Source organism: Haematobacter massiliensis, assembly GCF_000740795.1.
GTDB lineage: Bacteria > Pseudomonadota > Alphaproteobacteria > Rhodobacterales > Rhodobacteraceae > Haematobacter > Haematobacter massiliensis.
On record NZ_JGYG01000002.1, the window covers coordinates 110602 to 165326 of the forward strand.

The following is a 54725-nucleotide window of genomic DNA, read 5'->3' on the forward strand; positions in this document are numbered from 1 at the left end:
CGGTTGTCGATGGCGAAGTCCATCGCCTGATAATAACAGGCCTCGAAATGCAGAAAGGGATGGTCCTCCAACGCCCCCCAATAGCGGCCATAAAGCGTGTCGCGTCCGATGAAGTTCAGGGCACCCGCGATCCAGCTTCCGCGCCGCCGGGCCATGACCAGCAAGATATCCTCCCGCATCGTTTCCTGGAGGCGGTCGAAGAAGGCACGGGTGAGATAGGGGCTGCCCCATTTCCGCGCACCGGTGTCCTGATAGAAGCGCCAGAAAGCCTCCCAGTGCTCGGGCACGATGGCATCGCCGGTCAGCGCCACGATCTCGCCGCCAAAACCCTGCGCCGCAGCGCGCTCCTTGCGGATCGTCTTGCGCTTGCGCGAGGCAAGCTCCGCGAGGAAGGCATCGAAATCCGCATAGCCCCGGTTCTCCCAGTGAAACTGCTGGGTCACGCGATGAAGCAGCCCCATCGCCGCGCCGGCCTCCGCTTCCTCCGCCGTGCAGAAGGTGATGTGCAGGGAAGAAAGCCGGTTGGCCTCCGCCAGTTGCGTGGCTCCGGCCAGAAGGCCCGCCCGACCCAACTCCTCAAAGCCCGGACGGGCAAGGAACCGCCGTCCCGTGGCGGGGGTAAAGGGCACGGCGATCTGAAGCTTCGGGTAATAGTGCCCACCCGCGCGCTCCCACGCCTCCGCCCAGGCGAAGTCGAAGATGTATTCGCCCCGGCTGTGGGATTTCACGTAGAGCGGTGCAACCGCGACGGCTTCCCCCGCGTGGCGGACGACCGCGTGGCGCGGCATCCAGCCGCTGCCGCCGCCGACGGACCGCGAGTCCTCCAACGCGGCGAGGAAGCGGTAGGTGGTGAACGGATCGAACGGACGGCCACCGCTCATGGCTTCCGGCGCGGCACAGGCATCCCATGTATCCGCGCCGATCTCGTCGATGCGGGAATGAAAGGTGACTTCTGTCGGGGTGTCCATGGTCGCTCCGCGGGGGGCCTTGGGGGAGGGATGGTCCGACTCTGGCGCAATGCTCCGGGCCGTCAAGCGTTACCGGCCATGGCGGCGGGGCGCGGGATACGGCGTGGTCGGGGCCGGTCTGCCGATGCGCCGCAAGGTTGCAGGTGCCGCCCGGCTCATCGGTGCCGCAACTGGTCTGACCACGCGGATTGAGCCTGACCGTCGCGCAGTTGTTCTTAGGGGCCTGCCAGTGGTGCCAGGCAGGAGCGTGGCTTGCCCGTGCCGCGCCCGACCCCGTCGATGAGAATGGTGCCTTGCGACTATGCTGGCGCGTTCCAGGCGGCCAGCCGCATGACGACAGCAGGTTCCGAACCCGAGGCTGTCGCCACGCGGGAAGCACTGCCAGCCGAGCAGTCTGACAGGCGACCTGTCCGCCAGGTCGCCGCGCGAATGGATGAGGATAAGAAGCCACGGACTGTGCCGCCTTGCCGGAGCAAAGATTGCTCTGGATCACCGGCAGGGATCAGGCGACGGATTTCCGCACCGCACCGCACCGCACCGCACCGCACCGCACCGCACCGCACCGCACCGCACCGCACCGCACCGCACCGCACCGCACCGCACCGGACCGGTCGCTGGGCTGAGGGCGGCGCAAGGGCGGACGGGTCGTACGCGGTCAGCGGTCAGGCCTGCTGGCGCCTCGGACGGAGACGCATCAGGCGGGAATGGCGGGCAGATAATCCTCAAAGGTGACGTTGTCCGCAACGCGGCGGGCCTCCTCCTCCTCCTCGGGGTTGCGGACGGTCCATGTCAGGATCGACGCGCCCGCCGCCTTCAGCTCCGCCACCCGAGCGCGTCCCAGATCGGACCGCTGATGGGAGATGAAGGAGGCCCCCGCCGCCTCGTAATCCGGGATGGCCCGCAGCCGGGCGCAGGTTTCGGGTGAGAGCTTGTCCCATTCATCCGGGTCGTAGGAGCAGGTGATGATGCCCCGCGGCAGATCGGGGCGCAGCTCCCCGAAGGCAATGACCGAAGCCGGGTTGAAGGACATGATCGCCACCGGACCATCGTAGCCATCCAGAGCGGCGGCAGTGGCCTTTTCCAGCTCGCCCACATCCTCGCTGGAGGCGCGGGACTGATCCTTGATCTCCACCAGAAGCGGCACGCGACCTGCCACCACCTCCAGAAGCTTGGCGAACGTCGAGATCTCGTCCGTGCCGCCTTTGAGCAGCATGGTTCCCAGTTCCGCTGCCGTCCGCTCCCGCAGCCAGCCGGTATGCTGGGTCAGGCGGGTGAGCCTTTCGTCATGGAACACCATCGCCTGACCGTCGGCGGAGAGCTGCAGATCCAACTCGATCCCGTAACCCGCGACCATCGCCGCCCGCGCAGCGGAGAGCGAGTTTTCCACCCGGCCCTCCGCCATGTCGTGCAGGCCCCGGTGCGCGATGGGGATGCGCAGGAAGTCGGCGGGAAGGGCGACGCGGGGCAGCGGGTCTGCCGTCATCATCGCACCTCGAAGATCGCCTCGATCTCCACCGCGACGCCCAGCGGAAGCGAGGCGGCCGACACGGCGGACCGGGCATGGCGGCCCTGATCGCCGAGCGCTTCGACAAGGAAATCGGAGGCGCCGTTGATGACCTTGGGCTGATCGGTGAAGTCGGGTGTCGAATTGACGAAGCCGGTCAGCTTCACCACGCGCACCAGCCGGTCGAGATCGCCGCCGCAGGCCGCTTTCAGCTGCGCCAGCAGGCTGATCGCGCAGGCTTTCGCCGCCGCTGCCCCCGCCGCGACATCCAGACCGCTGCCGAGCTTGCCGGTGATGAGACCTTCCGGCCCCTGGCTGATCTGGCCGGAGACATAGACCTGATTGCCGGTCAGCACATAGGGCACGTAGTTGGCCGCGGGCACCGGCGCCTCCGGCAGCGTGACACCCAGTTCGGCGAGTTTCGTCTCGATCTTTCCGGCCATGAGGGGCTCCCTTCCTTCGGGGCGCGCAGCCATTGCCGCACGCCGCATTGCGGGCCGGAGGCTATCCGGTTGCGCCGGGGCGCGGAACCCCCTTTGACGCCACGCGGGATGGTGGGCCGGTGCCGGCGGGATATCAGGGAGCAGGGATCAGGCCTGCTGCAAGCTGCTCCAGAAACAGCCGCTCCCCCTCATTCGCGGCCATTTCCGGGGCATCGGCCACGGGCAGCCAGAGCGCGGTATGCCCCGGCTCCGTCGGCTCTCCGCGCCGCAAGACGGGCCGGGCGATGTAGATGGTGCAGAGCTTCTCCGCCCAGCGGTCGTATTCCGGCATGTAGGTGAAGCGCCGGTAGGCCCCGACACGCCGGGGGGTGGCGATGGCCCAGCCGGTTTCCTCCATCACCTCCCGGTGCAGGGCGCGGACAGGCGACTCGCCGGGATCCACGCCCCCGCCCGGAAGTTGCAGCTCCGGCGTCGGTTCCGCCTGAAAGGTCATCAGCAGACTGTCGCCCAAAACCAGCATCGCATACGCTCCGGGCCTCAGCCCGTAACGCCGATCCGCCCTCACCGGTTCACCGATCCGTCGTATCATGGGTCATCCTTGCCCTTGGTCCCCCGCACGGGTTCCCTATATAGGGCGGTATGCCAAGGCGCGACGCGCAAGGAAACCCCATGACTCTTGGATCTCAGATCGCCTGGGACGATACCGTCCTCCCGTTTCAACTTGACCGCTCGGACATCCGCGGCCGGGTCGCCCGGCTTGACGGGGTGCTCGACGATGTTCTGAAGCAGCACGACTATCCCGCCGCCATCGAGGCGCTGGTCGCAGAAGCCGTGATGCTGACCGCGATGATCGGTCAGACCATCAAGCTGCGCTGGAAGCTCTCGCTCCAGATCCGCGGCGACGGTCCGGCGCGGCTCATCGCGACCGACTACTACGCCCCGACCGAAGATGGCATGCCCGCCCGCATCCGCGCCTATGCGAGCTTCGATGAGGAGCGGCTGCAGGAGAGTGGCGATCCCTTCAGTCAGATCGGCAAGGGCTATTTCGCCATCCTGATCGACCAGGGGCCGGGCACCACGCCCTATCAGGGGATAACCCCCATCGCGGGCGGGTCGCTCGCCGCCTGCGCGGAGACGTATTTCGCCCAGTCGGAGCAGTTGCCGACGCGGTTCTCCGTCACCTACGGGCGCAGCCGTCTGCCGGGTGGGCCCGAGCGCTGGCGCGCCGGGGGCGTCATGCTCCAGCACATGCCGAAAAGCTCCCCCTTCGCCAAGGATGGCGGATCGGGGGAGGGCGGCCTCTTGCTCCCTGTCGACATTCTCGACGGGGATGAGGAGGAGAACTGGAGCCGCGCCAACCATCTGCTCGACACGGTCGAGGACATGGAACTGGTGGGGCCGAGCGTGCATCCGACCGACCTTCTGGTGCGGCTCTTCCACGAGGAAGGCCCGCGCGTTTATGATGCCCAGCCGGTGAAGTTCGGCTGTACCTGCTCGGAGGATCGCGTGCGGCAGAGCCTGTCGATCTACTCGGCCAAGGACATCCGCCACATGACCACGCCGGAAGGGATCGTGACGGCCGACTGCCAGTTCTGTGGCGCGCATTACGAGTTCGATCCCCGGACGCTGGGCTTCGAGGCGGAGATCGCTCCCGAGGATGTCGCCGGCAGTGACGGCAAGAATGACCGCTGAGGCCACCGCCTCTTTCCCTCCCGCATCCGACCCGCTGGGCCGGGTGCGGTCCGCCCTCTCCGTCGATCTGCCGGAGGGATCGAGCGATTTCGACCTCAACCCACAGGTCGTCCTGCCCGAAGGCCGGCGTCTGCGGGAGGCGGCGGTGCTGATCGCGCTGCTCCACCGTCCGGCGGGGCTGGAGGTCATCCTGACCAAGCGATCCTCCCATCTCGCGCATCATCCCGGACAGATCGCCTTTCCGGGCGGCAAGATCGACCCAGGCGATGCCGATGCCCCTTCCGCCGCGCTCCGCGAGGCGGAGGAGGAAATCGGGCTTCCGCCGGCAAGCGTGGCGATCCTCGGCCATCTGCCGGTGCATGAGACGGTCACCGGCTACCGCGTTCATCCCATCGTGGGGGAGGTCCGCGCGCCCTTCATCGCCCGCCCGGAACCGGGAGAGGTGGAGGAGGTGTTCACCGTGCCACTCTCCCGCCTCGCCGATCCGCGCCTCTACCGGATCGAGAAGCGGCGCTGGCGGAACGAATTCCGCAGCTACTATGTGATTCCCTACGGCCCCTATTACATCTGGGGGGCGACGGCGCGTATGCTCATGGCGCTCGCCCGGCGGATGGAGGTGGGAGATGGCCGCTGACAGAATCGCCGGTGCGTGGCTTGCCAGGCCGGAGACCCAAGCGGTCTTTGCGGCGCTGGAACGTCAGGGGCATCGCATTCTGGCGGTTGGCGGCTGTGTGCGCAATGCGTTGATGGGCCTGCCGGTAGCGGATGTGGACATGGCCACCGATGCGGCCCCCGAGGCAACCATTGCCGCCGCGCAAGCCGCGGGCCTGCGCGCCGTGCCGACCGGGATCGACCATGGCACCATCACGGTCGTTTCCGGCGGCATCGGCCATGAGGTGACGACCTTCCGCCGCGATGAGGAAACGGACGGACGCCATGCCCGCGTGGCCTTCTCCGCCGATCTGGCCGAGGATGCGGCGCGACGGGATTTCACCATGAACGCGCTCTATGCCACGCGGGAGGGGGAGGTCATCGACCCGTTGGGCGGCCTTCCCGACCTGCGGGCGGGCCGCGTGCGGTTCGTGGGCGACCCGGAGGCCCGGATCCGCGAGGATTATCTACGGATTCTGCGGTTCTTCCGTTTCTTCGCGCGCTACGGCACCGATGGGCCCGACCCGGAGGGTCTTGCCGCCTGTGCCGCGCTGGCCGAGGGACTTTCGACCCTGTCGCGGGAGCGGGTGACCATGGAGCTTCGCCGCCTCCTCGCCGCGCCCGACCCGGCGCCCGCGGTGGCCAGCATGGCGGCGGCGGGTGTTCTGGCGCAGGTGCTGCCGGGCGCCGATCCCCGCGCCCTCGCGCCGCTTGTGCATCTGGAAGGGGCGCTTCCCCCCGACTGGCTCCGCCGTCTCGCGGTGCTGGGCGGCGAAACGGAGGGGTTGCGCCTGACGCGGGAGGAGGGGCGCCGCCTTCGCCTTCTGCGTGAGGCGGGGGGCCTGCCGGGTGCGCTCGGCTATCACTACGGCGCGACTGCGGCGCGGGATATCGGGCTCGTCCGCTCCGCAAGCACGGGCGCCCCGCTGCCGCAAGGGTGGATGGCGGAGGCCGCGCGCGGGGAGGCCGCCGATTTCCCGGTCCGTGCCGTGGATCTGGCGCCCCTGACCGGCCCCGCGCTCGGCCAGCGGCTGGCGGAGCTGCGGGATCGCTGGATCGCCAGCGGCTTCACCCTCGACCGGCGTGATCTGCTGGCGGGCTAACGCTTTCAGACCGCTTGCGAAACCGACCGCTTCCGCCTATGCCCGCCGCCAGCAAGGGAGACGCCCGATGACCCCGGACGCCGTCGCGCGCCTGTTCACACATCCAGATGGCAGCTACCGCTTCGCCCGGTGGCGGAGGCCGATTGTGCCCGTCGTCTTTGGGGTGGACGATGCCACGCTCACTACCTTCAAGGGCGCGGTGGAAGCCATGGTCGTTCTCGCCGGGCATCGCATGGCGGAGACCGATCCGGAGATGGGCGCGAACCTCTTCCTGTTCTTCTGTCAGGAGTGGCAGGAGTTGCTGGCGGTGCCGGATCTGGAGGGCCTGCTGCCCGATCTGGGGCCGCTTGTGGAGCGGTTGACGGCGGAAGGCGCGCATCACTACCGGGCCTTCCGGTTCGAGGCGGATGGCGCGATCCGGGCCGCCGTTTCCGTCCTGCGGATCGAGGGTGCGCTGGCGGATGTTCCGGCAGAGACGTTGGCGCTGAACGAGATGGCGCATCTCATCCTCCTCTGGGCGGAAGGCGCCTTCCCGCAGGGGCCTCTGGCGCTGGCCGGGGACCATGCAGTGCTCCGCCCGGAGGTCGCGGGCGTGATCCGCGCCGCTTATGATCCGGTGATGCCGGTTGCCGCCCGCGATCCTTCGCATGCGCTCCGGCTTGCGGCGCGGGTGGCGGTATGAGCCATATCTTCGCCCTCCGCGTCTATTACGAGGACACCGATTTCGGCGGCATCGTCTATCACGCCAATTACCTGAAATTCATCGAACGCGCGCGGAGCGAATGGGTCCGCTCGCTGTGTATCGACCAGCGGCGCATGAAGGCGGAGACGGGCACGGTCTTTGCCGTCCGCTGGATGGAGAGCGATTTCCTGAAGCCCGCCGTCTTTGACGACGAACTGATCGTGGAGACGCGACTGGATCGACTGGAAGGCGCGAGCCTGCACCTTCACCAGACCGTTCTCAGGGGTGGAGATGCGCTTTTTGACGCCCGCGTGCGGCTCGTCTGCATCGGCCCGGCGGGGCGTCCGGTGCGGCTTCCGGCCAGCCTTCGCGCGGCATTGTGCCATGCGCCGGGCGAGAAGCCGGGCTGACAGGCCAAATCACGCGCCTGTGTTGGCAATTTGCCTGCATTCGCGGTAGAATCGGTGTAATCGAAAGCCGCGCGGAACGACGCGGTCAAAAACCCAGACGAGCAGGACAGTGATGGAAACCCAAACCCTCGCCATGGCGCAGGAGATCGACTTCTCCGTGCTTGCGCTCTTTGCCCGCGCCACGATCGTGGTGCAGCTGGTGATGCTGGCGCTCCTTTTCGCATCCTTCTGGTCCTGGGCGATCATCGTACGCAAGTTCCTGATGTATCGCGCGGCGCGCGCAGAGGCGGCGGAGTTCGACCGGGCCTTCTGGTCGGGGGAGCCGCTTGACGAACTTTACGACCGGATCGGCCCCAATCCGCAGGGCGCGTCGGAGCGCATCTTCGCTGCCGGGATGCTGGAATGGCGCCGTTCCCACCGGCAGGACGGCGCTCTGATCCCCGGCGCCCAGGCGCGGATCGACCGCTCCATGGATGTGGCCATCGCGAAGGAGGCGGAATCGCTCACCTCGGGTCTGTCCTTCCTGGCCACGGTCGGCGCGACCGCGACATTCGTCGGGCTGTTCGGCACGGTCTGGGGGATCAAGCACTCCTTCGAGCAGATCGCGATTGCCCAGAACACCAACCTCGCCGTCGTGGCGCCGGGGATCGCGGAGGCGCTGCTGGCCACCGCCATCGGCCTCGTCGCTGCCGTTCCGGCGGTGATCTTCTACAACAAGCTCAGCGCGGACAGCGACCGGATACTCGGCGGATATGAGGCTTTCGCCGATGAATTCGCCACGATCCTGTCCCGCCAGCTCGACGCGCAGGCGGCCTGAGCGATGGGGGCCGGGGTCATGCCGGGTGGCGGGGGCGGCAAGCGCCGGGGCAGGCGCCGCGGCCGGGGCCGTTCGGGTGCCATGTCCGAAATCAACGTCACGCCCTTTGTGGACGTGATGCTCGTGTTGCTCATCATCTTCATGGTGGCCGCGCCCATGCTGACAGTGGGGGTGCCCGTGCAGCTGCCACAGACCGCTGCCGCCGCGCTCCCGCAGGAGCAGGAGGAGCCGTTGACCGTCACGCTCACCGCCGAGGGGGGGCTTGCGATCCAGAACACCATGACACCGGAGGAGGAGCTGCTGCCGAAGCTGCAGGCCATCGCGGCGGAGCGGCGGGACAACAAGGTCTTTCTGCGGGCCGATGGCTCCATCCCGTATGAGCGGGTCGTGCAGGTGATGGGCGCACTGAACGCGGGTGGCTTTTCCAACATCGGGCTGGTGACCGATTCGGGTGGCCCGGCCTTCGGCGGCCGCCGGGCTGCGAACTAGGTCCGGCATGTTCGAGCGGTTGGATACCGGCACCAAGGTTTCGGCGATCGGCCATATCGGCCTGATCGGCTGGGTGATGCTGGGCGGGTTCTTTTCCACACCGGAAAATCCGATGACGCCGCAGGTCGCGGATGTGTCGATCATTTCCGGCGAGGAATACGACGCCATGGTCGCCGCTGCGCCAGCGCCAGCGCCCGCCGTGGCGAGCGAGGCGCCCGCCACCTCCGCTCCGCCCGCCAACCGGCCGGAAGCGAGGCCAGAACCGCCCGCCGAGGCGCCTCCGCCCGCCCCCGCCCCTTCTCCAGCCGCCGTGCGGCCCGCCGAGCCTCCGCCGGAGACGGCGCCGGAAGGGGTGGTGGTGCTCGGTTCCCCGATCTCGGACCGCGCCCCGGCGCAGGAAACGCCCCCAGCGCCGAAAGTGTCCGAACGTCCCAAGCAGCGCCCGGTGAGCCGCGTGGCCCCCACGCCGACCGAAGCGCCGCCGCCCGAAGCCAAGACCGCGGAGACGCGGCAGGAAGCCGTGCGCGCCGATGCGTCCGCCCCTCCCAAAGAGGCGAGGGAAGCGCAGGAAGCCACCGCGCCCGAGGAGGCGACGACCCGCGTCGTGACAGAGGCGACAGAGGTGGCGGAGGAGGCCGCGGCCCCGAAACCCGCCGCCCCAGCCTCCGCCGCGCCGCCCCGGAACCGGCCTGAGAAGCCGAAGCCCGAGATGAAGCCGGTGGAAACCGCGGCGGTCGAGCCGGAGAAGAAGCCGCAGCCGCCGAAGCCTGTCTCCAAGCCGGATGCGCCGAAGGAAACCAGGAAGGAGCCGCCGAAGCCTGCGGAACCCGCCCGGGAACCGCCGAAGAAGGATGCACCGAAGGAGCCCCGGAAAGCGGAAACGCCGAAGCCCGCTGCCTCGGATGCGATCGCGGATGCCGTCGCCGCCGCCGTTGCGGGCGGCGCCTCCAGCGCCTCCGGGAGCGGGACGGGGGGCAGGGGTACCGCGCCGTCCGGCCCGCCCATGACCTCCGGAGAGAAGGATGCGCTCCGCGTCGCGGTACAGGCCTGCTGGAACGTCGGGTCGCTTTCTTCGGAGGCGCAGAACGTGACTGTCACACTCGGCGTAAAAATGGCGCAGACCGGCATACCGGAGGGCGGCTCCGTGCGCATGATCGGGTATGAGGGCGGTTCGGAGACCGCGGCGCGGCAGGCCTATGAGGCCGCGCGGCGCGCCATCCTTCGCTGCGGAGCCAAGGGCTTCCCGCTGCCGACCGAGAAGTACGAACAGTGGCGGGACATCGAGATGGTGTTCAACCCGGAGAGCATGAGGATCAAATGAAAGTGCTGCGGACAGCCCTTGGCGCGACGGCGATCGCGCTCGCCTGCCTCGCTGCGACCGCGACGGTTGCCCCGGCGCAGAACGGGCCGCTGAGGATCGAGATCACCGATGGGGTCATCGAACCTCTGCCCTTCGCCATCCCGCCGTTCATTGCGGCGAACGGCGGCGCGCAGCAGCTTGCCGCCGACATCTCCCGCGTCGTGGCGGCCGATCTGGTCGGGACGGGCCTGTTCCGGGAAATCCCGCCCTCCGCCTATATCTCGCGCGTGACGTCCTTCGACAGCCCGGTCCAGTATCAGGATTGGAAGGCGATCAACGCGCAGGCGCTCATCACCGGGGCGGTCTCGGTCGAAGGCGGGCGCGTCACGGTGAAATTCCGCCTGTTCGACGTATTCTCCGGTCAGCCGCTCGGCGAGGGTCTGCAGTTCACCGGGAGCCAGCAGGGCTGGCGGCGAATGGCGCACAAGGTCGCGGATCAGGTCTATGCCCGCATCACCGGCGAGGGGCCGTATTTCGACAGCCGGGTGGTCTTCGTCTCCGAAAGCGGGCCGAAGGACGCGCGGGTCAAGCGGCTCGCCGTCGCGGATTACGACGGGGCCAGCTTGGGCTTCCTGTCGGACGGGCGGGCCATCGTGCTCGCGCCCCGATTCTCGCCCTCGGGCGACAGGGTGCTCTACACTTCCTACGAATCCGGCTTTCCACGCATCTATATCATGGATGTCGCCAGCGGCAGCCGCCGCGCGCTCGACGATCAGCCGGGCACGATGACCTTCGCGCCGCGCTTCTCGCCCGATAGCCAAAGGGTGATCTTCTCGCTCTCGCAGGGGGGCAACACGGATATCTACGCGCTCGACATCGCCTCGGGGCGCCGGACCCAGCTCACCTCCACCCCCGCCATCGAAACCGCGCCCAGCTTCTCGCCCGACGGGCGGCAGATCGTGTTCGAGAGCGACCGCTCCGGCTCCCAGCAGCTTTACATCATGGGCGCGAACGGGGGCGAGGCGCGGCGGATTTCCTTTGGTGAGGGGCGCTACGGCACGCCGGTCTGGTCGCCGCGCGGCGATCTCATCGCCTTTACCAAGCAGCATGCCGGCCGTTTCCATATCGGCGTGATGCGTACCGACGGTTCGGAAGAGCGGCTGCTCACAGCCTCCTATCTGGACGAGGGGCCGACATGGTCACCGAACGGGCGCGTCATCATGTTCACCCGGGAAGGCGCGGGGGCCGGGGGCCAGTCGCAGCTGTTTTCCGTGGATATTTCGGGCCGGAACCTGAAGCGGGTGCCGGTGAACGGTTCCGCCTCCGACCCTGCCTGGTCGCCGCTGATGAAATGACGTTCGCGCCGGCCCCTGCGGGCGGGCAGGCGCGAACGTGAACGGACACCAAGCCGCGCGGCGTTTCCACAACGGCTGCGGCATGTTAAACAGCCTCAAGCGAGGACGGGGACAGAAATGAAATTCGCAACGACAGCACTTCTTCTGGTGGCGAGCCTTGGGCTTGCCGCATGTAACAACCCGGACAAATACGCGACCGGCGCGGGCGGCTATGGCGCAGGCGGGGCTGGGGGCGCTGGCGGTGCGGGCGGCTATGGCGCCGACGGCATCGGGACATCCGGTCTCGGAGATGCGTCCAATCCGCGCTCCATCGCCTATTTCAACCAGACGATCGGGGATCGGGTGCTGTTCCTCGTCGATCAGTCCACGGTTTCGCCGCAGGCCCGCACGATCCTCGACGGGCAGGCGCGCTGGCTTGCCACCAACCCCGAATACCGCATCACCATCGAAGGCCATGCCGACGAACAGGGCACACGGGAATACAACCTCGCGCTCGGCGCGCGGCGGGCGAACGCGGTGCAGGAATACCTGATCGCTCAAGGCATCGCGCCCAGCCGGATGCGGACGGTGAGCTATGGCAAGGAACGCCCCGTCGCCACCTGCCCCGATGAAAGCTGCTTCGCGCAGAACCGTCGTGCTGTCACCGTCCTCGCCTCCGGCGCGGGAAGCTGAGGCGACTGTGATGCTCAGTCTGCGTCTTATCGTCCTCTGCACGGGTCTGGCGCTTCCGATCGCCGCGGGAGCGCAGAACCGGCAGGAGACGCTGGCCGATATCCGCAAGGAGGTGAACAGCCTGTCGTCGGAGGTTCAGTCCCTCCGCTCGGAGATGATCGCCTCCGCCGGGCAGGGTGGCCCGCGGATCAGCGGCACGACCCTCCAGCGGCTCGATCTCATCGAGGCGGAGCTTCAGCGTCTGACCAATCGGACGGAGGAGCTTGGCCACCGGATCGGCAAGGTGGCTGACGATGCGGCGAACCGCATCGGCGATCTTGAGTTCCGGCTGACGGAGCTGGAGGGGGGCGACCCCACGGCAGCCGGGGCCGTGGCTCCGCTGGGTGGCGGGGGGGCGGCCCCCTCGCAAACCGCGCCCAAGACATCCAACCCCGCGCCCGCTTCCGCAGCGGCGCAGAAGGCCGTGGGCGAGCAGGCGGATTTCGATCGGGCCCGGGCGGTGCTCGATCAACGTGACTTTCGCACCGCCGCGGGTCTCTTCACCACCTTTGCCGAATCCTACCCGGCGGGCGCACTGACCGGCGAGGCGCATTACTATCGCGGCGAGGCGCTTGCCGGAGATGGGGATACGCTCGGCGCCGCCAAGGCCTATCTGGAGAGCTATTCCGGTTGGCCGCGCGGGGGGCGGGCATCGGAATCGCTGCTGAAGCTGGGCACCAGCCTCGGCGATCTGGGACAGACCGATGATGCCTGCACCACCTTGTCGCAGGTCTCCGTGCTTTATCCGGAGACGCCCTCGGTAGCTGAGGCGACCACGGCGATGCAGAAGCTCGGATGCAACTGACGCCGGAGGAGGCCTTTGCCAGCGCGATGGCGAGGCTTCTTCCGGCACAACCTTCCCCCCCTATGCCTCCTCTGGGTCTTGCCGTCTCTGGCGGCGGAGATTCCATGGCGCTGACCTGGATCGCGCATCGCTGGGCGCAGGCGCGCGGCGTGGCCCTTCATATCGCCACGGTCGATCACGGATTGCGCCCCGAGGCGGCGGCGGAAGCGGCTGACGTCGCGTCTTTCGCGGCACGGCTTGGCCTTTCGCATGACACGCTCCGGTGGCGGGGGTGGGATGGTCGCGGCAACCTGCAGGATGCCGCCCGGCGCGCGCGCCGCCGTCTGCTCGCCGCCTGGGCGGGGGAGCGGGGGCTTGCGGCCATCCTCATCGCACATACCGCGGACGATCAGGCGGAGACATTTCTGCTGCGTCTTGCGCGTGGATCCGGGGTCGATGGGCTGTCGGCCATGCGGGAGGCGCGGCAGGAGGCGGGGCTGCTCTGGCTCCGCCCACTGCTCGGTGTCCGCCGCGAGGCGCTGCGGGAGGTGCTTTCGCGCCAGGGCATCCGCTGGGCAGAAGACCCCAGCAACACCGATCCGCGCTATGATCGCGTGCGCATGCGTCAGGCGCTGCCGGCGTTCGGCGCGCTCGGTCTGACGGTGGAGCGGCTCGCCGACACGGCTGCGCGGCTCGGCGAGGCGCGGGATGCCCTCGCAGCTCAGGCGGCGCTTGCGGCACGCGCACTCCTTCGGGTGGAGGCCGGGGATGTTCTCGCCGATCTTGCCGGGCTGGCGGCGGAACCGGTGGAGATTCGCGCGCGCCTGCTTTCGGCCGCGCTTTGTTGGGTGTCGTCGGCGGAATACCGCCCTCGCCGTGCCGCTTTGGACCGGCTCTCGTCTGATCTCGCGAAGGGCAGGGGCGGCACACTGCACGGATGCCTCGTAACGGAGCGTCACGGTGTCGCACGAATCGGGCGGGAGCCGCGGGCGGTTCTGGGTCTCCGCTGCCCCGCGCCAGGCATCTGGGATAGCCGTTGGCGGGTTTTTGGCCCCGATTGCGATGATTTGGAGATCGGGGCGCTTGGGCCTAATGGCCTGTCACAGCGTCCGCGGTGGCGGGAAAGCGGCCTGCCCCGCCGCACTCTCCTTGCCCAACCCGCGCTCTGGCAGGGCCAGACCCTGATCGCCGTACCGGTGCTGGACTCCGGCAGCGCATGGCGCGCGGAACTGCGGGAAGGAGCGGATGTGTTCCATTCCTCCCTCATCCCGCATTGAACCTCTCCCCGTATTCTCTATCTTAGGAGATAGCAGCGCGTGAGCCCGGACTCCTCCCGGGTTGGCGCGTATCAAGGGGAGTATCTCGTGGGTAACGCGCGCAACATTGCGTTCTGGGTCGTCCTGTTCCTTCTGATCCTGGCGCTGTTCAATCTGTTCAGCGGCGGCCAGTCCACCATGGCCTCCCGCACGGTGGCCTATTCGGATTTCATCGAGCAGATCGACAACGGCGGCATCAGCAACGTCACCATCGATGGTGAGCGGATCCTGTTCCGGGACAAGGACGGTCAGCAATACGTCACGGTTCAGCCGCAGGGTGCGAATGTCGCCGACAAGCTGATCGCCAAGAATGTCAGCGTGAAGGTGGAGCCGCAGGAGCAATCGGGCTTCCTGTCGCTTCTGTCGCTCTGGCTGCCGTTCCTTGTGCTGATCGGCATCTGGATTTTCTTCATGAACCGGATGCAGGGCGGCGGACGCGGCGGCGCCATGGGTTTCGGCAAGTCCCGTGCGAAACTGCTGACGGAAAAGCATGGCCGCGTGACCTTCGACGACGTTGCCGGCATCGATGAGGCCAAGGAGGAGTTGGAGGAGATCGTGGAATTCCTGCGCAATCCGCAGAAATTCTCCCGTCTCGGCGGCAAGATCCCCAAGGGCGCCCTGCTCGTCGGCCCGCCCGGCACCGGTAAGACACTGCTCGCCCGCGCCATCGCGGGCGAGGCGGGGGGGCCCTTCTTCACCATCTCCGGCTCCGACTTCGTCGAGATGTTCGTGGGTGTGGGTGCGTCGCGTGTGCGCGACATGTTCGAACAGGCCAAGAAGAACGCGCCCTGCATCGTCTTCATCGACGAGATCGACGCCGTGGGCCGGTCCCGGGGCGTAGGCTACGGCGGCGGCAACGATGAGCGCGAACAGACGCTGAACCAGCTTCTGGTCGAGATGGACGGGTTCGAGGCCAACGAGGGTATCATCATCGTCGCGGCCACCAACCGCCCCGACGTGCTGGACCCTGCGCTGCTGCGCCCCGGCCGCTTCGACCGCCAGATCCAGGTGCCGAACCCGGACATCAAGGGGCGGGAGAAGATCCTCTCCGTCCATGCGCGCAAGGTGCCGCTCGGCCCGGACGTGGACCTGCGCATCATCGCGCGCGGCACGCCCGGCTTTTCCGGGGCCGATCTGGCCAACCTGGTGAACGAGGCCGCGCTGATGGCCGCCCGCGTCGGCCGGCGCTTCGTCACCATGGAAGATTTCGAGAATGCCAAGGACAAGGTGATGATGGGGGCGGAACGCCGCTCCATGGTCATGACCGAGGATGAGAAGAAGCTGACCGCCTACCACGAGGCCGGCCATGCCATCGTAGGGTTGAACGTTCCGCAGCACGACCCGATCCACAAGGCGACGATCATCCCGCGCGGCCGCGCGCTGGGGCTGGTACTGTCGCTGCCGGAGCGGGACACGCTCTCCGTCACCATGACCAAGTACAAGTCCAAGATCGCTATGGCGATGGGCGGAAAGGTGGCGGAGGAGCTGATCTTCGGTCGGGAAAACGTCACTTCCGGCGCGACCTCCGACATTCAGCAGGCATCGCGAATCGCCCGGGCGATGGTGACCCAGTTCGGCATGTCGGATCAGCTTGGCAATATCGACTATGCCAATGAGCAGCAGAGCTATCTCGGCAATTATTCGGGGGGCACGACCCATTCCCCCGAAACGCAGGAGAAGATCGACGCCGAAGTCCGCCGTATCGTGGACGAGGGCTTCGACCGTGCCCGCACGATCCTGACCGAGAAGAGTGAGGATCTGCATCGGCTTGCGCAGGGCCTGCTCGAATATGAAACCCTCACGGGGGACGAAATCCGTAAGGTCATCGCCGGGGAACCCCTGAGCCGCGGTAATGACGACGACGCACCGCCGAGCGGACTTCCGCCCAGCGTGACGGCGATCCCGAAGACGCCGAGACCCAAACCCTCGGGTCTTGAACCGGAACCTTCCGCCTGACCTTGAAGCGGCGCTCGCTTTGAGCCAGATCATAGACGCCCTGGAGCCGTGGCCGCTCCGGGGCGTTTTCTTGTCTCCAGCTCCCGGGAGGAGGCCATGATCAAGTTTTACGGTCAGACGGCAGGTCAGCTCAGACCACTCGATATTGATCCTGCAGCGCCCCTTCCGGTCGATGCTGCGGTGTGGATCGACCTTTACCAACCCACGCGAGACGAGGAACAGTCGCTCGAAGCGGCGCTCGGCATCTCCATTCCGACGCGGGCTGACATGAACGAGATCGAAGCCTCCTCTCGTTTCTATCACGAAGACGGGGCGCTGTTCATGACGGCCAACGTGCTGTCCCGCCCGGCACAGGGGACCGGAGACCCGGCGCAGCAGGACGTCTTCCTGTCGATGCCTGTCACCTTCATTCTGGTTGACACGCATCTGGTGACGGTCCGTTACCACGAACCCCGCTCCTTCCAGATGTACACCACCTGGGCGGAACGGGGCGATGCGCCTTGTGCCAACGGCAACAGCGTGCTGCTTGGCCTGTTCGAGGCCATCGTCGACCGTCTTGCCGATATCGCGGAAGAGGCGGGTACCGGTCTGGATCTCATTGGGGCCCGGCTGTTTGATTCCCTTCCCGACGATGGCGCCCCGGACGAGACACTCGACATGCTGGTGGAGCGTATCGGGAGGGCGGAGGATCTGAACGGGAAGATCATGGCCTCCATCGTCACGCTGAACCGCGTGGTGACGGCAATGAGCACGCTGCCGAAGATGGATGCGAAGAAGGACGCGAAAGTCAGGCTGAAGACGCTGGGGCGCGACTTGCAGTCCGTTTCCGATCACGTGGAGCGGCAGGCACGGCGCATTACCTTCCTGCTCGATTCCACCCTTGGCAAGATCAACATCGAACAGACGGGAATCATCAAGATCTTCTCCGTGATGTCGCTGGTCTTCATGCCGCCGACGCTGATCGCGTCCATCTATGGAATGAACTTCGATTTCATGCCGGAGCTGCATTGGGAGGGGTCGTATTACGTGGTGATCCTGCTGATGATCTTCTCCTCCGTCGCGCCATATCTGTATTTCAGGAAGAAGGGCTGGCTGTGAACGACTGGAACCCGGAACTTTACCATCGGTTTGCCGATCTGCGCTTGCGACCCGCTCTGGACTTGATGGCGCAGGTGCCACGCCTCCCGGAGGGGGATGTGATCGACCTGGGTTGCGGCAGTGGAGCGGCTGCCTCCGCACTGGCTGCCCGCTTTCCGGACCGGCGGATCATCGGCGTGGACAGTTCTCCCGCGATGCTGGCCAAGGCCGCGGAAACGGGAGTTTATGCCGATCTGATCGAGGCGGATGCCGCGACATGGCGACCCGATACGCCGCCTGCGCTGATATTCTCCAATGCCCTGCTGCAATGGTTGCCGGACCATGACACGTTGATGCCGCATCTCGTCGCGCTGCTTGAGCCTTATGGCGTTCTTGCGGTGCAGATGCCGCGGCAGGAGGCAGCCCCCTCCCACCGCTTGATCCGGGAGGTCGCCGCCGCGCGGTACCCGGACCGGTTCGGCGCCTCGGACGCCTTCCGCGCACCGCTTCGCCCCGCTACCGGCTATGTCCGGCTTCTGGAACCGGAGGGAGAGATCAACGCGTGGGAGACGGAATACGTCCAGCGCCTGCAGCATGCGGCGGAGGGGCACCCGGTGCGGATGTTCACCAGTTCCACGGCGATGCGTCCCGTTCTGGATCGGCTGACGGCGGAAGAGCAGACGGATTTTATTGCTGCCTATGAAGCCGCCCTCTCTCCTGTCTATCCGCAGGAGCCGGACGGTACGGTGCTGTTTCCGTTTCTTCGGCTGTTTTTTGTGCTTCGGCGCGGGATCCTGTGATCCCGCCCGTTTTCTGAACGATGCTGGTGCCCGAGACTTCGGCCCGCGAGATTGGCCCCGAGATTTCTCCCGCCGCATGACAGCAGGTGCGGATATGCCAAAGCTCCCCCTGAGGGGAGTTTCTTCAGTGACCTGCGAGATAAAATGGAGCGGGCGATGGGATTCGAACCCACGACCCCAACCTTGGCAAGGTTGTGCTCTACCCCTGAGCTACGCCCGCTTCCTTCTGGGTGAGGGTCATTTATCCAACCGTGCCGGGACCCGCAAGACCAAAAACAAGAATTCTGCGAATTCCTTGCACGGGCCAGAGAGGGTGCGGACAAGACCCGTGCCCGAGCGGTGATCAAGGTCGGCGGACGACTACCTCGAAGCCGCCGTAGATCATCCTGTCCATGCTGAAGGGCGGGTCTTGCGTGTCGGAGGACAGGCGCGGATCGGACATGACCTTTTCATTGACGGCGTCGCGATGCGCCCTGTCGCGGAAGGTGATCCATGAGAAGAACACCACCTCGTCATCGGCCAGCAGCACGGCCTGCGGAAAGGAGGTGAATGGCCCCGAAGCGATATCATCGCCCTTCGCCTCCACCACGCTCAACGCTCCATGTTCCGTCCAGAGCGATCCGGCCAGATCGGCGAGCTTGCGGTAATCCTCCATCCGGTTCTTTTTGACCGGAACGACGAAACCGTCCACATACATCGGGGTATCTCCCACTTCCCTTGGAAGGAGACTAGCGCGTGGCATTGAACGCGCAACGCGGGTGAGGGACGGAAGGCTTCAATTCTGTTTCATGTTGCCGATCAGCAGATCCCGTCCGGCAAAGATGCCGCCGCTGATCTCCAGCTCCAGCCGTTCCCTGTCGCGCTGCCGGATGCTGGCCACAAGATCGCGGATCGTATCCTCGTCGTTGTCCAGGCGGCGGAGCGCCTCCTCCGCCATTACCAGGGCGGATTCCATGGTTTCGCGGATCTGCCAGTCCACCCCGGCGTGGACGAGTTCCAGAACATGCTCCCGATCCCAGGCGCGGGCCAGGACGGGCACATGCGGAAACTCCGATTTCATCAGCTCGACCGCTTTGACAGCTGCCGTCTTGTCGTCCATCGCAACAAGAACCAGTTTTGCCTCTCCCGCGCCGGCCGCGTGCAGGATATCGAGCCGCGAGCCGTCACCGTAATGCACCTTGAAACCGTATTCCGCCGCGCTGCGAATCGCGTCCGGGTCAATGTCGATGATGGTGATCGAACAGAGCTGGCCCAGCAGCGGCTGACTGGCGATCTGGCCGAAGCGCCCGAAACCGATCAGAAGAACGCTGGCGCGCTGATTGTTGACCGCCTCGACCCCCTCCATCGAAGGTTTCTCGGGCGGGATAAGCCGGTCGTGGAGGACGATGAGCAGGGGCGTCAACACCATGGAGACGATGATCATCGCGGTGAGGATGGCGTTTTCCTCCCCGGTGAAGATCCCCGCGCTCGTTGCCGCGGCATAGAGGACGAAGGCGAACTCCCCGCCCTGCGCCATGAGTACCGCGCGCTCGAACGCCTCGCGGCTGCTGGCCCGGAACAGCCGGGCCACGGCGTAGATGCCGGCCATCTTCAGGATCATGTAGCCCGTGACGCAGATGGCGATCAGTCCGATATTCGCGGCGATCACCTGCAGGTCCAGCGCCATCCCCACACCGAGGAAGAACAGGCCGAGGAGCATGCCGCGGAACGGTTCCACATCCGCTTCCAGCTGATGCCGGAACGAGGATTCGGAGAGCAGCACACCGGCCAGGAATGCGCCCATCGCCATGGACAGTCCCGCCCATTCCATGGCGAGCGCCGCGCCGAGCACGACCAGCAGCGCCGCCGCCGTCATCACCTCCCGCGCCTTGGACCGGGCAAGTAACCCGAAAAGCGGATCGAGCAGCCACAATCCCGCCGCGACCAGCGCCCCTATGGCCGCCAGCCCCGTCAGGACGGAGGTGAGCCGGTGCGCCAGCGTCACCTCCTCCCCTCCGCCGGGCGCGATGAAGGCGATGATGGCCAGCAGCGGGACGATCGCCAGATCCTCCAGAAGCAGCACAGCCACGATCCTTCGCCCGGAGGGGAGGCCCAGTTGCCGCCGCTCCTCCAGCATCTGCATCACGATGGCGGTGGAGGTGAGTACGAAGCCGGTACCGGCCACGAAGCTCTCAGGCAGCGAATAGCCAAGCGACAGGCCCACGCATGTGAGAAGCGCGATGCAGACGCCCACCTGAGTGGCTCCGAGCCCGAAGATCTCCCCCCGCATCGACCAGAGGCGGGATGGCTGCATCTCCAGGCCGATGACGAAGAGGAAGATGACCACCCCCAGTTCGGCCACGTGGATGATCGCCTGCGGATCGTGGAAGAGCGCCAGCCCATACGGCCCGACGACAAGCCCGGCGGCGAGATAGCCCAGCACCGAGCCGAGCCCCAGACGCTTGAACAGGGGCACGGCGATGACCGCCCCTGCAAGCAGAGCCACGACCTGAAGCAGGTCAAAGCCGTGGCTGGCGGTTTCACCTTCCATGCGACCCTCCGCGCGCGCTGTAAGAAGGAGTAGCACGGGAATGTGAAAAGGCTATCGGCATATGCTTTGACCGGGAGGCTGCCTCAGCCGCCTCCCGGCCTGCCATCAGGCTGTCGTTTCTGCGTTCAGCCCGGCATATTCGTTGCGAAGTTCCCGCTTGAGCAGCTTGCCCGCACTGTTGCGGGGAATGTCCGCGCGTACGACGACCCGCTTCGGCAGCTTGAACGGCGCCAGACGGGAGCGGCAGAAGTCGATCAGCTCCTCCTCCGTCACCGTCATGCCGGGGCGAAGGACGATGATGGCTGTCACCGCCTCGATCCACCGCTCATGCGGCAGGCCGACAACCGCGACTTCGGAGATGGCGGGGTGCTTGAAGATCGCCTCCTCCACCTCGCGGCTCGCCACCATGGTGCCGCCGGTCTTGATGACATCTTTCACCCGGTCCACGACGTAGAGGAACCCTTCGTCGTCGAAATATCCGATGTCGCCGCTGTGGAACCAACCGCCCGCAAAGGCTTCCTCCGTCGCTTCCGGCTTGTCCCAGTAGCCGAGCAGAAGCTGCGGCGAGCGATGCACGATTTCGCCCTGAGTGCCGGGGGGCACGTCGTTCATGGCCTCGTCCACCACGCGGGTCTCGACCGTCATCGCAGGTTTGCCGGCGGAGGCAGGTCGGGTGTCGTGGTCCTCCGGCCGAAGGACGGTGGCAAGCGGGGCGATCTCGCTCTGGCCATAGCAGTTGTAGGCCCCCGATCCCGGCAGCCGCGCGCGCAGTTCCTGCAGTACCGGCACCGGCATGATGGAGGCGCCGTAATAGAGCTTGGCGAGGCTGGAAAGGTTCCGCTTGTCGAAATCCGGATGGCGAAGCAGGCTGATCCACACGGTCGGCGGCGCGAAGAAGGAGGTGATGGCCTCCTCCTCGCACAGCCGCAGCACCGTATCGGCGGCAGGGGCCTCGATCAGCAGGGTGGAGGCCCCGAGCAGCAGTTGCGGCATGGTGAACACATGCATCTGTGCCGAATGATAGAGCGGCAGCGCCGCCAGAGCCCGGTCCTCCCGCTTGAGGTCGAGCTCCAGCGCGCAGGCCATGTATTCCGACAGCAGCGCCCGATGGGTCATCATCGCGCCCTTCGGGGCGGCGGTAGTTCCCGATGTATAGAGCAGCTGAACAAGGTCGTTGTCATCCACCGGCAGCAGGTCGAGCCGCGGATCCGCAGGGCCGGAGGCAGCTGTCAGGACATCAAACCCGTCGCCGCCGTGCAACGTCCCCACGAGCTGGATGCCCGCCGCCTTCGCGGTGTCCATGGCCAGCGATGCCAGAGCCGGATCATGGAACAGCGCCGTGGCACCGGACTGGCGGAGCAGATAGTCCAGCTCCGGCGCGGTCAGCGCATAATTGACGGGAACATGAACCAGACCCGCACGCGTGCAGGCCAGCCAGAGGATGAGATAGGCATCGGAGTTACGCCCGTAAGCCGCCACCCGTTCCCCGCGCGACAGGCCGGCGGCGACCAGCGCGCCCGCCGTCGCGTCCACCGCGCGCAGCAGTTCGTCATAGCTCCAGCGCCGCGCGCCGAAACTCAGGGCGAGCCGTTCTCTGTTCCGGCGGGCCGAGCGGCGGAACGCGTCGTAGATCGTGTTGCGCCGGGCGAGCGCGCCCGCACGTATATCGTCGGTCATGTCTTCCTCCTCGTGGCGCGCGTCCCCATGGGGCCTCCTTCGCGCGCCGTCGTCCACCGGGCGATGCCGGTGCCGCCATCCTGTCGAGTCCCGGGGATACCCGCAAGTAGCCGTGCAGTCGGAATGTCACGTGAACCCTGCGCGTGGGCTGGACGCGAGCGGACTGAGCAGGTCCGCGCAATTATTGTGCGATGCCCCATTTTTCCGCGATGGCTGGCTGAATTTGTATAGACAAAATCGGCTGTCATGCATTCTGCTCGGCAAAAGACTACTGCACAGGGTGGAAGAAAGATGAATGCCAGAACGCTTTTCGGCGCTTTCGCGCTGGGTCTGATCTCAAGCGCGGCAGGGGCCGCCACTCCGGTCACCGTCGGACTTTCCGGCTGGACCGGCTTCGCGCCGCTCACGCTCGCCAAGGAAGCGGGTATCTTCGAGAAGAACGGTCTCGATGTGTCGCTGAAGAAAATCCCGCAGGCCAGCCGCGGTCTCGCCATGGCCTCCGGCGACATTCAGTGCGCGGCGACGACCGTGGAAACGTGGCTGGTGTGGAGCGCGAACGGCGTGCCGGCCAAACAGATCTTCCAGCTCGACAAATCGCATGGCGCGGACGGGATGGTGGTGCGCGGCGATGTCGAGAAGATCGCTGACCTGAAGGGCAAGACCGTCGCGGCCTCCGCCCCCGGAACCTCGCCCTATTTCTTCCTCGCGTGGATTCTCAACGAAAACGGGATGAAGATCTCGGACGTCCGCGTGGTGAACCTCGAACCCGGCCCGGCGGCGCAGGCCTTCATCGCCGGTCAGAACGACGCGGCCATGACCTATGAACCCTATCTTTCCTCCGTGCGGGAGGCCAAGGATGCGGGCAGGATCATCGCCACGACGATCGACTATCCGGCCGTGATGGATACTTTCGGCTGCACCCCGGATTTCCTGTCGAAAAACCCGGAGGCCGCAAAGGCACTGGCGAAGAGCTATCAGGAAGCGCTCGACCTCATCAAGGCAGAGCCTGAGAAGGCCTTCGGCATCATGGGCGCCGATGTGAACCAGACGGCGGAGCAGTTCAAGGGATCGGCCCAGTATCTGGAGTGGCAGGATCTGGCGGCGGCCAAGACCTTCTTCGCCGGTGAATATCTTGATTTCGCGGGCAAGGCCGGAAAGCTGATGGTGGAGATGGGCCTGCTGAAGTCCGAACCCGACGTGGCCGCGCTGATCGACACGCAGTTCATCCAGTAACGCAACAACCGGGCGGGAGTGCTGCTTCCGCCCGCCCCCAGTGACAGCCGACAGCCGATGGCCTGTTCGGACCAACAACCGGGAAGGCCGCCGGAAAGCTCATGAAACCCCTCGAACCGATAAGCCCGCGCCTGCGCATGGCGCTGGGGATCATCTTCTTCATCCTGTTCTTCGCCCTCTGGGCGGGGGTCACGCTCACGGGTTACGTCTCGCCTACCTTCCTAGCCAGCCCGGTGCAGATGCTGCAGGACGGCTGGTGGCTGCTGACCGAACGCGGCTTCCTGACGGATATCGGCATGACGGCCTGGCGCGTCTTCGGCGGCTTCGCCATGGCGACGATGGTTGCCGTGCCGCTGGGAATCGCGATGGGGGCCTACAAGCCGATCGAGGCGCTGTTCGAACCCTTCGTCTCTTTCGCCCGCTACCTGCCGGCCTCCGCCTTCGTGCCGCTGCTCATCCTCTGGGCGGGGATCGGCGAGATGCAGAAACTGCTCGTCATCTTCATCGGATCGGTGTTTCAGCTCATCCTGATGATCGCGGTGATCGTGGCGGGCACGCGCAAGGATCTGGTGGAAGCGGCCTATACGCTGGGCGCACGCCAGAACGGCATCCTGCGCCGGGTGATCCTGCCCTCGGCTGCGCCGGAGATCGCGGAGACGCTGCGGCTCGTGCTGGGCTGGGCCTGGACCTATGTGATCGTGGCGGAGCTGATCGGCGCATCGTCGGGCATCGGCTACATGATCATCAATGCACAGAGCCTGATGGCGACGGGGCAGATGATCTTCGGCATCATCGTGATCGGGGTGATCGGTCTGATTACCGACCTGGCCTTCCGCCGCCTGAACCTGCGCCTTTTCGCCTGGAGATACGCATGAGCCTTCTGGAGATCCGCGGCGTCACGCGCACCTTTCCCGGCGTCCGGGGCGGTCAGCCGGTGCTGGCGCTGCAACCGACCGACCTGACGCTGGAGGAGAACGATTTCGTCACCATTCTCGGCCCCTCCGGCTGCGGCAAGTCCACGCTGCTGCGCATGGTGGCGGGGCTGGACACGCCCACCGCCGGGACGATCACGCTGGAGGGCAAGCCTGTGAAAGGCCCGGGGGCGGAGCGGGGCATGGTGTTTCAGTCCTATACCCTGTTTCCCTGGCTGACGGTGCGCCAGAACATCGCCTTCGGCCTGCGGGAGAAGGGCATGGCGGCCGGCGCGCAGAAGGACATCGTGGAGAGCTATATCGACCGGGTGGGTCTGCGCGGGTTCGAGGAGCACTGGCCGCGCCACCTGTCCGGCGGCATGCAGCAGCGCTGCGCCATCGCGCGGGCGCTGGCGAACCAACCGCGCGTCCTGCTGCTGGACGAGCCCTTCGGCGCGCTGGACAACCAGACGCGGAGCCTGATGCAGGAGCTGCTGCTCGGCATCTGGGAGCGGGAGCAGAAGACGGTGATCTTCGTGACCCATGATATCGAGGAAGCGGTGTTCATGGCGTCCCGCGTGGTGACGATGAGCGCGCGTCCGGGGCGGATCAAGTCGATAACGCCAGTGCCGTTCGGGCATCCGCGGGACTATACTTTGAAATCCTCGCCCGAGTTTTCGCAGATCCGGTTGAAGCTGACGGAGGAAATCCGGGGCGAGGCGATCGCAGCGGCTGCGCATTGACGCCGGGCCGGGCGAATCCCGGCCAGCCGCGACGATATCGAGCCGCAGCCCTGCCGCCGCCCGAGCCACGCCGGAGACTGAGCGAAATCACGCCGCGGGGTGCCGCGCGTGCAGGGCCGGTTTCCAAACAAGTGGAAGCGGCGGACGAAATCGGTGCTAATATGTATATACATATTTAGCGAATCGGATGGAGAGCGACATGGAACTCTTTTCTGAGGGCGCAGGCGGCACCGGCTCCGGCCTGTGGCGCAACGCCCGCCTCCTGACGATGGTCGAAGGCGCGGAGCCGGTGGAACGGGGCGCGGTGGTGGTACGGGACGGGCGGATCGCCTATGCCGGGCCGGAGGCCGGGCTGCCGGATGGGTTGGAGGGTCTTGCCGTCACGGATTGCAGAGGGGCATGGATCCTGCCCTCCTTCGTGGATTGCCATACGCATCTGGTCTTTGCGGGCAACCGGGCGCGGGAGTTCGAGATGCGCCTGGCCGGGGCGAGCTACGAGGATATCGCGCGGGCAGGGGGCGGCATCCTCTCCTCCGTCACGGCGGTGAATGCGGCGGATGAAGATCGTATTCTCGCCGAAAGCCTTCCCCGGCTGGAGGCGATGCTGGCGGAGGGCACCTCCACTGTCGAGATCAAGTCCGGCTACGGGCTGAACATCGGTGCCGAACTGCGGATGCTGCGCGTGGCGCGTCGTCTCGGCCGGATGCGGAATGTGCGGGTGAAGACGACATGGCTCGCCGCCCATGCCGTGCCGCCCGATTACCGGGGCCGGAATGCCGACTACATCCGGGAGGTCGCCATCCCCGGGCTGGAGCAGGGGCATGAGGAGGGGCTGATCGACGCGGTCGATGGCTTCTGCGAGCGGATCGCCTTCACCACGGAGGAGCTTCGCCCGCTCTTTGACAGGGCGCAGGCGCTCGGCCTGCCGGTGAAGCTTCATGCGGAACAATTGTCGGATTCGGGTGGGAGTGCCTTCGCAGCCGGATATGGCGCGCTCTCCTGCGATCATCTGGAATATCTGGAGGCGACGGGTATTGCGGCCATGCAGGCGGCGGGGACGGTCGCGGTGCTGCTGCCCGGCGCCACCTATGCCATCCGGGAGGCGCAGATGCCACCTGTCGCGGCTCTGCGCGAGGCGGGCGTGCCCATCGCGCTGGCCACCGACTGCAACCCCGGAAGCTCGCCGCTCACCTCTCTGCTGCTGACGATGAACCTCGGCGCTACCCTGTTTCGACTGACGGTGGCCGAGTGTCTGGCCGGGGTCACTCGGGAAGGGGCGCGCGCGCTCGGTCTTCTGGCGGAGACGGGTACGCTGGAGGCGGGCAAGAGCGCCGACTTCACCCTATGGCAGATCGGCTCCCCTGCAGAGCTGGTCTACTGGCTGGGATTCAATCCCGCGCATCAGCGGGTCTATCGCGGATTTGCCGAATGACGATCATGCTGGTACCGGGGCAGGTGACGCTTGCCCAACTGGAACGCATCTACCGGGAGGGGGTGGCCGCGCGGCTGGACCCGGCGACCGCGCCGGGTATCGCGCGGGCCGCGGCGCGGATCGCGGCCATCGCCGCGGGGAACGAGGCCGTCTATGGCGTCAACACCGGTTTCGGCAAGCTCGCCTCCATCCGGATCGGTGCGGCGGATACGGCGACGCTTCAGCGCAACCTGATCCTGTCGCATTGCTGTGGCGTGGGCGAACCGCTGCCCGATGCGGTGGTGCGGCTGATCCTGGCGCTGAAGCTGGTATCGCTGGGGCGCGGCGCCTCCGGTGTGCGGCCGGAGGTGACCATGCTTCTGGAGGAGATGCTGGCGCGGGATGTCGTGCCGGTCATTCCGGGGCAAGGCTCGGTGGGTGCATCGGGCGACCTGGCCCCGCTCGCCCATATGGCGGCCGTGATGATGGGGGAGGGGGAGGCCGTCGTCGGCGGCACCCGCCTTCCGGGGCGGGAGGCGCTGGCCCGGGCGGGTCTGTCGCCGGTGGTTCTGGCCGCGAAGGAGGGCCTTGCGCTCATCAACGGCACGCAGGTGTCTACCGCGCTGGCGCTGGCGGGGCTGTTCGGGGCGCATCGCGCGGCGCAGGCGGCGCTGGTGACGGGCGCGCTTTCCACCGATGCGGCGATGGGGTCGTCCGCGCCGTTCCATCCGGAGATCCACCGCTTGCGCGGCCATCGCGGCCAGATCGACGCAGGCGCGGCGCTGGCGTCACTGCTGGCGGGATCTGAGATCCGCGAAAGCCATCTGGAGGGCGATACCCGGGTGCAGGATCCCTACTGCATCCGCTGCCAGCCGCAGGTGGATGGCGCGGCGCTCGACCTGATCCGGCAGGTGGGGCGGACGCTCGAAATCGAAGCGAATGCGGTGACGGACAATCCGCTGGTGCTGACCGATGACAGTGTGGTGTCGGGCGGGAATTTCCATGCGGAACCGGTGGCCTTTGCCGCAGACATCCTCGCGCTGGCCGTGTCGGAGATCGGGGCGATCGCCCAGCGGCGGATCGCGCTGCTGGTGGATCCGGCGCTGTCCTTCGGGCTGCCCGCGTTTCTCGCGGCCGAGCCGGGGCTGAACTCCGGGCTGATGATCGCGGAAGTCACCTCCGCCGCGTTGATGAGCGAAAACAAGCAGATGACGCACCCCGCATCCGTCGATTCCACGCCCACTTCGGCCAATCAGGAGGATCATGTCTCCATGGCCTGCCACGGCGCGCGGCGGCTTCTGCGGATGGTGGAGAACCTGAACGCCATTCTGGGCATCGAGGCGCTGACCGCCACACAGGGCATCGAATTCCGCGCGCCGCTGGCCACCAGCCCCGGCCTTGGCAGGGTGATGGCCGTGGTGCGCGGCACGGTGCCGACGCTGACGCAGGACCGCTACATGGCCCCCGATCTGGCGGCGGCGGCGGCGCTGGTGGCCAGCGGCGCGCTGACCGCGCCGGTCACCGACATGCTGCCCGGGCTGGGGGCGGGGCTGGAGGCGGGACCGGAGGGATGACGATGCAGGTATTCGAGATTTCCGAAGGCGATGGGCCTGTCATCCTCGGCCTGCCGCACACCGGCATCTGGCTGCCGGAGGACGTGGCGGCAAAGCTGAACGACCGGGGCCGGGGGCTGGACGATACGGACTGGCATATCGAGCGGCTCTACGCGGGGCTGCTGCCCGGTGTCACCACGGTCAGGGCGCTGTTCCACCGCTACGTGATCGACGCGAACCGCGATCCGTCGGGGGAGAGCCTGTATCCCGGCCAGAACACCACCGGCCTCGTGCCGCTCACCGATTTCGACGGCAACCCGATCTGGGCGGAGACGCCGGATGCGGCGGAGGTCGAGCGGCGGCGGCTGGCCTTTCATGCGCCCTATCACGCAGCACTTGCCGCGCAGGTGGAGCGGGTGCGGGCCAGGCACGGCGTGGCGATCCTCTATGACTGCCATTCGATTCGCAGCCACATTCCCTTCCTGTTCGAGGGCACACTGCCTGACTTCAACGTGGGCACGAACAACGGTGCGACCTGCGCGCCGCAGGTGGCGGAGGCCGTGACCGGCGTCACCACGGCGGCGGCGGGCTACACGCATGTGCTGAACGGCCGCTTCAAGGGTGGCTGGACGACGCGCCACTACGGGCGGCCCCGTGAGGGCATCCACGCGATACAGATGGAGCTTGCCCAGTCCACCCACCTCTCCGCCGAAGCCCATCCCTTCGCCTATGACGCGGCGAAGGCCGCGCGGCTCCGCCCGCATCTTTCCCGCATCCTCCACCACCTCGCCGCGCTTGCGCCCGAGCTTGCCCGCAAGGAGTAACGCCATGAACGCCGATCCCCGCCACAATCAGCGCGACATCCTTCCCCCCACGGGAACGGAGCTGAACGCGAAAAGCTGGCTCACCGAAGCGCCGCTGCGCATGTTGATGAACAACCTCCACCCCGATGTGGCGGAGCGGCCGCACGACCTCGTGGTCTATGGCGGCATCGGGCGGGCGGCGCGGACATGGGCCGATTTCGACCGGATCGTGGCGACGCTGAAGACGCTCGACGATGATGAGACGCTGCTCGTGCAATCCGGCAAGCCGGTGGGCGTGTTCCGCACCCACAAGGATGCGCCGCGCGTGCTGATCGCCAATTCCAACATCGTCCCGCATTGGGCGAACTGGCAGCATTTCAACGAACTCGATCGCAAGGGCCTGATGATGTACGGCCAGATGACGGCCGGGTCGTGGATCTACATCGGTGCGCAGGGCATCGTGCAGGGCACCTACGAGACCTTCGTGGAGCTGGGCCGTCAGCACTACAATGGCGATCTCAAGGGCAAATGGGTGTTGACCGGTGGTTTGGGCGGCATGGGCGGCGCGCAGCCGCTGGCCGCCGTGATGGCCGGGGCCTGCTGTCTGGCGGTCGAATGCGACGAAAGCCGCATAGATTTCCGCCTGCGCACCCGCTACGTCGACGAAAAGGCCCACACGCTGGACGAGGCGCTGGAAAAGATCGACCGCTGGACCAAGGCGGGGGAGGCAAAGTCCGTGGGCCTGCTGGGTAATGCGGCGGAGATCTTTCCCGAACTGCTGAAACGCGGCATCCGCCCCGATATCGTGACCGACCAGACCTCCGCCCATGATCCCGTGCACGGCTACCTGCCCGAAGGCTGGAGCGTCGCCGAATGGCGTGCGCAGCAGGAGAGCGACCCGGAGGCGGTGGATCGCGCCGCCCGCGCCTCCATGCGCCGGCATGTGGAGGCGATGGTGGGCTTCCACGACGCGGGCGTGCCCACGGTGGATTACGGCAACAACATCCGCCAGATGGCGCTGGAGGAGGGGTTCGAGCGGGCCTTTGCCTTCCCCGGCTTCGTCCCCGCCTGCATCCGGCCGCTGTTCTGCCGGGGGATCGGGCCGTTCCGCTGGGCGGCGCTCTCGGGCGATCCGGAGGACATCGCGAAAACCGACGCCAAGGTGAAGGAACTGATCCCCGACAACCCGCATCTGCACAACTGGCTGGACATGGCGGCGGAGCGGATCGCCTTTCAGGGCCTGCCTGCGCGGATCTGCTGGGTGGGGCTGGGCGACCGGCACCGGCTGGGCCTCGCTTTCAACGAGATGGTGGCCAAGGGTGAGCTGAAGGCCCCCGTGGTCATCGGGCGCGATCACCTCGATTCCGGCTCCGTCGCCAGCCCAAACCGGGAGACGGAAGCGATGCGCGACGGGTCCGACACCGTGTCGGACTGGCCGCTGCTGAACGCGCTGCTGAACACGGCCTCCGGCGCGACCTGGGTGTCGCTGCATCACGGCGGCGGCGTCGGCATGGGGTTCAGCCAGCATGCCGGGATGGTCATCTGCTGCGACGGGACGGAGGATGCCGCGCGCCGGATCGAACGAGTGCTGTGGAACGACCCGGCAACGGGTGTGATGCGCCACGCCGATGCGGGTTACGACATTGCCATCGACTGCGCGAAGGAACACGGGCTGCGCCTGCCCGGCATACTGGGGAACTGAGATGGACTATGCTCCCGGACGCGAAGCCTGCCCGCTGCCGTTCTCGCCTTTCAAGGCCTGTACAGTGCCGCGCCCTATCGGCTGGATCTCCACCGTCTCCCGATCCGGGGTGGCGAACCTCGCCCCCTACAGCCAGTGGCAGAACCTGACCTTCGACCCGCCGATGGTGATGTTCGCCGCCAACCAGTACTCCGATGGCCGCCGCAAGCATTCCGTAGTCAATGCCGAGGAGACCGGCTGGTTCGTGTGGAACATGGCGACGTGGGAACTGCGGGAGGCGGTGAACATCTCGGCCGCCGAATGGCCGGAGGGGGATGACGAGTTCCTCCGTGCCGGTGTCACCGCGGAACCCTGTGTAGAGGCCCCCGGTCCCCGTGTGGCGGAAAGCCCCGCGCATTTTGAATGCCGCTACCTTTCCACCCACCGCCTGCGCGGGAATTCGAACCACGGCTGGGTGGAGGTGGTCTATGGCGAGGTGATCCGCATCCACGTAAAGGACAGCGTCCTCACCCCGGAGGGAAAGCTCGACTATCCCCGCATCCGCCCCTTGGCCCGGATGGGCTACTACGACTACGCCGCCATCGGCGAGACCTTCGAGATGCGTGTGCCGGGAGCTTCGGGCGCGGCTGCCGCCGGGCTTGAGGGCAAGGCATGAAACATCTTCCCGCTGCGGGTTACCTGACCCAGCCGTGGAGGAACGGTGCCGGCGTCACGCAGGAGATCGCGCGCGCGCCGGACGCAGGGGAGTTCGACTGGCGGATCTCCATGGCGACGGTGTCGGAGGATGGCGCTTTCTCGACCTTTCCCGGTGTGGACAGGACGCTGACGGTGCTGACCGGCGCAGGGATCATGCTCGCCGTGGCAGGGCAGGAGGCGCGCCTGACACCCGGCGCGCCCTTTGCCTTCCCCGGCGACCTGCCCGCCGCCGCCCGCCTGATGGCGGGAGAGGTGACGGACCTGAACGTCATGACGCGCCGGGGAAGGCTCTCGCACGAGGTGACACGGCAGAGCGGCCCCGCCGTGATACCGGGTCCGCGCGAAAGTTCTGACCATGCCCCCCGCGCGGCACGAAGCGCTGGCGACCTGCCGGCGGGTGATCCCGGCAGTGTGCCGGGGGTGGACCACGTTCTTCTTTTTGCCCTGACCGCGTTCACCCTGAATGGGATTGACGTCGCCCGCTTCGACACGCTGATACCTGAAGGGGACGAGACGCTGCATCTGCCGGGCGGTGCGGAGGTTCTGCTCATCCGGCTGGAGACCCTGCCATGACCATCCTTTGGGCCGAAACTGCCTTGACGCCGGAGGGCTGGCGCGACGGTGTGCGGATCGAGATCGCGGCGGGCCGCATTCTCTCCGTCACCTGCGGGACGGAAGCGGAGGGCGAGCGTCATCCGATCCTGCTGCCCGCGCCGGTCAACCTGCATTCGCATGCGTTTCAGCGCGCGATGGCGGGCCTGACCGAACGGCGCGGCCCCGATCCGAAGGACAGCTTCTGGACGTGGCGGGGGCTCATGTACCGTTTCCTCGATCACCTGACGCCGGACGATGTCGAGGCTATCGCCGCGCTCGTCCAGGTGGAGATGCTGGAGGCAGGCTATGCCGCCGTGGCGGAGTTCCACTACCTTCACAATGCGCCCAACGGAGCCCCCTATGCCGATCCGGCAGAAATGTCGGCCCGGATCGTGACGGCCGCCGCCGATACCGGGATCGGGCTGACCCTGCTGCCGGTGTTCTACCAGTATGGCGGCTGCGACCGGCGCCCGCTGGGTCCGGGGCAGATGCGGTTCTTCAACACGCCCGACAGTTTCTCCGTGTTGCATGCCGCAGCCGCGCGGGCGGTGGCAACGCTCCCCGGCGACGCGCGCATCGGCATTGCGCCGCATTCGCTCCGCGCCGTGGATCCGGAAGGGTTGGCGGCGGTTCTGCCGCTCGTGCCCGACGGGCCGGTGCACATCCATGTGGCCGAGCAGGTGGCGGAGGTGGAGGAGGTTCTGGCCCATCGCGGTGCCCGCCCGGTGCGCTGGCTGCTCGACAATGCCGCTGTGGATGAGCGCTGGTGCCTGATCCATGCCACGCAGATGGAGCCGACGGAGACGGAGGCGATGGCCCGCTCCGGGGCGGTGGCGGGGCTTTGTCCGATCACGGAATCGAACCTTGGGGACGGGATCTTCGACGGGCGGCGGTTTCTGGAGGCGGGCGGCGCGTTCGGTGTCGGCTCGGACTCCAACGTCCGCATCGCGCTGGCGGAGGAACTTCGCACGCTGGAATATTCCCAGCGGCTGCGCGACCGCGCCCGCGCCGTTCTGGCGGAGCAGAAGCGCTCCACGGGCCGGGTGCTGTTCGAAGGCGCGGCCAAGGGCGGCGCGCAGGCGGCAGGTCGCGCCGCGGGAGGCATTGCGCCGGGTCTCTGGGCGGATCTGGTGGCGCTGGACGGCGGGGCCGTGGATCTGGAGGGTCGGCGGGGGGATGTGATCCTCGACAGCTACATCTTCGCGGGCGATGACAGGATGGTGAGCGATGTCTGGTCCGCCGGGCGCCATGTGGTCAGGGACGGGCGGCATGTTTCGCGGGACCGTATCGCCGCCCGCTACCGCGAAACGCTGGCCCGGCTGAGGGCTCGGCTCTGACTGTCGCGCAGATACGCGCCGCCTCGTCGTGGCAGGCGATCCGGGACGAGGTGCTGCGCCGCATCCGCGCCCGCGAATGGCCGCCCGGTGCCGCCATCCCGAACGAGGCCGATCTCGCCGTCGAGTTCGGCTGCGCCCGGGCGACGGTGAACCGCGCGCTCCGCGATCTCGCGGCGGCGGGTGTGCTGGAGCGCCGCCGCCGCGCGGGCACCCGCGTCGCCGCGGCGCCGGCGGGTCGGGCGCAGCTTGAGATCCCCGTCCTCCACCGCGATGTTGAGGAAAGCGGCGCGGCCTATGGCTATCGGCTGATCTCCCGCGCGACGGAGCCGCCGCCGCTGCCGCTGGCGCTGCGGCTGGGACTCGATCCGGCGCGCCCGCTCCTGCACCTTTGCTCCCTGCATCTTGCGGATGATGCACCGCATGTGTTCGAGGACCGCTGGATCAACCCTGCCGCCGTGCCGGAGATCCTCTCCGTCGATCTGGAGCGGGTCAGCGCCAATGAATGGCTCGTGGAAAATACCCCCTTCAGCGCCGGCGACATGCGTATCTCCGCCGAGGCGGCGGAGGCGGAGGTGGCGAGATATCTGGGCGCGGCAGCGGGCGCGGCGCTGCTTGTCGTTGAACGTTCCACCCGGCGGGACGCAGCCGTCATCACCCATGTCCGGCAGTTCTTCGCCCCCGGACACCGTATCGACCTCGCCCTCTCCACGGGCTAAAGCGCGGCAAGCAGCCTGCGCAGACGGTCGTCCTCATCGGCCAGCGCCGATGTCAGTTCTGCATGGGTCCGGTGCCAGACGGGAAGCGCCGCGAGCAGCTGCGCATGGCCCGCTTCGGTCAGCGCGAGCCGCCGCTGCCGCTTGTCCTTTGTGTCGGGTGTGCTGGTCGCCAGGCCGTCCCGCTCCAGCGGCTTCAATGCCGCGGTCAGTGTCGTGCGGTCCATGGCGAGGATCTCCGCCACCCGCCCCAGTATCGGCGGTTCCGGTTGGTTCAGTGCCATGAGCAGGGAGAACTGGCCATTGGACAGGCCGAAGGGCCGGAGCGCGTCGTCAAACCGCCGTGCAAGGCGGCGGGCCGCGCGCTGCACATGCAGGCAAAGGCAGGTATCATGGACGGCAAGCGTGGTCTCGAAGGGAACTTTCTTTGACATTGCCTATTTATGTTGATATCAACTTAATTAGTCAAGGAAGCGATTCTTCAGGGAGGAGAGTACAATGTCCTACGTCGAAGGTTTCATTCTGGCCGTCCCCGCCGACCGGCGGGAGGAATATCGCAAGCATGCGGAGCAAGCCGCGGTGATATTCCGCGAATTCGGTGCCACCCGTGTCGTGGAAGCCTGGGGCGACGACGTGAAGGAGGGCAAGTGGACCGACTTCCGCCGCGCCGTCAACGCGGAGAAGGGGGAGGAGGTCGTGCTAAGCTGGATGGAATTCCCCTCCCGCGCCGTCCGGGATTCCGTCTACGAGAAGATGATGTCCGATCCGCGCATGGAGGAGATGGGCAAGAGCATGCCCTTTGACGGCAAGCGCATGATATTCGGCGGGTTTGAGGTCATCATCGACGTCGTGGTCTGACCATGGCGAACCGTCATGGCGATCCGGTGTGGTATGAGTTGATGACCCGTGAGCCGGAGCGGGCAGGGGCCTTCTATGGGGCGCTGCTGGGCTGGACCATCCAGGACTCGGATGCCGGCCGACCCGGCTATCGCCTGCTGCTCACCGGGGACGAGATGTTGGGTGGCCTGTTTCCGGCGACGGCGGATATGCCCGTGGGCTGGATCTCCTACATTGCCGTCAGCGATGTGGATGCAGCGGCCGCAGCGACGAAGGAGGCCGGGGGCAAGCTGCTGGCCGGACCGATGGACAATCCTGCGGCAGGGCGTCTTGCCGTCCTCACAGACCCGCAGGGAGCGACCTTTGCTCTCATGTCCCTTCAGGACGGCTGGGAAAGCCGTGCCTTCCATGACAGTTCCGGCCATTGCCGCTGGAACGAGCTCACAACCTCGGATCAGGCGGCCGCGCTTGGCTTCTACGGGACACTGTTCGGCTGGACGGCGGGAGACGGCATGCCGATCTCTCCCGAACAGGGCGATTACCGCTTCATCCAGCAGGGAGAGACGGTGCTCGGCGCGGTGATGAACGGGGATGCCTCAGCCCCGCCGCCTGCATGGCTGTTCTACTTCGGCGTCGATGACGTGGCCGCGGCTACGGAACGCTTGACGCAGGCCGGGGGCAAGGTCCGGTACGGCCCGATGGAGGTGCCGGGCGGGGACTGGATCGTGGTTGCAAGCGATCCCGAAGGCGCGGCGTTCGGGCTCGTCGGCCCGAAGGGAGGGGCGTGATGGAAGTGGTGCAGACGCTGTGGTTTGCGGACGGCATGGATGAAGCGCTGGCGTTCTATACCTCGCTCATCCCCGACTCGGGCGTCGATACGCTATGGACCATGGCCGCCGACAGCCCCGCCGGGCCGCCGGGCAGCGTGCGTGTGGCGACCTTTCACCTGGGCGATCAGCGGTATCAGGCAATGGAGGCGGGGGATGGCGAGCCGTTCACCCCCGCCTTTTCGATCACGCTGCTCTGCGACGATCAGGCGGAGGTTGACGGGTTGTGGTCCGCCATCGCCGATGGCGGCGGAACGCCGGTCGCATGCGGGTGGATCCGGGACCGCTGGGGGCTTTCCTGGCAGATCGTGCCCCGCCGCTTGACCGAACTGATGGCTCAACCCGACAAGGAAGCCGCAAGACGCGTGGCGGAAGCGATGATGCGGATGGTGAAGCTCGATATCGCTTCGCTGGAGGCCGCATCGAAGGGGTGAGACCCGCTCCGACGAATGCGTGCTTTCCGCCGCGTATCGCCTCCCGCGGTCGGATGAATCCACGCCACCGCATTGACAGACCGGACGCCGCGATATAAGCCGCCGCGTCCGGCCCCCTCAGGGGCGCGGAATCATTGGTGTTGGTGGACCCCGCGAGGGGAATCCTGTCGCCCGCAAGGGAAAGGACAACGCCCTTCACGGCCTTCGGGCCATATCGAAGGAGATCAGCGGTGACCAAACGCACCTCTGCCAAGTACAAGATCGACCGCCGCATGGGCGAAAACATCTGGGGCCGTCCGAAGTCCCCGGTGAACAAGCGTGAATACGGCCCCGGCCAACACGGCCAGCGTCGCAAGAACAAGCTCTCCGACTTCGGTACGCAGCTGCGCGCCAAGCAGAAGCTGAAGGGCTACTACGGCGACCTGACCGAGAAACAGTTCCGTCGCATCTATGCGGAAGCCGAGCGCGTCCGTGGCGATACCGGCGAAAACCTGGTTGGCCTGCTGGAGCGTCGTCTCGACGCTGTCGTGTATCGCGCGAAGTTCGTTCCGACCGTGTTCGCCGCCCGTCAGTTCGTCAACCACGGCCATGTGACCGTGAACGGCCAGCGGGTGAACATCGCCTCCTACCGTGTGAAGGAAGGCGACGTGATCGCGGTTCGCGACAAGTCCAAACAACTCGCCATCGTTCTGGAAGCCGTCCAGCTGACCGAACGTGACGTGCCGGACTACCTCGAAGTCGACCACTCCAAACTGACCGCGACCTTCGTGCGCACGCCCCAGCTGGGCGATGTGCCGTACCCGGTCCGTATGGAGCCGAACCTCGTCGTCGAATTCTACGCGAAGAACTGAGTTCTTCCGTATCTTGTGCTTTGTGAAGGGCTGCGCCTCCCCGGCGCGGCCCTTTGCTTTTGGGAATTCGTTGTAGGCAGGCCCGGTGGGAGAGGCTCATCGCGGAAAGAGCGCAGGACGGCTCTGCATCGTGAGGCTTTTTCGCAATCCGCAGCAATCCGCCCTGCCGGGTTCTCCCGGCGGCTCTCCTGCCGTCAGAGCGGAAGCTCGCGCGATGCATGGGGTGTGAGGCTGCCCCCTCCCGGACGGATGCGTCGCAGGTCAGTCGCCCATCGCCGCGCGCCAGTGGCGGCGGCAGAGGGAGACGTAACTCTCATTGCCGCCGATCTGCACCTGCGAACCTTCGCGCGCCGCCGCCCCATCCGGGCCGAGCCGCACCACCATCGTCGCCTTGCGCCCGCAGTGACAGACGGTGCGGACCTCCCGTATCTCGTCCGCCAGTGCCAGAAGCGCTGCGGAACCGGGAAAAAGATCGCCCCTGAAATCGGTGCGGAGGCCGTAGCACATCACGGGAATGTCCAGATCGTCCACCGCGCGGGCGAGCTGCCACGCCTGCTGCGCGGTCAGGAACTGCGCTTCATCGACAAAGACGCAGGCGAGGGGCGCCCGCTCCGCGATCCTGTGGAAAAGATCGTCCTCCGGCACGAAACATTCGGCGGCGGAGGAGATACCGATGCGGGACGCGATCCGCCCCGGGCCGGCCCTGTCATCGACGGCGGAAGTGAGGAGCAATACCTCCATCCCCCGCTCGCGGTAATTGTGCGCGGCTTGCAGCAGCGCGGTCGACTTGCCCGCGTTCATGGTCGAGTAGTGGAGAAAGAGCTTTGCCATGCAAACTTACAGCGAATTTATGAGGTGCGGATCGCCTGACTGATCGCCTTGCATAACGGGGACGCCATCTCCACACTCCCGGTCGGCGGCATATCCATATGCAGAAATGCCATCCCTGCGGCGGCAGTCGCTCCCGCCGGAGCGCAAAGGGGAGCCTCGCGGCAGGAAATCACGGCGCAAGGGGTGGGTCCGCCGCCGCCTGGCAGCGAAGCCATGATGTCAAGGCGGGGCGCGAAACCGGTTGCGCCTCTGCGCGGCGCGGGGACCTTGGTCCTGCTGCGCCGCGCGCGGCGAGGATCATGCCCCCGCGGTGGCGCGCTGTTCCCGCTTCGGGCGGCGCGAGGGACGCCGTGCCGGACGGCCGTTGCCGTTGCTGGGGGTGTTACGCCCCGGCCCCCCGCGGCGGTCACCGCCCTGCGGCCTGCCCTGTGCCCGCTTCTGCGGCTCGCCCACGGGCGGTTCGCCGCCTGCAACCGGAATGGCGATCTTCATCACCTTTTCGATCGCGCGCAGTTCCGAGATCTCGGCGGGAGCACAGAAAGCCACGGCCCGCCCGTCCGCCCCGGCCCGCGCCGTGCGGCCGATGCGGTGGACATAGTTCTCCGGCACGTTCGGCATGTCGTAGTTGTAGACGTGACGTACACCCGGAATGTCGATGCCCCGCGCCGCGACATCCGTGGCGACCAGCACCTTCAGCTCGCCATCGCGGAAGGCTTTCAGCGTGCGCTCCCGATGGTTCTGGCTTTTGTTGCCGTGGATGGATCCGGCCGCATAGCCGGAAGCGTCGAGATGCTTCATCAGCTTTTCCGCGCCATGCTTGGTACGCGAAAAGACCAGAGCCATTTCACCCGGATGGGTGTCGAGCTGCGATTTCAGCAGCGTCGCCTTGTCGCCCTGATTCACGAAGTAGACCGACTGGTCGATCTTGTCCGCGGCCTTGCCGGGGGGCGAAACCTCCACCCGGACCGGATCACGCAGGTAGGTCTGTGCCAGTTCTTCCATCTGCTTCGGCATGGTGGCCGAGAACAGCAGCGTCTGGCGCCGCACGGGCAGATGCCGGGCGATCTTGCGCAGCGCATGGATGAAGCCGAGGTCCAGCATCTGGTCCGCCTCGTCCAGCACGAGATAGCCCGTCTGCTCCAGCGTCAGCGCCTCCCGCTCCAGCAGGTCGATCAGGCGGCCGGGCGTGGCCACGAGGATATCCGTCCCGCGGCGCAGCCGAGTGGCCTGCGCATGGAGCGAGGAACCGCCCATGATGCGCTGCACCCGGATGGGCGAGGTGCCGGCGTAGAGTTCAAGGTTCTCCGCGATCTGGTTCACAAGCTCCCGCGTGGGGGCGAGGATCAGTGCGCGCACCGTCATGGGCGCGGGCGGTTTGCCCATGTTCAGCAGCCGGTGCAGGATCGGCAGGCCGAAGGCTGCCGTCTTGCCGGTGCCGGTCTGGGCCAGGCCCATCACGTCGCGGCCCTGCATGGCATGGGGAATGGCCCCGGACTGAATCGGGGTGGGTTGGGTAAGCCCCTGCTTGGCAAGGGTGGTGAGCAGCCTCTTGTCGAGGCCGAGAGTATCGAACTGTGTCATCTGTGCCTTTCGGGGCAACGGGCGCGGACGCGCGTCATCGGTCAGGCCCCCGCGGGGAGCGCGGAGGGCCGGGTGGCAAGAGTGGCGTCCGAGGCCTCACCCTCCGGCGGATACCGGCGGGCCGTCTGGACGCGGCGCCCCTGCGTGATATGGGAACCGGGAAATTCTCATCCGTCCGGGCGGCGCTTTGGCCGGGCCTGCTCACGCGGCAGCGGAACGGATCGCCGGAAGATGGTCCAAAGCGGCCCGAAAGTCAAGCCACATCCCCATGGAATGACGGTGGGGCAGGGCCTGCCGCAGCGTCCCGTCTGTGGTATGTATCCGAAAAACCGGCGTTTTCCCCCATGCTCCGATTCGCTGCCGTTCTTGTCCTGCTGTTGCTGTCGCTTCCTGCCCATGCCGCCTTGCGCACCTGCGAGACGCGGGTGAACGGGGAGCCTGTGGCGCTGACCTTCGATGATGAGGAGGATGTCTGGTCCTCCTACCGGGAGGGCTGGTTCGCCAAGGGGGCGACCTGTCCCGGCCTCATCGTGCTCCGCCAACTCACCCCCGACCTCGACGACACGCAAAGGGGCGTGTTCTGCGCCGTCTGGGATTCGGAGGCGGAGCAATACACGGGCTTCGCCACCGGCGCGCGGGATGGATATGGGCGCTGCAGGAAGCCGGGCCTGATCTGCCGGGGGGTGAAGGCGACGGCAGGGGAAGTCATGGCGGTCTCCGGTCTGGGCATCCGGGTGGAGGAACCCGCTGCGCCTGAGCAATCGCCCCCGGGTCTGCTCGGCGCGCTGGCGCAGCAGGCGGGCGCAGTGGTGCTGTCGGGCACGGCCGCCCATGTCGCCAGCGCGCTTCAGGGCGCCGGCGCGGCACTGGCTGCGACTGTCGGCGGTCCGGTGGCGCTTGCCGGCGCCGCGGTGACCGTCGTGGCGGTAGGCGGCGCGCTATATATGTGCAGCGGTTGATTTCGGCGCATCGCCTTTGCGCCTTGGTCCTGCCCGGCCAGCCGACGGGGGTGTCGCCGGTTCGGATCGGATGCCCCGCGCGGTCCCGCTTCCGGTCAAGTTGTCCGCAGACGTTGAAACACGCGCGTCCCGGGCCTAGGAACAGGAAGCCATCCCGGAGACTGACATGACCGTGATTACCTCAATCGACGACCTGAAGCGGCTCTACAAGCGGCGCACACCCAAGATGTTCTACGATTACGCGGAATCGGGAAGCTGGACCGAGCAGACCTTCCGCGAGAACTCTTCCGACTTCGCCGATATCCGCCTGCGCCAGAAGGTCGCCGTGAACATGGAGGGGCGGACGACCGCCTCCGAGATGCTGGGCCAGCCGGTTGCCATGCCGGTGGCGCTGGCGCCCGTCGGGCTGACGGGAATGCAGCGCGCGGACGGGGAGATCAAGGCCGCACGGGCGGCAGAGACCTTCGGCGTGCCCTTCACCCTCTCCACTATGTCGATCTGCTCCATCGAAGATGTCGCCGCCCATACGGTGAAACCCTTCTGGTTTCAGCTCTACGTCATGCGGGACACCGAGTTTCTGGAGGGTCTGATCGAGCGGGCAAAGCGGGCGAATTGCTCGGCTCTGGTGATTACGCTGGATCTGCAGATCCTCGGCCAGCGGCACAGGGATCTGAAGAACGGCCTGTCCGCGCCGCCGAAGATGACCCCCGCCAATATCCTGAACCTTGCCACGAAAGTGCAGTGGGGGATGGAGATGCTGCAGACCAAACGGCGCACCTTCGGCAATATCGTGGGACATGCGAAGAACGTGAGCGATGTGTCCTCCCTGTCCTCCTGGACGGCGGAGCAGTTCGATCCAAAGCTCGACTGGGAGAAGATTCAGCGGATCCGCGATCTCTGGGGCGGCAAGATCATCCTGAAGGGCGTCCTGGACGAGGAGGATGCGAAGCGGGCCGCCGATTTCGGGGCCGACGGGATCATCGTGTCCAACCACGGCGGGCGGCAGCTCGACGGCGCGTTGTCCTCCATCCGGCGGCTGCCGCCGATCCTTCGGGCGGTGGGCGACCGGACGGAGGTGTATATGGATGGGGGCGTGCGCTCGGGGCAGGATGTGCTGAAGGCCGTGGCGCTCGGTGCGAAGGGCGTGTTCATCGGGCGGGCCTTCGTCTATGGCCTCGGCGCGATGGGGGAGCAGGGGGTCAAGACCGCGCTCGACGTCATCCACCGGGAGCTCGACGTTTCCATGGCGCTCTGCGGCGAGCGGGATGTGAAGAACCTCGGGCGCCATAATCTCTATGTGCCTGCGAATTTCGAAGGGGAATGGGCCTGACGGGGGCGATTGTGCTTGTCTCAAAGGCCCGCGCCGTGTAGAGGCGCCACCTTGGACCGTCCATGCACCCTTGGAGGATGGGCGGCCGCATTTAACCAATGGAGTATCCTATGGCTGGTGAGATCCCGAATCTTCAGGCCGAGGTGCGGACGGGGACAGGCAAGGGGGCCGCTCGTCAAGCTCGTCGTGAGGGCAACGTACCCGGTATCGTTTATGGCGACGGCAAAGAGCCGCTCGCGCTGAACCTCAACTACAACTACCTGCTGAAGCAGCTGAAAGCTGGGCGCTTCATGTCCACGCTGTTCAACCTGAAGGTCGAAGGTCAGGACGACGTGCGCGTCATCTGCCGCGGCGTTCAGCGCGACGTGGTGAAGGACCTGCCGACGCATGTCGATTTCATGCGCCTGCACCGCAACAGCCGCATCAACCTGTTCATCCACGTGAACTTCGAGAATCACGAAGCGTCCCCGGGCCTCAAGCGCGGCGGCACGCTGGTCATCGTGCGTCCCGAGGTGGAACTCGAAGTCACCGCGGGTGATATTCCCGATCACATCACCGTGGACCTGACCGGGAGCAACATCGGCGACGTGATCCACATCAACGACATCCCGCTCCCCGCCGGCGTGAAGCCGACGATCGACCGGAATTTCGTGGTGGCGAACATCTCCGCTCCGTCGGGCCTGCGTTCGGAAGAGAATGAGGAGGCTGCTGCGGAAGAGGCGTGAGCCTTTGCGTGCAGCGGTCCGCAAGGGCCGAATATTCGGAAAGGGGCATCGGGAAACCGGTGCCCTTTTTCTTTGGCCTGGCTTGCCTTGCCGCGCTGGCGGGCTGATTGCCAACCCTGGATCGCCTCGACCGACCGGTCTTTCGGCAGGGCCTGAAATTGCGCCTGAAATTGCGAACAACGGTCCAGCACGCGTCGCCAGCGCCGCCGCGCGGGGGAAGGCGCGGGCTCAGGCGGGCGCCGCCCGCCCTTCTCCCGCGCCTCGTGGAGCGGTGCTCCACGGGTCCGGCGTTACCGCTGGTGAGCGCCTCACCCCGCCAGCACGGAGGTGAAGGTCTCGAGTTCCGGCCGGCCGAGATAGATATCCGCATGCCCGCCAGCGCCCGCATGGGCATGGCGGAACTGCTCCGAGCGGGTCCAGTTCTGAAAAGCCTCCTCCGAGTCCCAGCTGGTATGGGAGGCATAGAGCGTGTGATCCTCCTTCGACGGACCCCGCATCAGGTGAAAGGCGATGAAACCCGGCACTTCCTTCAGGCGGCTGTCGCGGCTTCTCCAGATTTCCTCAAACACCGCTTCGGAGCCGGGCTTGATGCGAAAGCGATTCATCGTCAGGTACATGTGTCGTCAGATCCTCGTGCTGTGGAGCCGCGGGGCTGGCGGGCGCGTTGCGCTGGCGGGGCGGCGCGGCTAAGGTGAAGGCCAGCCGGAGGATACGCCAGTGAAACTTTTCGTGGGTCTCGGAAATCCCGGATCGCGTTACGCCGGAAACCGTCACAACATCGGCTTCATGGCGGTGGACCGGATTGCCGCCAGCCATGGTTTCGCTCCGTGGCGGCAGAAATTTCAGGGCCAGGTCACCGAAGGGCGGCTGAGCAATGAAAAGGTCGTGCTGCTGAAGCCGGAGACGTTCATGAACCTTTCCGGCCAATCGGTGGGGGAGGCCATGCGCTTTTACAAGCTGACGCCGCAGGAGATCGTCGTGTTCCACGACGAACTCGACCTGCCGCCCGGCAAGGTTCGGATGAAGGCGGGCGGCGGACATGCCGGCCATAACGGGCTGCGCTCCATGCACCAGCATATCGGGGAGTCTTATGCGCGCGTCCGGCTTGGCATCGGTCATCCGGGCGACAAGGAGAGGGTCGCGGGCTACGTGCTGTCCGATTTCGCCAAGGCCGATGCGCCGTGGCTGGAGGAGGTGTTGACCGGGGTGGAACGCGGCGCGCCTGACTTGGCGGAGGGGAACTCCTCCCGATTCATGACGGCGCTCTCGCCCAATCCGGCGCCCAAGCCGGCACCTGCACCGCAAACCGCGCAGCCTGAGCCGGCGCGCCCTGCGGCACAGCAGCCTCCCGCCAGCCCCTTCGAGCGTCTGCGGCGCCTTCTGCCGGGGTCGCGCTGATGGCGGATACCGGGCGGCTGCCGTCGGTAAACGTGCTGGGCGAAGCACTGGAGACCTGTTCCACGCGCCCGATGACAGGCTTCTGGAGGAATGGCTGCTGCGATACGGGACCGGCAGATGGCGGGCGTCATTCCGTCTGTGCGGTGATGACGGCCGAGTTTCTGGCGCTCTCGAAGTATCTCGGGAATGACCTTTCCACGCCTCGGCCGGAATATGGGTTTCCTGGCCTCCAGCCGGGAGACAACTGGTGCCTTTGTGCCGGCCGGTTCCTGCAGGCTTGGGAGGAGGGCGCCGCGCCGCGCATCCGCCTTGCCGCCTGCCACGCGGCGACGCTGGAGGTGGTGCCCCTCGAAATCCTCATGGAATGCGCCACGGAATGACGTCTTTCTCCTTTACCGTCGCGATCGACGGGCCCGCGGCTGCCGGCAAGGGCACCATCTCCCGTGCGGTTGCGTCGCATTTCGGCCTCGCACATCTGGATACCGGGCTGCTCTACCGCGCCGTCGGGCGGCGGTTGCTGGCCGGAGAGGATGCGGTTGCCGCTGCGGAGGCGCTGGGGCCGGATGATCTGGAAGGCGATCTTCGCCGGCCAGAGATCGCCGATGCAGCCAGCCGCGTTGCCGCGATCCCGGAGGTGCGCGCGGCGCTGGTCGCCTTTCAGCGTCGCTTCGCGCGGCGGGACGGAGGTGCCGTGCTGGACGGGCGCGACATCGGAACGATGATCTGCCCCGATGCGGAAGTGAAGCTCTACGTCACCGCCGCGCCGGAGGTTCGGGCGCGGCGGCGGCAGGCGGAGGAGGGGCGCGACTACGAGGATGTGCTGGCCGATGTGCTTGCGCGCGACCGGCGCGACAGTGAGCGGGCGACCGCTCCGCTCAGGCCCGCGGAAGATGCCGTCTTGCTCGATACCTCGGAACTCGCTATAGACGCGGCCGTCAGCCGGGCAATTGCGGCAATCGAGTCGAAGTGGAAAGGGCGGGAGTAATCTTTCGCCCCATTCTTGCATAAGATGCCATGTCCTACCACCTGACGCCACACAAAGACCGGCGGAGCCAACCGCCAGGCCCGTATACCATGCAAAGGAAACTGTTTATTTATGTGCGCTAAAGCGACCATGGAGGAGTTCGAGGCCCTCCTTAACGACAGCCTCGCCATCGACACGCCTCAGGAAGGCTCCGTCGTCCGCGGCAAGGTCATCGCCATCGAGGCGGGCCAGGCCATCATCGACGTGGGCTACAAGATGGAAGGCCGCGTCGATCTGAAAGAATTCGCGGCTCCGGGCGAAGCGCCGGAAATCGCTGTCGGCGATGAAGTCGAGGTCTACCTCGACCGCGTCGAAAACGCCCGTGGCGAAGCGGTCATCAGCCGCGAGAAAGCCCGTCGTGAGGAAGCCTGGGATCGTCTGGAGAAAGCCTACGCCGCCGAACAGCGCGTCGATGGCGTCATCTTCGGTCGCGTCAAGGGCGGCTTCACCGTCGATCTCGGCGGTGCGGTGGCCTTCCTTCCGGGTAGCCAGGTCGATGTCCGCCCCGTGCGCGATGCCGGCCCGCTCATGGGCATGAAGCAGCCGTTCCAGATCCTCAAGATGGACCGCCGCCGGGGCAACATCGTTGTCTCCCGCCGTGCCATCCTTGAAGAGTCCCGCGCCGAGCAGCGCGCCGAAGTCATCGGCAAGCTCACCGAAGGCGATGTGGTCGACGGTGTCGTCAAGAACATCACCGAATACGGTGCCTTCGTCGACCTGGGCGGCGTTGACGGCCTGCTGCACGTCACCGACATGGCATGGCGTCGCGTGAACCACCCGTCCGAGATCCTGGCGATCGGCGAGACCGTGAAGGTCCAGGTCATCAAGATCAACAAGGAAACCCACCGTATCTCCCTGGGCATGAAACAGCTCCAGGACGATCCGTGGGATGCGGTCGAGCGGAAATACGCCATCGGCACCGTCCACAAGGGCCGCGTGACCAACATCACCGACTACGGCGCATTCGTGGAGCTGGAGCCGGGCGTCGAAGGTCTGGTCCACGTGTCCGAGATGTCCTGGACCAAGAAGAACGTCCACCCCGGCAAGATCGTCTCCACCTCGCAGGAAGTGGACGTCATGGTGCTGGAGATCGACAGCGCGAAACGCCGCGTGTCGCTCGGTCTCAAGCAAACCATGCGCAATCCGTGGGAAGTCTTCGCGGAAACGCATCCCGTCGGCACGCAGATCGAGGGCGAGGTCAAGAACATCACCGAATTCGGTCTGTTCGTGGGTCTCGACAACGACATCGACGGCATGGTCCACCTCTCCGATCTCTCCTGGGATCAGCGGGGGGAAGACGCCATCCAGAACTACCGCAAGGGCGATGTGGTCCGCGCGGCGGTGACGGAAGTCGATATCGACAAGGAGCGCATCTCGCTCTCCATCAAGGCGCTTGGCGACGACACCTTCTCCGAGGCGATCGACGGCGTGAAGCGCGGCTCGATCGTGACGGTCAACGTCACCGCGATCGAGGATGGCGGCATCGAGGTCGAATACAACGGCATGAAAGCCTTCATCCGTCGTTCCGACCTGTCGCGTGACCGGGCCGAGCAGCGCCCCGAGCGTTTCCAGGTCGGCGATCATGTCGATGCACGCGTGACCAACGTCGACTCCAAGACCCGTCGTCTGGGTCTGTCGATCAAGGCGCGCGAAATCGCCGAGGAAAAGGAAGCCGTGGAACAGTACGGTTCGTCCGACTCGGGCGCGTCTCTGGGTGATATCCTGGGCGCCGCGCTCAAGGATCGCAACTGAGCCTTTTCAGATTGCAAGTGATTTAGGCGCTCACCTTTCGGGGTGGGCGCTTTTCTTTGCAAAGATTGCTAACCGTTTTCGTGCCTGAGTTGATTTACTCGCTTATTCCGTGTCGTAATTTCCATGAGATCACTCAATAGGCGGATATCAGCGTGGATGTTTCCAGTTTCTCCCGTCTTTCCAATGGTTTCCTGTTTCTCGCGCTTGCGAAAGACCGTATAGTCTCAGTCGAATAGTCGCGATATGTGGAAACGGGGGAACGGATGATCCGGTCGGAACTCATCCAGAAGATTTCCGAAGAGAATCCGCACCTGTTTCAGCGGGATGTGGAGCGTATCGTCAACACGATCTTTGAAGAGATCATAGAGGCGATGGCGCGGGGTGACCGGGTAGAACTCCGGGGCTTCGGCGCCTTCTCCGTCAAGCAGCGGGACGCGCGCGTTGGCCGCAATCCCCGCACCGGAGAATCGGTTGAAGTCGAAGAGAAGGCAGTGCCATTCTTCAAGGCCGGCAAGCTTTTGCGGGACCGGCTGAACGGGAAGGAAGGTACTGAGGACTGATGCGCTATCTCCGTTATGGATTGATCGCGGTGCTGGGCATCGCGCTTATCGTCATTGCCGTCGCGAACCGTGATCCCGTGGTGTTCCGGTTCCTGCCGGTCTCTGCGGCGCAGACGTTCGGCGGAAGCTGGGCGGTGCAGCTGCCGCTGTTTGTCATCCTCCTCGGGGGCATAGCGATCGGGGTTCTCGTCGGCTTCGTCTGGGAATGGTTCCGGGAGCATGGACACCGCAAGCGCGCCCGTGTGAAGTCGAAGGAAGCGGCGAAGCTGGAGCAGGAAGTCGTTCAGCTCCGCCGGGAGACCGGCCGCCCCAACGGCAAGAAGGACGAGATCGTGGCGCTGCTTGAGACTGGCAACGGCAAGCGGTAGAACCGCAGCCGATGACACGTTCCCGTATTCCACCCAAATCTGTCCGCGTGAAGGTATGCGGTCTTCGCGAGCCTGCCCATGTCGCAGCAGCGGCGGAGGCGGGCGCTGCCTATGTGGGCTTTGTCTTCTTCCCTCGCTCCCCGCGCGCTGTAAGCATTGCCGAGGCGCGGATGCTGGCGGCGGAGGCCCCGGCCGGTCTGGCCAAGGTCGGCCTTGTCGTCGATGCGGATGATGCGCTGCTGGACGCGATTCTGGCGGATGTGCCGCTCGACATGCTGCAACTGCATGGCCGGGAAACACCCGCGCGGGTCGCCGAGATCCGCCAGCGCTACGGATTGCCGGTGATGAAGGCGGTCGGCATTGCGGGGCCGGAAGATATCGCAAGGCTCGCCGATTACTGGCAGGTGGCGGACCAGATCCTCGTCGATGCCAAGGCTCCGAAGGATGCGGCGCTGCCCGGCGGCAACGGCGTGGCCTTTGACTGGGGCCTGCTGTGGAACCTGCGCTGGCCGGTGCCCTGGATGCTGGCGGGTGGCCTGACGCCCGCGAATGTGGCAGATGCGCTGCGTGTCACCGGGGCGGGGCAGGTCGATGTCTCCTCCGGCACCGAAAGCGCACCGGGAATTAAGGATCCCGGCCTGATCCGTGCCTTCATCGAGGCGACGAAGCTGTGAGCGTGACCTTCCGCCCTGCGGCGTTGGAGGATGTGCCGGCGATCGTCGCGCTGCTGGCGGACGATCCGCTCGGCGCCGCGCGAGAGTCGGCGGCGCTGGGGCCATATGAGGCCGCCTTTGCCCGGATCGCCGCTTCGCCGGACACGCAGCTGATCGTTGGCGAACGGCAGGGGCGCGTTGTGGCGACCTATCAACTGTCGATCATGCCGGGCCTGTCCAATGCGGGCCGGACGCGTGCTACGCTGGAGGCGGTGCGCGTGGCGGCTGAGCTGCGCTCGCAGGGACTGGGCGCGCTGCTCGTGGCGGATGCGGAGGCTCGGGCACGCGCTGCCGGAGCGGGGGTTCTGCAACTCACCACACATAAAAGCCGCAGCAGGGCACATGCCTTCTACGACAGGCTTGGCTTTACCCCATCCCACATAGGCTATAAACGCGATCTGACCTGACGGGAGGCGCGCGATGCAAGGCGGCAGCAACAGCTACAGGACTGGGCCGGACGAGAACGGACGGTTCGGCAATTACGGCGGGCGTTTCGTCTCTGAGACGCTGATGCCGCTGATCCTGTCGCTGGAGGCGGAATACGAACGGGCCAAGCACGACCCGGAATTCTGGGCAGAGATGAACGATCTCTGGACCCATTATGTCGGCCGCCCCTCGCCGCTCTATTATGCCGAGCGTCTGTCGGAAACGCTGGGGGGGGCGAAGATCTACCTCAAGCGCGAAGAGCTGAACCATACCGGCGCGCACAAGATCAACAACGTGCTGGGCCAGATCCTGCTTGCCCGCCGCATGGGCAAGACCCGGATCATCGCGGAAACGGGCGCGGGCCAGCACGGCGTCGCCACGGCCACGGTCTGTGCCAAGTTCGGGCTGAAATGCATCGTCTACATGGGCGCGCATGATGTGCAGCGTCAGGCCCCCAACGTGTTCCGCATGCGGCTTCTGGGGGCGGAGGTCGTTGCCGTCACCTCCGGTCGCGGCACACTGAAGGATGCGATGAACGATGCGATGCGCGACTGGGTGACCAATGTACGCGACACGTTCTATTGCATCGGCACGGTCGCGGGGCCGCATCCCTATCCCGCCATGGTGCGCGATTTCCAGAACATCATCGGGAACGAAACCCGCGCCCAGATGGAGGCGCAGGAGGGACGCCTGCCCGATACGATCATCGCGGCCATCGGCGGCGGGTCGAATGCCATGGGCATCTTCCATCCCTTCCTCGATGATCCCACCGTGCGGATCATCGGCGTCGAAGCCGGCGGCAAGGGCGTGGACGAGCGGATGGAGCATTGCGCCTCGCTCACCGGCGGGCGTCCGGGCGTGCTGCACGGAAACCGGACCTATCTGCTGCAGGATGCCGACGGGCAGATCCTGGAGGGCTTCTCCATTTCGGCCGGTCTCGACTATCCCGGCATCGGCCCGGAGCATGCCTGGCTGCACGATACGGGCCGCGTCGAATATGTCTCCATCACCGATGCGGAGGCGCTCTCCGCATTCCAGGATCTGTGCAAGTATGAGGGCATCATCCCGGCGCTGGAGTCGAGCCACGCGCTCGCCCATGCCGTCAAGATCGCGCCCGATCTGCCGAAGGACCATCTGATCGTCGTCAACCTGTCCGGTCGGGGCGACAAGGATATCTTCACCGTCGCCCGCGCGCTCGGGGTTGAGGTGGAAGTCACCCCCTGAACGCGCGCCGTTCCGCCGCAGGGGCGGGAGCGGGCTGGCGTTTTCCAGCAGGATCATTAGCCTCCCGGTAAGCCCCTGCCGACCGGAGACACGATGACCCTGCGCCTCCTTGCCGCCGCCCTGCTCCTGACCCTCGCTACTCCGCTCCGGGCCGAACTGCGCCCGGAGACCTTCACCAGCCCCGCGCTGCACCGCGACATCTCCGCCAATGTCTATGTGCCCTCCGGTGATCCGCCGCCGAATGGCTGGCCCGTGCTCTACCTGCTCCACGGCCATGGCGGAAACCAGAACAACTGGCGCGACCTTGGGAATATCGAGCCGACGCTGGACCGGCTGATCGGGGAGGGGCGGATCGACCCGTTGCTCGTCGTCATGCCGGATGCCGGAAACAGCTGGTATGTGGACAGCATGGCGCTCGGTGGGCCGGGGGATTACGAGACCGCCATCACGCGCGACCTGCGGCTTGCGGTGGAGGCGCGCTATCCGGTCCGCAAGGACAGGGAGGGCCGCGGCATCGCCGGGCTTTCCATGGGCGGTTTCGGAGCGCTGCGCCTCGCCTACGCCCACAATGATCTTTACGTCGTCACCGCCAGCCTGTCTGGCGCGATATGGCAGAATGTGACCGCGCCCAACCTCGACGACACGCCGGAGGAGTTGCAGGTGGTGCAGGAATCGGCCTTTCTGAAGAACCCGACCTCCGCCCTTGCCCTGCCGTCGGTGGGCGATCACTTCGACGGGGCCTTCGGCCGGCCCTTCGATGCGGAGCGCTTCAACCGTTTGAATGTGTTCACGCTGATCGAGGGTGCCGTTGCGGCGGAGAAGCCGCTGCCGGTCACCTATATCACTTGCGGCGACGATGATGGCTACCGTCTGTGGCGGGGCGCGGTGGATCTGCATGAAACGCTGCAGGCCGCAAAGCGGACCTCCGAGCTGCGTATCACCGACGGTGCCCATACCTGGGCGCTCTGGCAGCAGACCATCGTCGATGCACTGCTGTTCATCGACCGCCAGTGGCTGCCGACTGCCTACCCCGAACCCGCCGTCAGCCCGCCGAAGCCCTGACCGAATCCCAGAGGTGTCAGCCGGCGAAACCCAACGGCGTCGGGCCGCGTCGAGGCGCCACCGCCACCGTGCCGGAGGGAGGCACGTCAGCCCCGGATCGCCTCCAGCATCCGGCTGACGTTATCGGGATCGGCGTCCGGCGTGATACCGTGGCCGAGATTGAAGATATGCGGCCCCTGAGAGAAGGCGCGCACGATCCGCCGGGTTTCCGCCACCAGTTCCGGCCCTCCGGTGACGAGATGGTGGGGCGCGAGGTTGCCCTGCACGCAGCCGTCAACCTGCACGGCGCCTGCCACCCATTTGGCATCGACCGAATTGTCCAGCGCGACGCAGTCAGCCCCCGTCGCATGCGCGAAGCCCGCATAGCGCTCCCCTGCCTCCCGCGGGAAGGCGATGATCGGCACGCCGGGGTGAAGCTCCTTCAGAGCGGCGATGATGCGGCGGGCGGGAGCGACGGCGAACTGCTCGAAATCCGCGCCCTTTAGCGATCCGGCCCAGCTGTCGAACAGCTTGACGACTTCCGCCCCTGCCTCGATCTGGGCGGAAAGGTAAAGGATCGTCGCCTCCGAAATCCGGTCGATCAGCGCGGCGAAGGCCGCACGGTCGCGCGCGATCATCGCATGGGCGGGGCCTTGATCCGGGGTGCCGCGCCCGGCGACCATATAGGTGGCCACCGTCCAGGGCGCGCCGGCGAAGCCGATGAGCGTCACCTCTGGCGGAAGCGCGCGCGCCACGAGGCGGACCGTCTCATAGACGGGGGACACCGTTTCATGCACGTCCCCGGCGGGGCGGAGCGCCGCGACCCCGGCCGCATCCGTGACGGTGGACAGACGCGGCCCCTCTCCCTGCACGAAGCGCAGGTCAAGCCCCAGGGCCTGGGGGACCAGCAGGATGTCGGCAAACAGGATCGCGGCGTCAAAGCCATAGCGCCGGATCGGCTGGAGCGTCACCTCCGCCGCGAGGTCCGGGGTGTAGCACAGGCTCAGGAAATCCCCGGCCTTCGCCCGCGTGGCGCGGTATTCGGGCAGGTAGCGCCCCGCCTGACGCATCATCCAGACGGGGGGAACATCCTGCTGTTCCCCGGCGAGGGCACGAAGTATCTTCTTGGTCATGGCGGCTCTCCTCCGCCGACCGTGAACGCGACACAGGGGCAGAAGTCAAGTCAGCCGGTTGCCGCGCCGGAGGGGGAGGCGTAAGCCCTCTGCATCCCGCCGCTCACCTGGGCATGACATGATCTTCTTCATCCCCTTCCTCTTGCTTGCCGTGATCATAGGTCTGTGGTGGACCCGCCGGGGCAGCACGCTCACCCGCACCTGCCGCTGGCGAGAGGATCGCGCCCATTCCACCGGGACAGAGCGCGTCTTTCGTTGCGCGGCCTGCGGGGCGGAGACACGGGTTCCCGCGGGCCGGGAACCGCGCGACTGCCTCCGCGCACCGGCGCCCTGAGCTCAGGGCAGCACTTTTCCGGGATTGAGCAGGCCCTGCGGGTCCAGCGCGGCCTTGATGCGCGCCATGACGTCGAGCGCGACGGGATCCTTGTGGTCCGCCATCGTGGGCCGTTTGGACAGGCCGATCCCGTGTTCGGCGGAGAAACTGCCCCCCAGCCGCACCGCCTCCTCCGCCACCGCATTGCGGATCGTGGCGAGCAGGGGCGCGTCATCGCGGCTGGGGAAGGCGGTGTAGTGGAAGTTTCCGTCACCCAGATGCGCGATGGCCAGCTCCTCCGCGCCGGGATCGAGCACATGGAGCCGCGCGGTCATCGCGGTGAGGAAGTCCTGCATCCGGTCGAGCGGCAGGGAGATGTCGGTATCCACATGCGGTTTCTGGGCAAAGGTGATCTCCGCCGCGGCTTCCCGCACCGCCCACATTTCTGCCCGCTGCGCCTCTGTCCGGGCGAGCGTGGCGTCCAGCACCTCACCCCGCGCCATCGCCATGGCGAGCGTATCTTCCAGCCGTGTCACGACCGGGAGCGAACCGTCGGCGAGCGGCTCCGCCTCATGCGGGGCAGTCACGCCGATCTCTATGAGCAGGGTGGAAGGATAGCGCGTGGCGAAGGGTTCCTTCAGGTCGGGGCGATGCCGGGCGAGCCGTTCCATGTAGGCGGCGGGGAGGTATTCGAAAGCCTCGACCGCGCCACCCGTCTCCCCCTGCAGCCTGTTCAGCAGGTCGAGCGCCACGGCAAGGCCCGGCACCGCGACCATCGCCGTCGCATGGGCGCGCGCGGCGGGCACCAGCTTCAGCACCGCCGCCGTGATGATGCCGAGCGTCCCTTCCGCCCCGATGAACAGGTCGCGCAGGTCATAGCCGGTATTGTCCTTGCGCAGTTCCGACATCAGGTCGAGCACACGTCCGTCCGCCAGCACCACTTCCACCCCGAGGACGAGGGCGCGCGTATTGCCGAACCGCACCACGTTCGAGCCGCCCGCATTGGTGGAAAGGAAGCCTCCCACCTGCGCCGAGCCGCGCGCGCCGAAGGTCAGCGGGAAGGCCAGCCCATGCTCCGCCACCGCATCATGGATGGCCGAGAGGACGACGCCCGCCTCGACGATGGCGATGCGGGAGGCGGGGCGGATCTCGCGGATGCGGTTCATCCGTTCGAGCGAGAGCATGACCCCGCCTTCCGCGAAGGTGCCGCCGTTCAGACCTGTGCCGCCGCCGGTCGGCACCACCGGAACGCCCGCCTCGGCGCAGAGCCGCAGGGTGGCCGCTACTTCTTCCCTGTTGGCCGGACGTACGACGGCGCGCGGCGTCCAGACGTATTTTCCCGTCCAATCGTGGCTGTAGCGTGCCGTTTCGTCGCCGGTCAGTACATTGGCCGGGCCGGTGATGTCCCGAAGAGCGTCGATCAGTGCCATGCGATATTCCCTGCCGTTTCGCGCGGCACCTGACGCCTGCGCCCCTCCGCTGTCAACCGGGCGCTGTGCTGTCGTCCGCTTAAGCGAGGACCGTGGGGAGCAAAGCGGCGCCGCGGTTTCGTGCGGCGCCTGACGCCTGCGCTCCTCCGCTGTCGAGCGTTCACTGCCGCCCCCTTCCGGGAGGCTGATGCCTCGGGCTAAGGGGCTCTGCCATCCTGCGGTGCCGCCGCCTGCCCGTTCCGCTGTCGAGCGTTCGCCCCAGCTCACTTCCGTGATGCCGGACCGTCAGCGGGAAAGGGGGCGCGGCATTCGCTCAGCGCGGCGGGATCGCGTCCGGGGCAGGGCCGGCGTTCGCTCTCGCCCCCTTCCGTCGCGGCGCTGGACCGTCAGGGGCAAAGCCGGCGCTATGGCCCCCGCTCAGCGCGGCAGGATCGCCTCCACCGCGGGGCCGAGCGCTTCAACGATCAGCGTCACGCCCTCTGCATTCGGATGAATGCCGTCGAGCAGATAGCGCGGGGCCTCGAAGGGAGTGGAGAGATGGCGGAGGATGCCGAGATAGAAATTCGGATAGAGAGGCACCTCCTGCGCGGCGGCGACCTCTGACCACAGACGGTTGTACCGGAGTGCGGGGGCGTAGATGCCCGGAATTTCCACGCCGACCAGCAGCGCCGGAATGGCCCGAGCCCGTATCTCTCCCATGATGGCCGTCAGATTGGCGGCGGCGGTGTCAAAGGGCACGCCGCGGAAGGCATCGTTGCCGCCGAGGCTCACGATCATCGCATCTGGCCTGGGTCGCAGAACCCTCTCGAGCCGGGCGCGCCCGCCCCGCGTGCTGTCGCCCGCGATCCCGGCATTCTCCACCCGCACGTCCCAGCCACGCGCGCGCAGCCAGGCTTCAAGCTGCACCGGCAGGCTCTGCTGCGCGGGAAGGCCGAAGCTCTGCATCAGGCTGTCGCCAAAGGCCACGACCCGAAGGCTGCGGGCCTCTGCGGAAGGAGCGACGAGGA

59 protein-coding genes and 1 tRNA gene (2 of these 60 only partly in view) are annotated in these 54725 nt (G+C 66.6%); 45 read left to right on the top strand and 15 right to left on the bottom strand.

Features of this window, described 5'->3' with window-relative positions:
• Positions 1 to 968: the 5' portion of a GNAT family N-acetyltransferase gene (locus CN97_RS03665; RefSeq protein WP_035707381.1), read on the bottom strand. 217 nt of this gene lie to the left of the window's left edge; 968 of the gene's 1185 nt are visible here — the first part of the coding sequence; the start codon lies at positions 966 to 968; the stop codon falls past the left edge of the window.
• Positions 969 to 1447: 479 nt separating this feature from the next.
• Between CN97_RS03665 and CN97_RS20520 the strand changes: the two genes are divergently transcribed.
• Positions 1448 to 1591: a hypothetical protein gene (locus CN97_RS20520; RefSeq protein WP_156969572.1), complete on the top strand. Its 144-nt coding sequence runs from the start codon at positions 1448 to 1450 to the stop codon at positions 1589 to 1591.
• 71 nt (positions 1592 to 1662) lie between these two features.
• On the opposite strand, the gene CN97_RS03670 is transcribed toward CN97_RS20520, so the two are convergent.
• The 3 genes from CN97_RS03670 to CN97_RS03680 all read right to left on the bottom strand — a co-directional run bounded on the left by CN97_RS03670 (position 1663) and on the right by CN97_RS03680 (position 3504).
• Complete coding sequence (locus CN97_RS03670) at positions 1663 to 2451, bottom strand: glycerophosphodiester phosphodiesterase family protein (RefSeq protein WP_035708279.1); 789 nt, start codon at positions 2449 to 2451, stop codon at positions 1663 to 1665.
• A complete protein-coding gene (locus CN97_RS03675) occupies positions 2451 to 2915 on the bottom strand; it encodes a RidA family protein (protein WP_035707383.1) in 465 nt (154 codons plus the stop codon). Before CN97_RS03675 ends, CN97_RS03670 begins: the two co-directional genes overlap by 1 nt.
• A 133-nt stretch (positions 2916 to 3048) precedes the next feature.
• On the bottom strand, positions 3049 to 3504 hold the full coding sequence (locus CN97_RS03680; protein ID WP_035707386.1) for an NUDIX domain-containing protein: 456 nt from the start codon (positions 3502 to 3504) through the stop codon (positions 3049 to 3051).
• An 80-nt stretch (positions 3505 to 3584) separates the two neighbouring features.
• On the opposite strand from CN97_RS03680, the gene hslO reads away from it, so the two are divergent.
• From hslO to CN97_RS03755, 15 genes are all read left to right on the top strand, one after another.
• Positions 3585 to 4607, top strand: coding sequence for an Hsp33 family molecular chaperone HslO (gene hslO / locus CN97_RS03685; protein ID WP_035707390.1), 1023 nt, complete (start codon positions 3585 to 3587; stop codon positions 4605 to 4607).
• Positions 4597 to 5241: a CoA pyrophosphatase gene (locus tag CN97_RS03690; protein WP_084683977.1), complete on the top strand. Its 645-nt coding sequence runs from the start codon at positions 4597 to 4599 to the stop codon at positions 5239 to 5241. The genes hslO and CN97_RS03690 overlap by 11 nt, the downstream gene beginning before the upstream one ends.
• Positions 5231 to 6361 carry a CCA tRNA nucleotidyltransferase gene (locus CN97_RS03695; RefSeq protein WP_035707393.1) on the top strand — a complete coding sequence of 377 codons (1131 nt, stop codon included), beginning with the start codon at positions 5231 to 5233 and terminating at the stop codon, positions 6359 to 6361. Before CN97_RS03690 ends, CN97_RS03695 begins: the two co-directional genes overlap by 11 nt.
• 67 nt (positions 6362 to 6428) lie before the next feature.
• Positions 6429 to 7043, top strand: a complete 615-nt coding sequence (locus CN97_RS03700; RefSeq protein ID WP_035707396.1) for a hypothetical protein — start codon at positions 6429 to 6431, stop codon at positions 7041 to 7043.
• Complete coding sequence (gene ybgC / locus CN97_RS03705) at positions 7040 to 7453, top strand: tol-pal system-associated acyl-CoA thioesterase (RefSeq protein WP_035707400.1); 414 nt, start codon at positions 7040 to 7042, stop codon at positions 7451 to 7453. The genes CN97_RS03700 and ybgC overlap by 4 nt, the downstream gene beginning before the upstream one ends.
• Before the next feature lie 112 nt (positions 7454 to 7565).
• Positions 7566 to 8270 carry a protein TolQ gene (gene tolQ, locus CN97_RS03710; protein WP_035707403.1) on the top strand — a complete coding sequence of 235 codons (705 nt, stop codon included), beginning with the start codon at positions 7566 to 7568 and terminating at the stop codon, positions 8268 to 8270.
• 3 nt (positions 8271 to 8273) lie between these two features.
• A complete protein-coding gene (gene tolR, locus CN97_RS03715) occupies positions 8274 to 8759 on the top strand; it encodes a protein TolR (RefSeq protein WP_035707405.1) in 486 nt (161 codons plus the stop codon).
• A 7-nt stretch (positions 8760 to 8766) separates the two neighbouring features.
• The gene (locus tag CN97_RS03720) at positions 8767 to 10080 is read left to right on the top strand and encodes a hypothetical protein (RefSeq protein WP_051910936.1); all 1314 of its coding nucleotides are present in this window, start codon (positions 8767 to 8769) and stop codon (positions 10078 to 10080) included.
• Complete coding sequence (gene tolB / locus CN97_RS03725) at positions 10077 to 11414, top strand: Tol-Pal system beta propeller repeat protein TolB (protein WP_035707407.1); 1338 nt, start codon at positions 10077 to 10079, stop codon at positions 11412 to 11414. Before CN97_RS03720 ends, tolB begins: the two co-directional genes overlap by 4 nt.
• A gap of 117 nt (positions 11415 to 11531) precedes the next feature.
• On the top strand, positions 11532 to 12086 hold the full coding sequence (gene pal / locus CN97_RS03730) for a peptidoglycan-associated lipoprotein Pal (RefSeq protein ID WP_035707408.1): 555 nt from the start codon (positions 11532 to 11534) through the stop codon (positions 12084 to 12086).
• Positions 12087 to 12096: 10 nt separating this feature from the next.
• Positions 12097 to 12930: a tol-pal system protein YbgF gene (ybgF, locus tag CN97_RS03735; protein ID WP_338085424.1), complete on the top strand. Its 834-nt coding sequence runs from the start codon at positions 12097 to 12099 to the stop codon at positions 12928 to 12930.
• A 62-nt stretch (positions 12931 to 12992) separates the two neighbouring features.
• Complete coding sequence (gene tilS, locus CN97_RS03740; RefSeq protein WP_254915606.1) at positions 12993 to 14186, top strand: tRNA lysidine(34) synthetase TilS; 1194 nt, start codon at positions 12993 to 12995, stop codon at positions 14184 to 14186.
• An 87-nt stretch (positions 14187 to 14273) separates the two neighbouring features.
• Positions 14274 to 16181, top strand: a complete 1908-nt coding sequence (gene ftsH, locus CN97_RS03745) for an ATP-dependent zinc metalloprotease FtsH (RefSeq protein ID WP_035708288.1) — start codon at positions 14274 to 14276, stop codon at positions 16179 to 16181.
• Between the two features lie 96 nt (positions 16182 to 16277).
• Positions 16278 to 17279 carry a magnesium transporter CorA family protein gene (locus CN97_RS03750; protein WP_035707414.1) on the top strand — a complete coding sequence of 334 codons (1002 nt, stop codon included), beginning with the start codon at positions 16278 to 16280 and terminating at the stop codon, positions 17277 to 17279.
• Positions 17276 to 18058: a methyltransferase domain-containing protein gene (locus CN97_RS03755; protein WP_338085414.1), complete on the top strand. Its 783-nt coding sequence runs from the start codon at positions 17276 to 17278 to the stop codon at positions 18056 to 18058. The genes CN97_RS03750 and CN97_RS03755 overlap by 4 nt, the downstream gene beginning before the upstream one ends.
• Before the next feature lie 145 nt (positions 18059 to 18203).
• Here CN97_RS03755 and CN97_RS03760 read toward each other — a convergent pair.
• The 4 genes from CN97_RS03760 to CN97_RS03775 all read right to left on the bottom strand — a co-directional run bounded on the left by CN97_RS03760 (position 18204) and on the right by CN97_RS03775 (position 22265).
• Positions 18204 to 18278, bottom strand: a tRNA-Gly gene (locus CN97_RS03760).
• 123 nt (positions 18279 to 18401) lie between these two features.
• Positions 18402 to 18755 carry a DUF1428 domain-containing protein gene (locus CN97_RS03765; protein ID WP_035707417.1) on the bottom strand — a complete coding sequence of 118 codons (354 nt, stop codon included), beginning with the start codon at positions 18753 to 18755 and terminating at the stop codon, positions 18402 to 18404.
• Between the two features lie 78 nt (positions 18756 to 18833).
• Positions 18834 to 20588, bottom strand: coding sequence for a monovalent cation:proton antiporter-2 (CPA2) family protein (locus CN97_RS03770; protein WP_035707420.1), 1755 nt, complete (start codon positions 20586 to 20588; stop codon positions 18834 to 18836).
• Between the two features lie 105 nt (positions 20589 to 20693).
• Positions 20694 to 22265, bottom strand: coding sequence for a fatty acyl-CoA synthetase (locus CN97_RS03775; protein WP_035707423.1), 1572 nt, complete (start codon positions 22263 to 22265; stop codon positions 20694 to 20696).
• Positions 22266 to 22556: 291 nt separating this feature from the next.
• On the opposite strand from CN97_RS03775, the gene CN97_RS03780 reads away from it, so the two are divergent.
• From CN97_RS03780 to CN97_RS03830, 11 genes are all read left to right on the top strand, one after another.
• A complete protein-coding gene (locus CN97_RS03780; RefSeq protein ID WP_051910937.1) occupies positions 22557 to 23498 on the top strand; it encodes an ABC transporter substrate-binding protein in 942 nt (313 codons plus the stop codon).
• Between the two features lie 101 nt (positions 23499 to 23599).
• The gene (locus CN97_RS03785; protein WP_035707426.1) at positions 23600 to 24373 is read left to right on the top strand and encodes an ABC transporter permease; all 774 of its coding nucleotides are present in this window, start codon (positions 23600 to 23602) and stop codon (positions 24371 to 24373) included.
• A complete protein-coding gene (locus tag CN97_RS03790) occupies positions 24370 to 25152 on the top strand; it encodes an ABC transporter ATP-binding protein (protein WP_035707429.1) in 783 nt (260 codons plus the stop codon). Before CN97_RS03785 ends, CN97_RS03790 begins: the two co-directional genes overlap by 4 nt.
• Before the next feature lie 199 nt (positions 25153 to 25351).
• Positions 25352 to 26584, top strand: a complete 1233-nt coding sequence (hutI, locus tag CN97_RS03795) for an imidazolonepropionase (RefSeq protein WP_035707433.1) — start codon at positions 25352 to 25354, stop codon at positions 26582 to 26584.
• Positions 26581 to 28137: a histidine ammonia-lyase gene (hutH, locus tag CN97_RS03800; RefSeq protein ID WP_035707436.1), complete on the top strand. Its 1557-nt coding sequence runs from the start codon at positions 26581 to 26583 to the stop codon at positions 28135 to 28137. Before hutI ends, hutH begins: the two co-directional genes overlap by 4 nt.
• Before the next feature lie 2 nt (positions 28138 to 28139).
• Entirely contained in the window at positions 28140 to 28940 is an 801-nt protein-coding gene (hutG, locus tag CN97_RS03805; protein ID WP_035707438.1) for an N-formylglutamate deformylase, read from the top strand.
• A 4-nt stretch (positions 28941 to 28944) separates the two neighbouring features.
• Positions 28945 to 30621 (top strand): urocanate hydratase, encoded by a 1677-nt coding sequence (gene hutU / locus CN97_RS03810; protein WP_035707441.1) that lies wholly within the window; start codon positions 28945 to 28947, stop codon positions 30619 to 30621.
• 1 nt (position 30622) lies between these two features.
• Positions 30623 to 31276 carry a flavin reductase family protein gene (locus CN97_RS03815; protein ID WP_035707444.1) on the top strand — a complete coding sequence of 218 codons (654 nt, stop codon included), beginning with the start codon at positions 30623 to 30625 and terminating at the stop codon, positions 31274 to 31276.
• Complete coding sequence (locus CN97_RS03820) at positions 31273 to 31890, top strand: HutD/Ves family protein (protein ID WP_035707447.1); 618 nt, start codon at positions 31273 to 31275, stop codon at positions 31888 to 31890. The genes CN97_RS03815 and CN97_RS03820 overlap by 4 nt, the downstream gene beginning before the upstream one ends.
• On the top strand, positions 31887 to 33248 hold the full coding sequence (locus CN97_RS03825) for a formimidoylglutamate deiminase (RefSeq protein ID WP_035707449.1): 1362 nt from the start codon (positions 31887 to 31889) through the stop codon (positions 33246 to 33248). The genes CN97_RS03820 and CN97_RS03825 overlap by 4 nt, the downstream gene beginning before the upstream one ends.
• Positions 33249 to 33286: 38 nt before the next feature.
• Positions 33287 to 33964, top strand: a complete 678-nt coding sequence (locus tag CN97_RS03830; RefSeq protein WP_088217020.1) for a UTRA domain-containing protein — start codon at positions 33287 to 33289, stop codon at positions 33962 to 33964.
• On the opposite strand, the gene CN97_RS03835 is transcribed toward CN97_RS03830, so the two are convergent.
• Positions 33961 to 34395 (bottom strand): MarR family winged helix-turn-helix transcriptional regulator, encoded by a 435-nt coding sequence (locus CN97_RS03835; protein ID WP_035707455.1) that lies wholly within the window; start codon positions 34393 to 34395, stop codon positions 33961 to 33963. The two genes, CN97_RS03830 and CN97_RS03835, sit on opposite strands and share 4 nt — an antisense overlap.
• A 64-nt stretch (positions 34396 to 34459) precedes the next feature.
• Between CN97_RS03835 and CN97_RS03840 the strand changes: the two genes are divergently transcribed.
• From CN97_RS03840 to rpsD, 4 genes are all read left to right on the top strand, one after another.
• Complete coding sequence (locus tag CN97_RS03840) at positions 34460 to 34819, top strand: DUF1428 domain-containing protein (protein WP_035707458.1); 360 nt, start codon at positions 34460 to 34462, stop codon at positions 34817 to 34819.
• Between the two features lie 2 nt (positions 34820 to 34821).
• Complete coding sequence (locus CN97_RS03845) at positions 34822 to 35586, top strand: VOC family protein (protein ID WP_035707460.1); 765 nt, start codon at positions 34822 to 34824, stop codon at positions 35584 to 35586.
• On the top strand, positions 35586 to 36059 hold the full coding sequence (locus CN97_RS03850) for a VOC family protein (RefSeq protein WP_084683978.1): 474 nt from the start codon (positions 35586 to 35588) through the stop codon (positions 36057 to 36059). Before CN97_RS03845 ends, CN97_RS03850 begins: the two co-directional genes overlap by 1 nt.
• 230 nt (positions 36060 to 36289) lie before the next feature.
• Positions 36290 to 36910 (top strand): 30S ribosomal protein S4, encoded by a 621-nt coding sequence (gene rpsD / locus CN97_RS03855; RefSeq protein ID WP_035707465.1) that lies wholly within the window; start codon positions 36290 to 36292, stop codon positions 36908 to 36910.
• A 261-nt stretch (positions 36911 to 37171) separates the two neighbouring features.
• Here rpsD and CN97_RS03860 read toward each other — a convergent pair whose 3' ends face one another.
• Both CN97_RS03860 and CN97_RS03865 read right to left on the bottom strand, forming a co-directional pair.
• Positions 37172 to 37741: a thymidine kinase gene (locus CN97_RS03860; protein WP_035707467.1), complete on the bottom strand. Its 570-nt coding sequence runs from the start codon at positions 37739 to 37741 to the stop codon at positions 37172 to 37174.
• A gap of 297 nt (positions 37742 to 38038) precedes the next feature.
• Complete coding sequence (locus CN97_RS03865; RefSeq protein ID WP_035707470.1) at positions 38039 to 39322, bottom strand: DEAD/DEAH box helicase; 1284 nt, start codon at positions 39320 to 39322, stop codon at positions 38039 to 38041.
• A 344-nt stretch (positions 39323 to 39666) separates the two neighbouring features.
• Between CN97_RS03865 and CN97_RS03870 the strand changes: the two genes are divergently transcribed.
• From CN97_RS03870 to CN97_RS03880, 3 genes are all read left to right on the top strand, one after another.
• A complete protein-coding gene (locus tag CN97_RS03870; RefSeq protein ID WP_035707473.1) occupies positions 39667 to 40281 on the top strand; it encodes a hypothetical protein in 615 nt (204 codons plus the stop codon).
• A 166-nt stretch (positions 40282 to 40447) separates the two neighbouring features.
• Complete coding sequence (locus CN97_RS03875) at positions 40448 to 41611, top strand: alpha-hydroxy acid oxidase (RefSeq protein ID WP_035707477.1); 1164 nt, start codon at positions 40448 to 40450, stop codon at positions 41609 to 41611.
• A 110-nt stretch (positions 41612 to 41721) separates the two neighbouring features.
• Positions 41722 to 42336, top strand: a complete 615-nt coding sequence (locus CN97_RS03880) for a 50S ribosomal protein L25/general stress protein Ctc (protein WP_035707479.1) — start codon at positions 41722 to 41724, stop codon at positions 42334 to 42336.
• A gap of 308 nt (positions 42337 to 42644) precedes the next feature.
• On the opposite strand, the gene CN97_RS03885 is transcribed toward CN97_RS03880, so the two are convergent.
• Positions 42645 to 42953: an antibiotic biosynthesis monooxygenase family protein gene (locus CN97_RS03885; RefSeq protein ID WP_035707482.1), complete on the bottom strand. Its 309-nt coding sequence runs from the start codon at positions 42951 to 42953 to the stop codon at positions 42645 to 42647.
• A 100-nt stretch (positions 42954 to 43053) separates the two neighbouring features.
• Here CN97_RS03885 and pth point away from each other — a divergent pair, with 100 nt between their 5' ends.
• From pth to CN97_RS03935, 10 genes are all read left to right on the top strand, one after another.
• Complete coding sequence (gene pth, locus CN97_RS03890; RefSeq protein ID WP_035707485.1) at positions 43054 to 43734, top strand: aminoacyl-tRNA hydrolase; 681 nt, start codon at positions 43054 to 43056, stop codon at positions 43732 to 43734.
• On the top strand, positions 43734 to 44114 hold the full coding sequence (locus CN97_RS03895) for a DUF2237 family protein (protein ID WP_035707490.1): 381 nt from the start codon (positions 43734 to 43736) through the stop codon (positions 44112 to 44114). The genes pth and CN97_RS03895 overlap by 1 nt, the downstream gene beginning before the upstream one ends.
• Positions 44111 to 44719, top strand: a complete 609-nt coding sequence (locus tag CN97_RS03900; protein WP_035707493.1) for a (d)CMP kinase — start codon at positions 44111 to 44113, stop codon at positions 44717 to 44719. Before CN97_RS03895 ends, CN97_RS03900 begins: the two co-directional genes overlap by 4 nt.
• A 111-nt stretch (positions 44720 to 44830) precedes the next feature.
• Positions 44831 to 46510 carry a 30S ribosomal protein S1 gene (rpsA, locus tag CN97_RS03905; RefSeq protein WP_035707496.1) on the top strand — a complete coding sequence of 560 codons (1680 nt, stop codon included), beginning with the start codon at positions 44831 to 44833 and terminating at the stop codon, positions 46508 to 46510.
• A gap of 263 nt (positions 46511 to 46773) precedes the next feature.
• Entirely contained in the window at positions 46774 to 47070 is a 297-nt protein-coding gene (gene ihfB, locus CN97_RS03910; protein WP_035707499.1) for an integration host factor subunit beta, read from the top strand.
• The gene (locus tag CN97_RS03915; protein WP_035707502.1) at positions 47070 to 47438 is read left to right on the top strand and encodes a LapA family protein; all 369 of its coding nucleotides are present in this window, start codon (positions 47070 to 47072) and stop codon (positions 47436 to 47438) included. The genes ihfB and CN97_RS03915 overlap by 1 nt, the downstream gene beginning before the upstream one ends.
• A gap of 11 nt (positions 47439 to 47449) precedes the next feature.
• Positions 47450 to 48112 carry a phosphoribosylanthranilate isomerase gene (locus CN97_RS03920; protein WP_035707505.1) on the top strand — a complete coding sequence of 221 codons (663 nt, stop codon included), beginning with the start codon at positions 47450 to 47452 and terminating at the stop codon, positions 48110 to 48112.
• A 2-nt stretch (positions 48113 to 48114) separates the two neighbouring features.
• A complete protein-coding gene (locus CN97_RS03925) occupies positions 48115 to 48558 on the top strand; it encodes a GNAT family N-acetyltransferase (RefSeq protein ID WP_035707507.1) in 444 nt (147 codons plus the stop codon).
• Between the two features lie 13 nt (positions 48559 to 48571).
• A complete protein-coding gene (trpB, locus tag CN97_RS03930) occupies positions 48572 to 49801 on the top strand; it encodes a tryptophan synthase subunit beta (RefSeq protein WP_035707509.1) in 1230 nt (409 codons plus the stop codon).
• Positions 49802 to 49894: 93 nt separating this feature from the next.
• Positions 49895 to 50863, top strand: a complete 969-nt coding sequence (locus tag CN97_RS03935; RefSeq protein WP_051910939.1) for an alpha/beta hydrolase — start codon at positions 49895 to 49897, stop codon at positions 50861 to 50863.
• 86 nt (positions 50864 to 50949) lie between these two features.
• On the opposite strand, the gene hemE is transcribed toward CN97_RS03935, so the two are convergent.
• A complete protein-coding gene (hemE, locus tag CN97_RS03940; protein ID WP_035707512.1) occupies positions 50950 to 51975 on the bottom strand; it encodes a uroporphyrinogen decarboxylase in 1026 nt (341 codons plus the stop codon).
• A gap of 118 nt (positions 51976 to 52093) precedes the next feature.
• Here hemE and CN97_RS03945 point away from each other — a divergent pair, with 118 nt between their 5' ends.
• Positions 52094 to 52309 carry a hypothetical protein gene (locus tag CN97_RS03945; protein WP_035707515.1) on the top strand — a complete coding sequence of 72 codons (216 nt, stop codon included), beginning with the start codon at positions 52094 to 52096 and terminating at the stop codon, positions 52307 to 52309.
• Positions 52310 to 52311: 2 nt separating this feature from the next.
• On the opposite strand, the gene CN97_RS03950 is transcribed toward CN97_RS03945, so the two are convergent.
• Positions 52312 to 53718, bottom strand: a complete 1407-nt coding sequence (locus CN97_RS03950; protein WP_035707517.1) for an FAD-binding oxidoreductase — start codon at positions 53716 to 53718, stop codon at positions 52312 to 52314.
• A 417-nt stretch (positions 53719 to 54135) separates the two neighbouring features.
• A protein-coding gene (locus tag CN97_RS03955; RefSeq protein WP_084683979.1) for an arylesterase crosses the window boundary here: on the bottom strand, positions 54136 to 54725 show its 3' portion. 94 nt of this gene lie beyond the right edge of the window; 590 of the gene's 684 nt are visible here — the last part of the coding sequence; the start codon falls outside the window, past its right edge; its stop codon occupies positions 54136 to 54138.

Excerpts from the sequence above, each read along its gene's own strand:
- CN97_RS03670 (WP_035708279.1), bottom strand. The coding sequence starts at position 2,451 with ATGACGGCAGACCCGCTGCCCCGCGTCGCCCTTCCCGCCGACTTCCTG.
- CN97_RS03675 (WP_035707383.1), bottom strand. The coding sequence starts at position 2,915 with ATGGCCGGAAAGATCGAGACGAAACTCGCCGAACTGGGTGTCACGCTG.
- CN97_RS03680 (WP_035707386.1), bottom strand. The coding sequence starts at position 3,504 with ATGATACGACGGATCGGTGAACCGGTGAGGGCGGATCGGCGTTACGGG.
- hslO (WP_035707390.1), top strand. The coding sequence starts at position 3,585 with ATGACTCTTGGATCTCAGATCGCCTGGGACGATACCGTCCTCCCGTTT.
- CN97_RS03690 (WP_084683977.1), top strand. The coding sequence starts at position 4,597 with ATGACCGCTGAGGCCACCGCCTCTTTCCCTCCCGCATCCGACCCGCTG.
- CN97_RS03695 (WP_035707393.1), top strand. The coding sequence starts at position 5,231 with ATGGCCGCTGACAGAATCGCCGGTGCGTGGCTTGCCAGGCCGGAGACC.
- CN97_RS03700 (WP_035707396.1), top strand. The coding sequence starts at position 6,429 with ATGACCCCGGACGCCGTCGCGCGCCTGTTCACACATCCAGATGGCAGC.
- ybgC (WP_035707400.1), top strand. The coding sequence starts at position 7,040 with ATGAGCCATATCTTCGCCCTCCGCGTCTATTACGAGGACACCGATTTC.
- tolQ (WP_035707403.1), top strand. The coding sequence starts at position 7,566 with ATGGAAACCCAAACCCTCGCCATGGCGCAGGAGATCGACTTCTCCGTG.
- tolR (WP_035707405.1), top strand. The coding sequence starts at position 8,274 with ATGGGGGCCGGGGTCATGCCGGGTGGCGGGGGCGGCAAGCGCCGGGGC.
- CN97_RS03720 (WP_051910936.1), top strand. The coding sequence starts at position 8,767 with ATGTTCGAGCGGTTGGATACCGGCACCAAGGTTTCGGCGATCGGCCAT.
- tolB (WP_035707407.1), top strand. The coding sequence starts at position 10,077 with ATGAAAGTGCTGCGGACAGCCCTTGGCGCGACGGCGATCGCGCTCGCC.
- pal (WP_035707408.1), top strand. The coding sequence starts at position 11,532 with ATGAAATTCGCAACGACAGCACTTCTTCTGGTGGCGAGCCTTGGGCTT.
- ybgF (WP_338085424.1), top strand. The coding sequence starts at position 12,097 with ATGCTCAGTCTGCGTCTTATCGTCCTCTGCACGGGTCTGGCGCTTCCG.
- tilS (WP_254915606.1), top strand. The coding sequence starts at position 12,993 with ATGCCTCCTCTGGGTCTTGCCGTCTCTGGCGGCGGAGATTCCATGGCG.
- CN97_RS03750 (WP_035707414.1), top strand. The coding sequence starts at position 16,278 with ATGATCAAGTTTTACGGTCAGACGGCAGGTCAGCTCAGACCACTCGAT.
- CN97_RS03765 (WP_035707417.1), bottom strand. The coding sequence starts at position 18,755 with ATGTATGTGGACGGTTTCGTCGTTCCGGTCAAAAAGAACCGGATGGAG.
- CN97_RS03770 (WP_035707420.1), bottom strand. The coding sequence starts at position 20,588 with ATGGAAGGTGAAACCGCCAGCCACGGCTTTGACCTGCTTCAGGTCGTG.
- CN97_RS03775 (WP_035707423.1), bottom strand. The coding sequence starts at position 22,265 with ATGACCGACGATATACGTGCGGGCGCGCTCGCCCGGCGCAACACGATC.
- CN97_RS03780 (WP_051910937.1), top strand. The coding sequence starts at position 22,557 with ATGAATGCCAGAACGCTTTTCGGCGCTTTCGCGCTGGGTCTGATCTCA.
- CN97_RS03785 (WP_035707426.1), top strand. The coding sequence starts at position 23,600 with ATGAAACCCCTCGAACCGATAAGCCCGCGCCTGCGCATGGCGCTGGGG.
- CN97_RS03790 (WP_035707429.1), top strand. The coding sequence starts at position 24,370 with ATGAGCCTTCTGGAGATCCGCGGCGTCACGCGCACCTTTCCCGGCGTC.
- hutI (WP_035707433.1), top strand. The coding sequence starts at position 25,352 with ATGGAACTCTTTTCTGAGGGCGCAGGCGGCACCGGCTCCGGCCTGTGG.
- hutH (WP_035707436.1), top strand. The coding sequence starts at position 26,581 with ATGACGATCATGCTGGTACCGGGGCAGGTGACGCTTGCCCAACTGGAA.
- hutG (WP_035707438.1), top strand. The coding sequence starts at position 28,140 with ATGCAGGTATTCGAGATTTCCGAAGGCGATGGGCCTGTCATCCTCGGC.
- hutU (WP_035707441.1), top strand. The coding sequence starts at position 28,945 with ATGAACGCCGATCCCCGCCACAATCAGCGCGACATCCTTCCCCCCACG.
- CN97_RS03815 (WP_035707444.1), top strand. The coding sequence starts at position 30,623 with ATGGACTATGCTCCCGGACGCGAAGCCTGCCCGCTGCCGTTCTCGCCT.
- CN97_RS03820 (WP_035707447.1), top strand. The coding sequence starts at position 31,273 with ATGAAACATCTTCCCGCTGCGGGTTACCTGACCCAGCCGTGGAGGAAC.
- CN97_RS03825 (WP_035707449.1), top strand. The coding sequence starts at position 31,887 with ATGACCATCCTTTGGGCCGAAACTGCCTTGACGCCGGAGGGCTGGCGC.
- CN97_RS03835 (WP_035707455.1), bottom strand. The coding sequence starts at position 34,395 with ATGTCAAAGAAAGTTCCCTTCGAGACCACGCTTGCCGTCCATGATACC.
- CN97_RS03840 (WP_035707458.1), top strand. The coding sequence starts at position 34,460 with ATGTCCTACGTCGAAGGTTTCATTCTGGCCGTCCCCGCCGACCGGCGG.
- CN97_RS03845 (WP_035707460.1), top strand. The coding sequence starts at position 34,822 with ATGGCGAACCGTCATGGCGATCCGGTGTGGTATGAGTTGATGACCCGT.
- CN97_RS03850 (WP_084683978.1), top strand. The coding sequence starts at position 35,586 with ATGGAAGTGGTGCAGACGCTGTGGTTTGCGGACGGCATGGATGAAGCG.
- CN97_RS03860 (WP_035707467.1), bottom strand. The coding sequence starts at position 37,741 with ATGGCAAAGCTCTTTCTCCACTACTCGACCATGAACGCGGGCAAGTCG.
- CN97_RS03865 (WP_035707470.1), bottom strand. The coding sequence starts at position 39,322 with ATGACACAGTTCGATACTCTCGGCCTCGACAAGAGGCTGCTCACCACC.
- CN97_RS03870 (WP_035707473.1), top strand. The coding sequence starts at position 39,667 with ATGCTCCGATTCGCTGCCGTTCTTGTCCTGCTGTTGCTGTCGCTTCCT.
- CN97_RS03875 (WP_035707477.1), top strand. The coding sequence starts at position 40,448 with ATGACCGTGATTACCTCAATCGACGACCTGAAGCGGCTCTACAAGCGG.
- CN97_RS03880 (WP_035707479.1), top strand. The coding sequence starts at position 41,722 with ATGGCTGGTGAGATCCCGAATCTTCAGGCCGAGGTGCGGACGGGGACA.
- CN97_RS03885 (WP_035707482.1), bottom strand. The coding sequence starts at position 42,953 with ATGTACCTGACGATGAATCGCTTTCGCATCAAGCCCGGCTCCGAAGCG.
- CN97_RS03895 (WP_035707490.1), top strand. The coding sequence starts at position 43,734 with ATGGCGGATACCGGGCGGCTGCCGTCGGTAAACGTGCTGGGCGAAGCA.
- CN97_RS03900 (WP_035707493.1), top strand. The coding sequence starts at position 44,111 with ATGACGTCTTTCTCCTTTACCGTCGCGATCGACGGGCCCGCGGCTGCC.
- rpsA (WP_035707496.1), top strand. The coding sequence starts at position 44,831 with ATGTGCGCTAAAGCGACCATGGAGGAGTTCGAGGCCCTCCTTAACGAC.
- ihfB (WP_035707499.1), top strand. The coding sequence starts at position 46,774 with ATGATCCGGTCGGAACTCATCCAGAAGATTTCCGAAGAGAATCCGCAC.
- CN97_RS03915 (WP_035707502.1), top strand. The coding sequence starts at position 47,070 with ATGCGCTATCTCCGTTATGGATTGATCGCGGTGCTGGGCATCGCGCTT.
- CN97_RS03920 (WP_035707505.1), top strand. The coding sequence starts at position 47,450 with ATGACACGTTCCCGTATTCCACCCAAATCTGTCCGCGTGAAGGTATGC.
- trpB (WP_035707509.1), top strand. The coding sequence starts at position 48,572 with ATGCAAGGCGGCAGCAACAGCTACAGGACTGGGCCGGACGAGAACGGA.
- CN97_RS03935 (WP_051910939.1), top strand. The coding sequence starts at position 49,895 with ATGACCCTGCGCCTCCTTGCCGCCGCCCTGCTCCTGACCCTCGCTACT.
- hemE (WP_035707512.1), bottom strand. The coding sequence starts at position 51,975 with ATGACCAAGAAGATACTTCGTGCCCTCGCCGGGGAACAGCAGGATGTT.
- CN97_RS03945 (WP_035707515.1), top strand. The coding sequence starts at position 52,094 with ATGATCTTCTTCATCCCCTTCCTCTTGCTTGCCGTGATCATAGGTCTG.
- CN97_RS03950 (WP_035707517.1), bottom strand. The coding sequence starts at position 53,718 with ATGGCACTGATCGACGCTCTTCGGGACATCACCGGCCCGGCCAATGTA.